The 57,671-nt window shown below is 41.4% G+C and carries 41 protein-coding genes and 1 pseudogene (1 of these 42 cut by a window edge); 9 read left to right on the top strand and 33 right to left on the bottom strand.

Going from position 1 to position 57,671, the window contains the following annotated elements:
* Window positions 1-114: 114 nt before the first annotated feature.
* Window positions 115-1,368, top strand: a complete 1,254-nt coding sequence (locus PQO05_RS13235) for an acyltransferase family protein (RefSeq protein ID WP_273633393.1) — start codon at window positions 115-117, stop codon at window positions 1,366-1,368.
* Window positions 1,369-1,386: 18 nt separating this feature from the next.
* Here PQO05_RS13235 and PQO05_RS13230 read toward each other — a convergent pair whose 3' ends face one another.
* Entirely contained in the window at window positions 1,387-1,758 is a 372-nt protein-coding gene (locus tag PQO05_RS13230; protein WP_273633392.1) for a response regulator, read from the bottom strand.
* A gap of 210 nt (window positions 1,759-1,968) precedes the next feature.
* On the opposite strand from PQO05_RS13230, the gene PQO05_RS13225 reads away from it, so the two are divergent.
* Both PQO05_RS13225 and uvrA read left to right on the top strand, forming a co-directional pair.
* The gene (locus PQO05_RS13225) at window positions 1,969-2,196 is read left to right on the top strand and encodes a hypothetical protein (protein WP_273633391.1); all 228 of its coding nucleotides are present in this window, start codon (window positions 1,969-1,971) and stop codon (window positions 2,194-2,196) included.
* A gap of 116 nt (window positions 2,197-2,312) precedes the next feature.
* The gene (uvrA, locus tag PQO05_RS13220; RefSeq protein ID WP_273633390.1) at window positions 2,313-4,832 is read left to right on the top strand and encodes an excinuclease ABC subunit UvrA; all 2,520 of its coding nucleotides are present in this window, start codon (window positions 2,313-2,315) and stop codon (window positions 4,830-4,832) included.
* Window positions 4,833-4,998: 166 nt separating this feature from the next.
* On the opposite strand, the gene PQO05_RS13215 is transcribed toward uvrA, so the two are convergent.
* Window positions 4,999-6,531, bottom strand: a complete 1,533-nt coding sequence (locus tag PQO05_RS13215; RefSeq protein WP_273633389.1) for a DEAD/DEAH box helicase — start codon at window positions 6,529-6,531, stop codon at window positions 4,999-5,001.
* Between the two features lie 154 nt (window positions 6,532-6,685).
* On the opposite strand from PQO05_RS13215, the gene PQO05_RS13210 reads away from it, so the two are divergent.
* Window positions 6,686-7,105, top strand: coding sequence for a DUF1810 domain-containing protein (locus PQO05_RS13210; protein ID WP_273633388.1), 420 nt, complete (start codon window positions 6,686-6,688; stop codon window positions 7,103-7,105).
* A gap of 110 nt (window positions 7,106-7,215) precedes the next feature.
* Here PQO05_RS13210 and PQO05_RS13205 read toward each other — a convergent pair whose 3' ends face one another.
* The 12 genes and pseudogenes from PQO05_RS13205 to PQO05_RS13150 form a co-directional block, all read right to left on the bottom strand.
* The gene (locus tag PQO05_RS13205; RefSeq protein WP_273633387.1) at window positions 7,216-7,497 is read right to left on the bottom strand and encodes a helix-turn-helix domain-containing protein; all 282 of its coding nucleotides are present in this window, start codon (window positions 7,495-7,497) and stop codon (window positions 7,216-7,218) included.
* Window positions 7,498-7,514: 17 nt separating this feature from the next.
* The gene (locus tag PQO05_RS13200) at window positions 7,515-7,970 is read right to left on the bottom strand and encodes a response regulator (RefSeq protein ID WP_273633386.1); all 456 of its coding nucleotides are present in this window, start codon (window positions 7,968-7,970) and stop codon (window positions 7,515-7,517) included.
* Complete coding sequence (locus PQO05_RS13195) at window positions 7,970-8,245, bottom strand: hypothetical protein (protein WP_273633385.1); 276 nt, start codon at window positions 8,243-8,245, stop codon at window positions 7,970-7,972. The genes PQO05_RS13200 and PQO05_RS13195 overlap by 1 nt, the downstream gene beginning before the upstream one ends.
* A gap of 97 nt (window positions 8,246-8,342) precedes the next feature.
* Window positions 8,343-9,002, bottom strand: a complete 660-nt coding sequence (locus PQO05_RS13190) for a response regulator transcription factor (protein ID WP_273633384.1) — start codon at window positions 9,000-9,002, stop codon at window positions 8,343-8,345.
* Window positions 9,003-9,007: 5 nt separating this feature from the next.
* Entirely contained in the window at window positions 9,008-10,600 is a 1,593-nt protein-coding gene (locus PQO05_RS13185; RefSeq protein ID WP_273633383.1) for a PAS domain-containing sensor histidine kinase, read from the bottom strand.
* Window positions 10,578-12,350 (bottom strand): PAS domain-containing protein, encoded by a 1,773-nt coding sequence (locus PQO05_RS13180; protein WP_273633382.1) that lies wholly within the window; start codon window positions 12,348-12,350, stop codon window positions 10,578-10,580. Before PQO05_RS13180 ends, PQO05_RS13185 begins: the two co-directional genes overlap by 23 nt.
* A 44-nt stretch (window positions 12,351-12,394) precedes the next feature.
* A complete protein-coding gene (locus PQO05_RS13175) occupies window positions 12,395-12,820 on the bottom strand; it encodes a CheR family methyltransferase (protein ID WP_273633530.1) in 426 nt (141 codons plus the stop codon).
* Between the two features lie 156 nt (window positions 12,821-12,976).
* A pseudogene (locus PQO05_RS13170) lies at window positions 12,977-13,384 on the bottom strand (chemotaxis protein CheB); the annotation flags it as partial.
* A gap of 235 nt (window positions 13,385-13,619) precedes the next feature.
* On the bottom strand, window positions 13,620-14,648 hold the full coding sequence (locus PQO05_RS13165; RefSeq protein WP_273633381.1) for a chemotaxis protein CheB: 1,029 nt from the start codon (window positions 14,646-14,648) through the stop codon (window positions 13,620-13,622).
* Between the two features lie 33 nt (window positions 14,649-14,681).
* Window positions 14,682-15,077, bottom strand: coding sequence for a single-stranded DNA-binding protein (locus PQO05_RS13160; RefSeq protein ID WP_273633380.1), 396 nt, complete (start codon window positions 15,075-15,077; stop codon window positions 14,682-14,684).
* Window positions 15,078-15,103: 26 nt separating this feature from the next.
* Window positions 15,104-15,625, bottom strand: a complete 522-nt coding sequence (locus tag PQO05_RS13155; protein ID WP_273633379.1) for a DUF892 family protein — start codon at window positions 15,623-15,625, stop codon at window positions 15,104-15,106.
* Between the two features lie 34 nt (window positions 15,626-15,659).
* On the bottom strand, window positions 15,660-16,721 hold the full coding sequence (locus PQO05_RS13150; RefSeq protein WP_273633378.1) for a fatty acid desaturase: 1,062 nt from the start codon (window positions 16,719-16,721) through the stop codon (window positions 15,660-15,662).
* Between the two features lie 413 nt (window positions 16,722-17,134).
* Here PQO05_RS13150 and PQO05_RS13145 point away from each other — a divergent pair, with 413 nt between their 5' ends.
* On the top strand, window positions 17,135-17,344 hold the full coding sequence (locus tag PQO05_RS13145) for a hypothetical protein (RefSeq protein ID WP_273633377.1): 210 nt from the start codon (window positions 17,135-17,137) through the stop codon (window positions 17,342-17,344).
* Between the two features lie 78 nt (window positions 17,345-17,422).
* Here the strand turns inward: PQO05_RS13145 and PQO05_RS13140 are convergent, their stop codons facing one another.
* The 5 genes from PQO05_RS13140 to PQO05_RS13120 form a co-directional block, all read right to left on the bottom strand.
* Entirely contained in the window at window positions 17,423-19,741 is a 2,319-nt protein-coding gene (locus PQO05_RS13140) for a glycoside hydrolase family 95 protein (RefSeq protein ID WP_273633376.1), read from the bottom strand.
* 253 nt (window positions 19,742-19,994) lie between these two features.
* The gene (locus tag PQO05_RS13135; RefSeq protein ID WP_273633375.1) at window positions 19,995-21,035 is read right to left on the bottom strand and encodes an SGNH/GDSL hydrolase family protein; all 1,041 of its coding nucleotides are present in this window, start codon (window positions 21,033-21,035) and stop codon (window positions 19,995-19,997) included.
* Window positions 21,036-21,370: 335 nt separating this feature from the next.
* Entirely contained in the window at window positions 21,371-22,834 is a 1,464-nt protein-coding gene (locus PQO05_RS13130) for a RagB/SusD family nutrient uptake outer membrane protein (protein ID WP_273633374.1), read from the bottom strand.
* Window positions 22,835-22,860: 26 nt separating this feature from the next.
* Complete coding sequence (locus PQO05_RS13125) at window positions 22,861-26,139, bottom strand: TonB-dependent receptor (RefSeq protein WP_273633373.1); 3,279 nt, start codon at window positions 26,137-26,139, stop codon at window positions 22,861-22,863.
* Window positions 26,140-26,347: 208 nt separating this feature from the next.
* Window positions 26,348-27,505: a FecR family protein gene (locus PQO05_RS13120; RefSeq protein ID WP_273633372.1), complete on the bottom strand. Its 1,158-nt coding sequence runs from the start codon at window positions 27,503-27,505 to the stop codon at window positions 26,348-26,350.
* Window positions 27,506-27,676: 171 nt separating this feature from the next.
* On the opposite strand from PQO05_RS13120, the gene PQO05_RS13115 reads away from it, so the two are divergent.
* Window positions 27,677-28,264, top strand: a complete 588-nt coding sequence (locus tag PQO05_RS13115) for a sigma-70 family RNA polymerase sigma factor (protein ID WP_273633371.1) — start codon at window positions 27,677-27,679, stop codon at window positions 28,262-28,264.
* Window positions 28,265-28,280: 16 nt separating this feature from the next.
* On the opposite strand, the gene PQO05_RS13110 is transcribed toward PQO05_RS13115, so the two are convergent.
* From PQO05_RS13110 to PQO05_RS13070, 9 genes are all read right to left on the bottom strand, one after another.
* Window positions 28,281-30,554 (bottom strand): glycoside hydrolase family 3 N-terminal domain-containing protein, encoded by a 2,274-nt coding sequence (locus tag PQO05_RS13110; RefSeq protein WP_273633370.1) that lies wholly within the window; start codon window positions 30,552-30,554, stop codon window positions 28,281-28,283.
* A gap of 58 nt (window positions 30,555-30,612) precedes the next feature.
* Window positions 30,613-32,808 (bottom strand): alpha-galactosidase, encoded by a 2,196-nt coding sequence (locus PQO05_RS13105; RefSeq protein ID WP_273633369.1) that lies wholly within the window; start codon window positions 32,806-32,808, stop codon window positions 30,613-30,615.
* Between the two features lie 47 nt (window positions 32,809-32,855).
* Window positions 32,856-35,810 (bottom strand): discoidin domain-containing protein, encoded by a 2,955-nt coding sequence (locus PQO05_RS13100; protein ID WP_273633368.1) that lies wholly within the window; start codon window positions 35,808-35,810, stop codon window positions 32,856-32,858.
* A 150-nt stretch (window positions 35,811-35,960) separates the two neighbouring features.
* Window positions 35,961-37,301, bottom strand: coding sequence for a sugar porter family MFS transporter (locus PQO05_RS13095; protein WP_273633367.1), 1,341 nt, complete (start codon window positions 37,299-37,301; stop codon window positions 35,961-35,963).
* Between the two features lie 37 nt (window positions 37,302-37,338).
* Window positions 37,339-38,400: an aldose epimerase family protein gene (locus PQO05_RS13090; protein ID WP_273633366.1), complete on the bottom strand. Its 1,062-nt coding sequence runs from the start codon at window positions 38,398-38,400 to the stop codon at window positions 37,339-37,341.
* Between the two features lies 1 nt (window position 38,401).
* A complete protein-coding gene (locus PQO05_RS13085; RefSeq protein ID WP_273633365.1) occupies window positions 38,402-41,740 on the bottom strand; it encodes a tetratricopeptide repeat protein in 3,339 nt (1,112 codons plus the stop codon).
* Between the two features lie 31 nt (window positions 41,741-41,771).
* Entirely contained in the window at window positions 41,772-43,988 is a 2,217-nt protein-coding gene (locus tag PQO05_RS13080) for an alpha-amylase family protein (protein ID WP_273633364.1), read from the bottom strand.
* A 20-nt stretch (window positions 43,989-44,008) separates the two neighbouring features.
* A complete protein-coding gene (locus tag PQO05_RS13075; RefSeq protein ID WP_273633363.1) occupies window positions 44,009-45,595 on the bottom strand; it encodes a RagB/SusD family nutrient uptake outer membrane protein in 1,587 nt (528 codons plus the stop codon).
* A gap of 19 nt (window positions 45,596-45,614) precedes the next feature.
* Complete coding sequence (locus tag PQO05_RS13070) at window positions 45,615-48,668, bottom strand: SusC/RagA family TonB-linked outer membrane protein (RefSeq protein ID WP_273633362.1); 3,054 nt, start codon at window positions 48,666-48,668, stop codon at window positions 45,615-45,617.
* A 254-nt stretch (window positions 48,669-48,922) separates the two neighbouring features.
* Here PQO05_RS13070 and PQO05_RS13065 point away from each other — a divergent pair, with 254 nt between their 5' ends.
* Together PQO05_RS13065 and PQO05_RS13060 are read left to right on the top strand one after the other, a co-directional pair.
* Complete coding sequence (locus PQO05_RS13065; protein WP_273633529.1) at window positions 48,923-49,825, top strand: AraC family transcriptional regulator; 903 nt, start codon at window positions 48,923-48,925, stop codon at window positions 49,823-49,825.
* 437 nt (window positions 49,826-50,262) lie between these two features.
* Window positions 50,263-50,421, top strand: coding sequence for a hypothetical protein (locus PQO05_RS13060; RefSeq protein WP_273633361.1), 159 nt, complete (start codon window positions 50,263-50,265; stop codon window positions 50,419-50,421).
* A gap of 105 nt (window positions 50,422-50,526) precedes the next feature.
* On the opposite strand, the gene PQO05_RS13055 is transcribed toward PQO05_RS13060, so the two are convergent.
* Window positions 50,527-50,730 carry a hypothetical protein gene (locus PQO05_RS13055; RefSeq protein WP_273633360.1) on the bottom strand — a complete coding sequence of 68 codons (204 nt, stop codon included), beginning with the start codon at window positions 50,728-50,730 and terminating at the stop codon, window positions 50,527-50,529.
* 156 nt (window positions 50,731-50,886) lie between these two features.
* Between PQO05_RS13055 and PQO05_RS13050 the strand changes: the two genes are divergently transcribed.
* On the top strand, window positions 50,887-51,588 hold the full coding sequence (locus PQO05_RS13050; RefSeq protein ID WP_273633359.1) for a ThuA domain-containing protein: 702 nt from the start codon (window positions 50,887-50,889) through the stop codon (window positions 51,586-51,588).
* 779 nt (window positions 51,589-52,367) lie between these two features.
* Here the strand turns inward: PQO05_RS13050 and PQO05_RS13045 are convergent.
* The 4 genes in view from PQO05_RS13045 to PQO05_RS13030 are tightly spaced (at most 22 nt apart) and all read right to left on the bottom strand, a layout consistent with a single transcriptional unit that may run on beyond the window.
* The gene (locus PQO05_RS13045; RefSeq protein ID WP_273633358.1) at window positions 52,368-54,044 is read right to left on the bottom strand and encodes a GMC oxidoreductase; all 1,677 of its coding nucleotides are present in this window, start codon (window positions 54,042-54,044) and stop codon (window positions 52,368-52,370) included.
* Window positions 54,037-54,804, bottom strand: coding sequence for a ThuA domain-containing protein (locus PQO05_RS13040; protein WP_273633357.1), 768 nt, complete (start codon window positions 54,802-54,804; stop codon window positions 54,037-54,039). Before PQO05_RS13040 ends, PQO05_RS13045 begins: the two co-directional genes overlap by 8 nt.
* On the bottom strand, window positions 54,804-56,483 hold the full coding sequence (locus PQO05_RS13035; RefSeq protein WP_273633356.1) for a DUF5060 domain-containing protein: 1,680 nt from the start codon (window positions 56,481-56,483) through the stop codon (window positions 54,804-54,806). The genes PQO05_RS13040 and PQO05_RS13035 overlap by 1 nt, the downstream gene beginning before the upstream one ends.
* Window positions 56,484-56,505: 22 nt before the next feature.
* Window positions 56,506-57,671: the 3' portion of a carboxylesterase/lipase family protein gene (locus tag PQO05_RS13030; protein WP_273633355.1), read on the bottom strand. 388 nt of this gene lie beyond the right edge of the window; only the last 1,166 of its 1,554 coding nucleotides appear in the window; the start codon falls outside the window, past its right edge; it ends in the stop codon at window positions 56,506-56,508.

Below are 57,671 nucleotides of genomic sequence, written 5' to 3'. Positions count from 1 at the left end.
ATTGTAACAAAATAAAACAGTATACCTTTTAAACTATACAATACTTATTTGCGCATAAACGAAACCTTTTTGCAATAACTGACTTCTATGAGTACCTTCAATAGAACATACAATATGCCGGTACCCGTCCAGGAAATTCAAACAGTACCGAAAACTTCAAACCAACATTTACTTTATCTCGATAGCTTAAGGGCATTGGCGGCAATTTATGTGGTTATCCATCATGCTGTTTTGCATTATTATCCATCAATAAAAGATCTATCTGAATACCAGCTAACACCTACCCAATCCATCCTATTTCAATTTTTAAAGCACGGCTATTATGCTGTTGATTTATTTATCGTCCTTTCCGGCTTTAGCCTCATGCTATCTGTGATTAAAAATGACTACTTGATAAAGGGAGGATATCTGAAGTTTATAAAACGGAGGATAATCAGGATAATTCCACCATACTATTCGGCTGTATTAATATCTCTACTATTAATATGGTTTTTTATAAAAGATAAAAGTGGTACACAATGGGATGTCTGTATTCCAGTCAGTCGGGTTGATATAATCAGGCATATTTTATTGATACACGATTTTTATCACTCATCTTTCCCACGAATTAATGATGTTTTATGGTCTGTTGCAGTAGAATTTAGAATTTATTTATTCTTCCCGCTATTGGTTTATCTATGGAAAAAGCAAGGCATAATGATTGCGCTTTTCACTTCTGTTATAATTTCTTTAGCAGGCTCTATAGCCCTAATTTATCTAAGTAACGGGAATACCGACATCAACTTAACCGCACCAGGTGTCAGCCCATACATCATATTATTTACCACAGGCATGTTGGCTGCAGAATTTTCTTATTCAGCCAGTGATAGTACTAATTACATCAAGGCATTATATTATAACGCCTCATTTGGAAAAAAGATACTGGCACCTGCTATCTTTCTTGTTCTGTTTATTTTGGCTAAAAACCTACTTAAAAATGTTCAATCTCCAAATACAGATTCGATCATTAAATACCTGATGGATGTTTTAATGGGCATCCTTTTCGGCTTCACTTTATTTTTCTTATCAACTACTATACAACTAAATAGAAATAATCATTGGGTAATCAAAGCACTGTCATGGAAGCCTTTGGCCTGGATTGGGACATTCTCTTATAGTTTATATTTAATACATTCACCTGTTTTGCAACTCCTGTCAAAATATTTTTTAGCGCCAATTGAAATAAGTACATCCACCAAAAGTTATTTACTAATCATTATCGGAACAACCTCAGCCATAGCAATAGCTTATATTTTCCATGTCCTGTTTGAACGGCCATTTATGGGCTTAAAAAATAAGCCTAAGATCATTCCGATTATTAGTGTCTAATTAATAGTGTATCAATCATTATTTTTCAGTTAGCTCTTTAACAGCCAATATAACTTCATCAATAGAAAACGGTTTAGAGATAAATCTATCCGAACCATAATTTCCTAAAGAATTTAGAACCTTTGGATGGGCAGAAAGCATAATCACAGGAATATGCGAAGTTGTAGCATCTGTTTTAATCTGATGGCAGTATTCCCCACCATTTATACCTGCAAGCAGATAGTCTATGATAACAAGGTCTGGCTTATGTTGATTAGCGAGTTGGATAATATCGTCAGTTCCTAAAAAGCCTTCAACGAAATACCCCTCATCAAATAATAGGTCTTTCAGCATTTGTAGAACGTCTTCATTATCATCAACAATCAATATTTTTTTTTGTAAAATTTCCATCAACAACTGTATATAAATAAAAAGGCTACTTTTTCGGCAGCCTTCTATAACATTGTATACAATTTCAATACCAGGATAAAAAATAGCCGTAACGCTAATCACTTCAATTATACTGATCTTAATAAACTATTTTATGTAGTAATTAAAAGACTGTTAACGATGAGCAAGAACTAAATTCATTACGACTTGTTAATCAGACAAATCAACACTATGAAAAACCCATTTAAAAAAGAAGATAACAACAGTGCGTTAATTGCTTTTGTGGCAATAGGTGCTATTGCAGCAGGAGCTATAACTTATCTGTATCTAAAAAAACGATCAGCACTGAAAGCTGCGACTAATGAAGTTAAAGAACATGCCACTGACTATTTGAAACCCCATCACCTAAAAAAGAAACGAACAACAGATTTGCACGACTTGGGAAAAATAGCGGGTTGACATTTAAAACCATTGCTACCGTTGACATATTGGCATAATCCTTTTGTCTTATCCAAAGTAATGGCACCAAGATATCAAGTAGTGAAACAATCAATTTAAAGCCCTGTTGCAGCATCATGGGTTTAGAAAAAAAGTTTTCAGGATTTGTAAGTGTACGGGGTGCAAGAGAACATAATTTAAAAAATGTGAGCCTGGAAATTCCAAGAGATGCACTGGTAGTTTTTACCGGTGTTTCGGGGTCGGGTAAATCTTCTCTTGCTTTCGGAACTTTATATGCCGAGGCTCAACGCCGTTACCTTGAATCTGTTTCTCCATACGCAAGGCGCCTATTTAACCAGATGGCTATACCAGAGGTAGATGAGATTGAAGGACTGCCACCAGCCGTTGCATTGCAACAACAGCGTGGTGCAGCTTCGACACGCTCATCTGTAGGCAGCGTAACCACACTTTCTAACTTACTAAGGATGTTGTATTCGCGCGCAGGTGAATACCCGGCCGGGCAGGCTATTATTTATGCAGAATCATTTTCGCCAAACACACCGGAAGGTGCATGCCCGGAATGCCACGGTTTAGGCCGGGTATATGAAGTGACGGAGAAAACGATGGTACCGGATGATACGCTTACAATTCGCGAAAAGGCAATTGCCGCGTGGCCGTCGGCCTGGCAGGGCCAGAACCAGCGCGATATATTAACTACCATGGGTATTGATATTGATACGCCATGGAAAGACTTGCCCAAAAAAGACCGGGACTGGATCTTGTTCACAGAAGAACAGCCGGTTGTTCCTGTTTATTCAGGATATAGCCATGAAGAAATTCAACGATTTATTAAAAATAAACGTCAGCCCGATTATATGGGCACTTTTACCGGTGCGCGGCGTTACGTTAGGCATACCTTTGCCAACACACAAAGCGCCTTAATGAAAAAGCGGGTAAGCCAATATATGATAAGCAGCGAATGCCCCCTTTGCCATGGAAAACGTCTGCGGCAAGAATCGCTGGCTATCAAGTTTGCCGGATACGATATTGCTGATATATCAAGATTGGCCCTCAATAAACTGGCTATTATTTTTTCTCCTTATGCGTCTGGTGAAGCGCAGGCTTTAAAAAAGATGGCGACTAACCACCCTGAAAAAGTAGTGGTAGCCAAAAGAATAGCTGAAGATTTTTTGGCCCGGCTGCAAGTGGTGCTTGATTTGGGTTTAGGTTACCTGACCATTGAGCGCAGTACACCTACCCTATCACCCGGCGAGCTTCAGCGGCTACGTTTAGCCACACAGGTACGATCTAACCTGTTTGGCGTGGTTTACGTGCTTGATGAACCTTCTGCAGGTTTACACCCTGCAGATACCGAGGCGCTTTTGCGTGCACTGGATAAATTGAAAGCTTCAGGAAATTCAATATTTGTGGTAGAGCACGAGATTGATGTGATACGCCACGCTGATTGGATTATAGATGTAGGCCCCGCCGCAGGCGAAAAAGGTGGCCATATTTTGTACAGCGGTTTACCCGAAGGGCTGCGGGAAGTAACTGCGTCTTTGACCAGGCACTACATTTATGATGACACTACCAAGCATAAAAATGACCCAAGGCAGCCGACTGAATGGCTAAAGCTCGAGGGTGTAATACGTAATAACCTGTCCGGTTTAAATGTGGCGTTTCCATTAGGTGTACTTACCAGCGTAACCGGCGTTTCGGGATCGGGTAAAAGCACCCTTGTTAGCCAGGTATTGGTGGAACTTGTTGCCGATCAGTTAGGTTTGCAAATTGATATATCAGACGAAACAGGAGCTGATCCATTGGAAAAGACAGAAGTAACTACTTTGGGCGGACAAATTGTGGATGGGATGAAGGGAATTAAGCGTTTAGTAGTGGTTGATCAGAAACCAATAGGCCGCACACCACGCTCTAACCTGGCTACTTATACAGGCCTTTTCGATCATGTCCGTAAGTTATTTGCTACTACGCCTTTAGCAAAGTCACGAAAATATGATGCCGGACAATTTTCTTTTAATGTAGCTAAAGGCCGCTGCCCACACTGTGAAGGTGAAGGCATGGTTATGGTTGAGCTACTGTTTTTGCCCAGTGTTTATACACCATGCCCTACCTGCGGCGGTACAAGGTACAACCCTAAAACACTGGAAGTTAAATACAAAGACAAAAACATCGCCGAGGTATTAGGCCTTACCGTTGATGAAGCTGTTAATTTTTTTGATGAAGAACCAGTGATAAGCCGCGCGTTGGACGTGGTGCGCGAAGTAGGCCTGGGTTACCTGCGATTAGGCCAGCCTGCCACAGAACTGTCTGGTGGCGAAGCACAGCGTATCAAACTGGCAACTGAATTACAGCGGGCTCAGCACGGGCAAACACTCTATGTATTAGATGAACCAACAACCGGTTTGCATCCTTCGGATGTTGAACGACTGATGTTGCAGCTTAATCGCCTGGTTGATGCCGGAAATACAATTATTTTGGTGGAACATGACATGCATGTTATCGCATCCAGTGATTGGGTAATAGATATTGGCCCGGGAGCGGGTGATGACGGCGGTAAAATCGTTGCAGCTGACATCCCTATGAATATCGCAAAGGCTAAGCACAGCAGAACAGCCCCCTATCTTGCCAAACATCTATAATTCAACATACTAATTACATAAAAATTGTTCCTAAACCTGTTTGTAGAGATTTGAATAATACGAAGCACTGTTCAGTATGAGCAAAAAACAATATATTTTCTGACATCCTGATACGACGCAATTGACATACTAAAACAATAATTAAATTATAATTTCAGAATCGGATTTATCCTGCTTTTTGTAAGTAAGCGCGGCGCTGCATAATCTTTGTAATCAGCAGTTTTAGTTTGGTTTTATAGTCCTGTTGTAGCCATTCTGCATAATTTTTGGTCACTTTACCTATGCATTTACAATACTGCTTTACCCTCCAGTTAATTTCTTTATCCAGTTCCTCCGCCAGGCCGAGTGCTTCCATAATTGTATCACTATTATCTGCGCACAGCAACGCATGTTGACGAATCGAATCCCGAATTACAATTTTTGTTTTGATCTGTTGATCCAGCGCATGCTGATAAGCCTGCTGTACATCAAATGTAATTTGCAAACTGTTAGGAAATTTGCCACGCAGGTCTGATGGTAATTGATGTGCTTCAAACTCGGTTTTGCTGTGCATTGCTTCATAAAAAGCCTCGGGACGCTCAAAAACCTGCTGCCAGTCAACCGGTATATGCCATTCACCAAAACGATCTGTATTATTACCCAGGTCAATAATATTGAAGCTTTTCTTTTGTGGCAAACGCCTGCCCCCTCGGCCAATCATTTGATGATATAAGGTTAACGAAGTAGTTGCCCGGTTCAGAATAACCGATTGTATTGTTGGCTCGTCAAAGCCCGTAGTCAGGATTGATACAGAGGTCAGGATAGCGCCTTTAGTTTTCTTAAACCATTTGAGTATTTCTGCACGTTCGGCAGTCGACGTATGATTGTCTAAATGACGTACAGGATAACCAGCGTCTGAAAATAGTTTGTGAACGTTTTTTGAGGTAAAAATTCCATTGTTAAAGATCAGCGTTTTTTTGTTTTTGGCATGAGCTTCATAGGCATGCATCAAAAGGTCTAGCATGGCTGGTGAAGAATATAATTCATCAGAAGTGCTTACTGTAAAGTCTCCGTGTATCCCGGTTTTTAACGTGTTCAATTCTACATCATAACGCCATGTTTTCGGTTTTGCCAAAAAGCCTTGTGCAATTAAAGAACTGATACTTTCGCCAACAATCAGTTCATCATAATTTTTACGCATTGGTAAATTAATGTCCGAACTAAAAGGAGTAGCCGTTACGCCAATAATGATGGCATTTTTGAATTTCCCCAAAAGTTTATGGAATGAATTGTGATGTGCCTCATCTATTATCACCAGGCCTATGTCATCAGGGTTAACCAAGCCTTCTTTTATCCGGTTCTTTAGTGTTTCTACCATAGCTACAAAACATTTGTAAGCCTCTTTGCGGCTCAATGTTTTCAGGGCGCTGTTAATCACCTTATTTTTAACACCTAAGTTCTTTAATGTAGTGGCAGTTTGGTTACAAAGTTCAACACGGTGTGTAAGTACAATTACCTTACGGTTATATTTACTGATAAAACGGCTGGTGATCTCCGAAAAAATACGTGTTTTTCCGCCACCGGTTGGCAGCTGATAAAGTAAGCGATAATTTGTTTGAGACTGCCCGATCTTATCGAAAAGTTGATTAATATCATTTTCCTGGTAGCCATAGAGCGCTTTCTGCCCCATATTCAGGCTCTGGCCCGTTTCATTTTCCATTTAAGCACAACCACAAAGTCAGGTTTAGGTTTTGTTACATTCATACAATCAATTTTCCTTACCTACTGTTATTGTACAAGGACAAACGAAACGGCAAAAGTTATTATAAGCTATTATGCCATATTAATTGTCTGATATAAATAAACGATACTGAATGAATAACAACTACAATTTAAAACGCTTTTTGGACGCACAGGCAAGAGACTACCACATCGCTTTAACAGAAATTAAAACAGGGCAAAAGCGTAGTCATTGGATGTGGTATATTTTCCCGCAGGTTGCTGGTCTTGGGTTTAGTGAAATGGCTAAACATTTTGCAATCAAAGATCTGCCAGAAGCTAAGGCTTATCTTGAACATCCGTTATTGGGGCAGCGAATTGTAGAGATAAGTAATGTTCTGGTAAACCTACCCGGCAACAATGCCACTACGATTATGGGTACGCCAGACGATTTGAAACTGTTTTCTTCTATGACTCTATTCGGCTTAGTACCAGGTGCTGATCATGTGTTTTCAAAAGTTTTGAAAAAATATTTTGATGGAGACAGAGACTGCGCAACGTTGCAGTTACTGTAATCGCGCGTTTAAACTGCGCGAATTATCTGGACAGCTATCTTAAATTATCCTTCCAACATTGACTGAATTTAGACATTTCATGATATAAATACAATCAAGGGACTATAAATTTACCCATGCTGACTGGCCATATTATTACCGTAATTATCCATTTTATCGTATTCAACTTCCCGTTCAGTTAGTATATCCACAACGTCAACATTCAAAATACTTGCAATGGCAAACAAACGTTCTAAAGTAAGTTTAGACTTGAAAAGCTCAATTTTACTATAAGCATTCTGAGATATTTTTAATTTGCAGGCCAGGTAATCTTGTGTATAAAATTTAGCTTCTCTTAAATTTCTAATATTTGACACTACCTTTCGTTCAGGAGTTATATAATTTTTAATCATAGCTTGATAAATGTGATTTAAAATTCATTCCCTTGTCTTACAGCAATTGTTTTAGCTATCCGCCCAAGTGGCATTTGAGCTTGTTGGGTCTCTTTAAAGCAGAGAGAATACCTAACAACCGTCAAGAGATTAATGCGGGCTAATAGATCTTCAAGATCAAAAGGCTTATCAATAAAGTCATCACAACCATAAGTACCTTTTGATATGCCTTTGTTAGAATAAGCACTAAAAATAATAACCGGGATATGTGCAAATTCCGGGTCGATTTTTAATTTCGTACACCATTCGCCACCATCCATGCCATTTAAAGAGAAGTCTAACAGGATTAATGAAGGTTGATAGGCCCTTACCAGGTTACATAGATCATCAGTGCTTTCTACAATAGCTACATCAAAATCCTCGTATACCAGTATCTCCTCCAGTATATCCAAGATGTCTTTGTCGTCGTCGAGTATAAGTATTCGTTTTTTCATCAGCTCACCTCCACCATTAAGTTAATTTCGCTGAGATCAACCAGGATGATTGTCTCGTCAATCCCCGTCGCCATTATGCGCGGTTCTTCATTGATTTTAAAAAACGTATCGAATTTTTTGGGTAAGTTTCTAAGCAGCGGCGTATGCTTTACAGGCAGTAAAGTAATACATACATCGGCGTCTTCCCCTAAAATGGTAGTTGTTCTTGATAAACAGAATCGATAACCCTGGTTAATCAGGCTTTCGAGAAGTTCGGTAGTCAGCATTCTCAGCATGGCTTATTGTTTTACCAAAAGTAGCTAGCACGATTTCTCGCTTTATGCTGAAAATCCTTTTTGTGTATGCGGTAATTACTCCATTTTCGAGTACAGATCAAATAATGCCGTTGAGCATGGCAAAACGAATTAATGCAATAGTATTTCTTGACCCTGTTTTATCGATGAGCTGTTGGCGGTGATTTTCGACAGTGCGCTTACTGGTGAATAATTTATCGGCAACTTCCTGATTGGTAAACCCTTCAGATAACAGGCTTAAAATTTCTATATCTGTGGCTGAAAATTCGATGTTCTGTACATTCTCGTTGGTAATAGGATCGGGAATGGTGAGTATCCGTTTTAAAAAGCGGCTGGATAGTTCTGCACAGATATATTGCCCGTAATCATGAGTTTGCGTAATGGCAAATATGAGCTCGGCCGTGCTGACATTTTTGAGTAAATAGCCGCACGCACCAGAACGGAAAGCCTTGATTACATACTTGTCGGCATCCAATGCACTTAAAATGATCACTTTTACATCCGGGTACTCACTTTTAAGCCTTTCAATTAATTCTGTGCCGCTCATTACCGGCATATTCATATCAACCAGCACTATATTAGCTTTTATACCGGTTTTAAGCAATTGGAGTACCTCTAAACCATTATTGGCTTCGCCCGTGATTTGAAAAGATTTTTCCTTTTCAAGCATTGCTTTAATGCCTCCTCTAACAATCAGGTGGTCATCCGCCAAAATAATATTGATTATGGATTTTAGCATGGCAATTATTCAGGCGTAACCTCCAATTTGATTTTCACCACTGTACCAGCCCCCTGTTTTGATTCTATACTCATAAAGCCATTGTATAAACTTAACCGGTTTCTGATACTGCTTAACCCTGAGCCCGACGCAATATCTTCGGGCTTAACCACATCGAACCCTTTGCCGTTATCTGAAATGAAAAGTTCTATCGATTTACTTTTTTTTACTTCCAGGGTTATAAGGCTCGCTCCTGAATGCTTCATGGCATTATTAACCAGTTCCTGCAATATGCGGAATATATTTGCCTCCAGCGGTAAAGTTAAACGCTCGTTCAACCGATTCAGCTTGGTTTTGATTAGCATCTTTGGCGTGGAAAGCCGCTTGGCCATTTCTTCAATGGTAGCCTTCAAGCCAAAATCATTGAGAATTGCCGGAGCCAGTTCAAAAGAAATATTACGTGTTTCCAGTACAGCCATATCAAGCATTTCGTAAACATTCCGCATTACCTCTGCAGGGTCTTCTGCATCAAAAAGTGTGTTCAGTTTAATCCTTATACCATACAATAATTGGCTAACACTATCATGCAGGGCGTCACTTATCCGCGCACGTTCACTTTCTTCTGCATGTATGGTTGCCAGCGCTATATTTCTTTGCTGATCGTGTTTTAAATGAACAGCTTCTTCTTCCATTTTCTTCTTTGCTGTAATATCCATCATAATACCAACAAACCTGTTAGGATGCCCTGGTTCTGTTATTACGTACCCTCGTATACTCGCAAAACAAGTATGCCCACTTTGATTATCGAAGCGGCAAACAAGGTCTATTGAATTTTGATTATTAAGGGCAATCCGAAATTGGTGATCAACCTCCGCCCGATCATCCGGATGGATTAAATTAATGAATGTTTGGTAACGCCCGTCGAATTTTCCACCAGGGATGGCACAGGTCTGGTAATTAAATTCATCCAGATAAAACTTCATGGTATCCAGCTCCAACTCCCAGGTACCGGATGATGACGCTTCCAGGGCAAGTTCCAGGCGCTCTTTTGTTTTCGCCAAAACCTTTTCGGCTTGTACCCTTTCTGTAATATCCATCACGGCAACATCGCATTGCAATGGTAAGTAGTTGCGCACCGGGGTTACAGCAATAGCCTCCATCTGCACATAAAATTCCCGTCCTTTACGTGATCTCATTTTAAGCTGGCATCTTTGTTTCTTTCCGCTACTCAGCATTTCGCGAAAAAAAACATGGTAGGCATCCATATATTCTACCGACACAAAACTTTGCAGCCTAGTGTTTATAATATTGCTCTTCCCGGTTTCGAACAAAGCTATCCCGGCATTATTGACTTCATTAATTAAACCAGCCTTATCAAGGATATAATAGCCTATGGGTGCTAAATCATAAATGCCGGAAAATTTAATCTGCTGTAGTTCGAGCTTTTCATTTACGATACGGAGCTCATCGTTTTGCATCTCCAGCTCTGCCTGGTGCAAATGCAATTCTTCAAGCGCTTTTTGCAGGCGCAGTTCGTTATGCGATGCCGCAACCATTTCCATAACTGTGGGCGACACGTTTATTGTTTTTAGTTCTTCATTCTCCGTTTTGAATTTCATTGATCCTTAAAACAATTAAAAGTGTGGTTTCGGTCTGTTCGAAAAAAGGCCGGGCATCAAGTAGATAGGTTCTTACCTGTTTCCCTTTAATGGTTATGGTAGTCGTAACTTGTTTTCGTTCAGCCAGGCATTGTTTTAACAACAGTGCAGGCGTTTCTGTTTTCCATTGTTTTTTAAGGAAATCTCCGGCTTTCTGGTTAAGCAATTCATGCTCCCCTAAATCAAACAGTTTTAAAGAAGCGGTATTAGCGCTCGAAATAGTAAATTCATTATTTAGCAGTAGCGTAGCCTGCGGTATTTCATCCAGAATTGAAGAAGAATAATCTTTTAACACATGCAATTTCGATTGCATTTGTTTAAAATCGGTGATCAGGGTCATGGTTAATACCGCACCCGATATATAGTTATCCAAAGTGCGGTATGGCATAATCCGCATGCGGTACCATTCGTTATTTTTTGTGCGGATGTCTGAAACCTTAATAGTCAGCTTATCAATTACTTGCCTGATGTCATCTTCATTAATTGGTTTTTCGAAATTAGATACCACATGGCTGATCGGCCTCCCTATATCACTGGCTATGAGATTAAACAATTGACGGATTTGCGGGGTGTACCGTAAAATATTCAAGTCATTATCCAGGAACAACGTGCAAACCTCGGTAGAATCCAACAGGTTTTTCATGTCATTATTCAGCCGGGTAAGCTCTTCTGCCTTGGCCTGGTATTGCGTATTTACAGTCATCAGCTCCTCATTAAGCGACTGCATTTCCTCTTTAGTAGTCAGCGATTCTTCGTTGGTACTTTGCAGCTCTTCGTTAGTACTTTGTAATTCTTCATTACTTAACCTCAGCCTTTCTAACGAACGTTCCATCTCCTCAACAGTAGTGGTTAATTGCTGCTTGGTATAAACCAGTTCTTTTTTAAGTTCTTCAGCAATTACGTTACCATCAGTTGTTATACTCTGCTTAGACTTACTTTTGTTAGAATTTACTACTCCGTGATCATCAAATACGATCATAACCCACGGCTGTGCATCAACCTCCTTTATGGCGGTAGCTTTAATATTGATCAGGTGCGATCGTTTATCAACCTTTAATAATATGTTTTCAATAAATACAATCTCATTACTCTTAAGTGCCTGCTGTATGCTATTAGATAACGCGTACTTTAGTTCTTCTTTAGCCAGCTTTAAAACGTTATTAACTACGGTTTCACCTCGGGGCAATTCCAGGTATTTGCCGGTATTGCCATTATTATATAAAATATCCCCTTTTTCGTTTACAAGAACTGATGGTGGTAAAAACTTGTCGATTAATACCCGGTTAAAAATATCTGTGACTGATCGTTTTTGTTTTGGCAGGGTCACTTCATTTGGTTTTAAGGTGTGTAAAGGTTGTTGGGCAGAATGGAATGGGAAATCAATCATGTTGCCTAACATAATATTGCCTTCGAGCCTGCTGAATAATTTCCATTTAGGGTCGATAGATCTGAACATATCGGTAAAACCACCAATTGTTTCTGCTGGCCCCATAAACATAACTCCATTTGGATTGAGCGCATAGTAGAAAAGCGGAATAATTTTTTTCTGCAATTCGGGTGTGAAGTAAATGAGCATGTTACGGCAACAAAGCAGGTCCAGTTTGATAAAAGGCGGGTCTTTAATCAAGTTTTGTTGCGCAAATACAATAATATCCCTTAACTCCTTTTTTACCCGGTACCGGTCATCTTCTTTAGAAAAAAAGCGCGCCAACCGTTCGGGCGAAACCTCGGCGACAATATTTTCATGATAAAGGCCTAAACGTGCGTGTTAAGTGCTTCGGCATCCAGATCTGTAGCGTATACCTGTATCTTAGGGCCAATTTTTTGTTTAAGTTCGTTTACAGCTTCTACCAGGAGCACAGCCACCGAATATGCTTCTTCGCCAGTAGAACAGCCTGCCACCCAAACCCTAAATGGCTCGTCGGCTTTTTTATGTTTGAGCAGCTCTTTTAAAATATGCTTTAAGGATTCAAAAGCAGCCGCATCCCTAAAAAATTTGGTTACGCCGATCAGTAATTCATTAAACAGATTCCCGGTTTCCTCGGGGTTATCTTTAATATAGTTGGCGTATTGTGCATAGTCTGTAAACTGGTGATAAGCTATGCGGCGGTCGATACGGCGCGTAATGGTACTTTTTTTATACAGCGCAAAATCATTGCCTGTATGTGTACGCAACAACATCAATATTTTTTGAATAGCTGTGCTGTTCTTTACAGAAATTTTATCCTCGTCAGTTGGTTCATCAGCAATGATGGGATGGCTCAGATACTGAATAATCTTTAGCGGCATTTCTTCGGGCGCCAGCACATAGTCAACCAAATTTGTGCCTATTGCAGCTAAGGGCATGCTATTATAGTCTGCCGTGTCGGGGTCTTGAGCAATTGTCAATCCAAGATTTTCCTTAATCATCCTAATACCGGTTTCGCCATCGGCCCCCATTCCGGAAAGAATAACCGCTACCGACCGGTTCCACTAGTCATTGGCCAGGCTTTGGAAAAAATAATCGATAGGCTGGCGGACGCCTTCGGGTTTTGATGCGTTGAGCAACAACAGCTTGCGGTTATGTATCCCCATATCTTTATTGGATGGGATGATATAAACATGGTCTGGCTCAATGATTATCCCATCGGTAGCCTCAACTACGGGAATTGTGGTGTAACGCTGCATTACCTCAGAAAGCTGGCTTTTGTGCAGCGGGTCAAGATGCATGATGATCACAATAGCCATCCCGCTATCCGTCGGCATGTTTGCAAAAAATTTCTCATAAGCCGGGAATGACCCTGCAGAACCACCAATTGCTATTATCGGAAATGATTTAGGTTTGGCCTTTCGTCCAGCTCCTCCTGGTTTCTTTTTTGCAGCTATTTCAGGTGGAGTCCCTTTTCTCGACTTGATCATTGGGGGTTAGATGATTTGGTTAAAGGTTAAAGGTAATTATATTCAATTATAATTAAGCCATACTAAGCTAACACCCGATAGTTTATCGTGGCATATCGCTGATAGTGGCCTTATCGTCTGCTAATAAAATTGCCCTGATGCGGTCTATATGCACCTGAGATAAGGCTGCGCGTTCTGCAGCAGAACGTGAAGCTGAACCCGTTTGCTCTTTGGCCAGTGTGGTCAGCAAGTTTCGCCTTTCTTCGAACATGCGCAGGGCCACCCACATGGTTTCTTCTATTTTATTAGTCTGCTCGGCCAGTAAAGCAGCTGCCGTGTAGGCATGCCCGGTATGGCACCTGTACCGCAAAAATGACCCCTCTTTAATTTTCCATAAAACACCTCCACATCCGGGGCAGTTAAACGGCACCTGTTCGCCCAGCGCATTTACCGAAGCGAGGTCACTTAATACGCGCTCGGCAATTTTGGCCTCCCGTTGGATATCTGTCGGAATTTTGATTTGCTTTTTATTAGGGTTCGCCATTAACTTGACTAATACACCGCCCATTGCTGCGATGGGCAGGCAATAATCCGCATCCACCTGGTTTAAGGCATTTTGAGGCATATCCGGGTATTCCGCATCATCAGGGTCCTGAATAATGCAGGTGCCGCCACAACGCCGGATGGCAATCATTCCTGCCGTCCCATCATCCAAATATCCGGTTAGTATAATACCGATAACACGGTTACAAAATGCTACCGCCGCAGAACGAAATAAAGGATCGATGGCAGGGCGAGACCGATTTTCCTGCGCGCCTTTAGTAACCTGTACCCGCCCATTCTTTACCACCATTAAATGGTGATCAGACGGCGCGAGGTAAATGTGCCCGCTTTGTAACAACTCATCATGTACCGCATGCACACATTTAAGCTTACTGCTTTTATTCAACTCATGTAACAGTGCATCTCCGGAGGCATCTCCAGATATATGTTGCACTAAAAGTATAGGTGCAGGAAAATCGGCCGATAATTGTTGCAATAACTTAATGGATGCGCTCATACCACCTGCAGAAGTTCCGACAACAACTACTTTACCGGTTGCAGGCTTAAAAGCTCCTGACTTAACGTTCATTTCTCATTTTATATTTATAACTCAGGCCCGCTCTTAACCATGTTTATAATTGATTTCATAATCTGCTTTAACAGGCATAACTCTTTCAACATTGCTGCTTTTACCTAACAGTATAAATTTGTCGGCCACTACTTCTGTGATATATTTTTTTATCCCGGTCTTTTCTTCAAAATGGTGGGTCTTTATCTTTCCTTCTAAATAAACAAGTTCCCCCTTTTTAAGAACCTCTGCTGCGCTTTCTGCTGTACCACGCCACATTACAATATTGTGCCATTCTATATGCTCGGTTTTTACGCCATTTTTCGCCCAATACTCCGTGGTCGCTAATGGAAAGCTTACAACGGCTACATTACACTCGATGTATCGCAGTTCGGGGTCTTTACCCAGGTGGCCAACTAACATAACTTTATTAATGCAGGAGGTATTCATAACAACAATGGTTAATTATGGACTATTTAATTAATATATTTCGCTGTAATTTGGGTGAATAAGGAGCGGTCGGCTTTAGATTCATCAAAATTTTCCTGGAGTAATTGTTTAATTTGTTTGCTATGCATTTTATCAGCTGCCATTAATAGAATGTGAAAGGATGCAACCTCTATGCTTTCAACCAGCGACAGGTAGAAAAGTATAGATAAATCCCGCAAAACCAAGTCATCAACTTGCTGGTAGTTTGCTGCGAATCCATTTTCCAAAAAATCGATTAATTCATCATGTTTTTCAATAGAAGGCTTCTCATCCAATAGCACAAATACTTCATCCATTCGGGCAATTTGCCTGTCAATATCTTCCATTGTTTCGATAATGGCATACCTCAGATCACGAAATTGTGCTTGATCTGCGAGTTCCGGTAATCTTTCAACCAAGTGTGCTTTGGCACAGTATATCCTGTTAAGGTGACTTATAAAAAAGTCTCTTAATTGTTGCGGCTCAAGGGTTAAGCCGGATGATTGCGTATTTTGATTAGGATCATTCATAAATAGATTTTTTAAGAGGCGTGAAAATTCTTTTTTATTTAACCAATGATGCTGTGTTGGTATCAATTCGTGGTACCATTTTATGAGGAAGATAATATCGCTCATAAAACTGTTTCTTATTATCCCTGTAAGTGCTAACCGCGCCCAGATGATTCATTAACTTAATGTAGTACCAGGCAAGATCTATCTGGTACGGTTTGAAGCCGCTACGGGCACTCTTAGGATACAAATGATGGTTATTATGCCATTCACCGGCAACTATGCCCGGCCAAAGCTGATTGATGGATTTATCATTTTGATTATAATCTATTCCCTCACGTTGTTTGTCCTTTCCTTTGGCATGCCCGTCATAATTGAACGTTCGCACACCTACGGCCCAAAATCCGGCGGCGCCGAATAAACTACAGGCTAAAGGGTTTCCTCCAAGTAAGTAAAACGCGCCATACCAGAAACACCAGTTTAATATCCACGATAAAATAGCGCGGTATGGGTTAACATAAGAACCCCATTTTTGGTATTGGACATAAGTATTGGCAGTAACACCGGTATGTTTCATCAATAGTTTAACTCTATTGTAGTCCCCTTCGCTTAAGTTTTTGGCTATAGGTTGATGATTAACATCCGCCAAAAAACAATAAAGAAAGCCAGCTTGCGCATTGTAAGGATCGCCGGGTTGGTCGGATTTTGAATGGTGTACGTGATGGGAGATCACATAAATTTCCTCCGGAATAACATTAATGGTTAGGTTTTGGGTGATGAAGCGCCAAAAAATATTTTTAAACTTATAAGCCCCATGTGTACAATAACGATGGTGCCAGATGGTACCATGCGTACCCATGATAACCATTCCGTAAATAAAAGCGGCAAGTATTGTCCACCAGCTTAAATAATGGATAATAAAAAACACAAAAAATACAGCCAGACACGCAACTTTTAACCAGCTAAAAAATGGAAGCCAGTTTTTGCGGGACTTCAATATGTTTAGCCGTGAAAAAAATTCCTTAAAAATTTGGCTGTTAGTTGGCCTAACCAGTTCCCCATCTTCATCTTTCCATCCATAGGAAGGGCGTTGTAATACATTATCTAAAAAAGGCATTCTAAGTTTTTTGGTGACGGAGGAAATAATCCAGTCTTTCCTGCTTACAACAAAATTACTCGAAGGGATTTTTACATCGTTGTGTAAACACACCTCTGCGGTTAGGATTATTACTTGATAATTAAATGAAGTAATGCAATGGGGTATGGTAAATGTTATTAGTTACAAACAAATAACATTAATAAAGAGGAATAAGGAAATGTGAAAACACAATACGGACATAAACAATTCTTAATGCCCCGCAAGGGGCCGCCCGCGATTTAGCTGTATATTAGGCGTTACAACTTTATAATAATACCTGCCTGACAATCCGCAACTTCTCGCTCTGCTTCTTCCCAAGTATCAAAAATCATATTGTTACCATCGATATCTGTTACAATTGCGGCGACCTGAAAAACGCTGTTGGAAAAACCGTGAGCGTGCAGGGCAAAGTCTATGGCAGTAAAGATATCGGCAGCATGGTACTGGTGAACCTGGGTGCAGCTTATCCGAACCAATTACTGACGGTTGTACTGAAAGGCAAAGCTAAAGATCTAGGTAGCCAGTTGGATAATAAAACCATTAAACGTTATTGTATGAACTTTGTATCCCTTGATTTTAACCAGCTAAACAATAGCCATTAAGCAAATTCATAGAATCACAAAGATAATAAATGCTGTTTAGCCTTAATTTCGTCTTTTTCCAGGGTTTGGTATATCGATCTAAGCCTTAGTTGTCACAATCGTTTTTAAAAAGCCATTGATCTTAACCTTGATCTTTTTAGATTGGGCCGAAGTAATACAATAACTGCTTACTTTACCGTTTTGCCATTTAAAACGCACCGTATAATTGCCACGTGCTTTTAATCCAATTACCTCGCCCGATGCTTTCCAGGCGTCGGGCAAAGCGGGTAATAATTCAATGAACCCAGCATGGCTTTGTAATAGCATTTCAGCTATGCCAGCTGCGCCACCAAAATTACCATCGATTTGGAAAGGGGGCCCGGCCGATAATAAATTGGCATATACTCCTCCGCCCGCTCCATAATTAATATCGGTTTTAAAGGTCGGCTTCATGATTTCTTTAAATAGTTTATAAGCGCGGTTACCATCGTGCAGCCTGGCCCAGAATAATTGCTTGTAGGCGATCGACCAGCTCGGCCCGTCATCACCGCGAACATCTAAGGTTTTTTTGCAGGCCTCAGCTAAATCAGGCGTGGCTTCCGTTGTAATTAAGGAAGCCGGGTATAAACCATAAAGGTGCGATATATGCCTGTGATGAATATCCGTCTCTTTATAATCTTCCAGCCACTCCATGATCCGGCCATCTTTGCTGATTCGGCCTGCCGGAGGTAACTGTTTAAGTTTAGTGTTGAGCGAATCGCGAAAGCCTTTATCCCCTCCCAGAATTCTGGAAGCGGCAATTACATTATTAAATAATTCACGAATGATCTGGTTATCGATAGTTGGCCCCTGACAGATGCTTGCTGTCTGGCCATCTGGCAAGTAGAAACTATTCTCTGGAGATGATGAGGGAGATGTAACCAGCCAGCCGGTTTGCTGATCATGTATCAACATACTGCTGTAAAACCTGGCTGAACCTTTTAAAATCGGGTAAATAGATTTTAAATAGTTTTTATCTTGAGAGAAGGCATAATGCTCCCATAAATTATTGCACAACCAGCCCGAACCCGATTTGGTTACGCCCCATGATGCGCTTTCACCGGGCTCTGTAAACCCCCAAATATTGGTAATCACGTGTGCTACCCAACCATCGGCATTATAATAAGCTTTAGCCGTACGCTCGCCATTTTTCAGCATACCTTTTACCAATTCGGCCAAAGGCAGATCAAGTTCCGAAAGGTTCGATACCTCTACCGGCCAGTGGTTCATTTGTACATTTACATCCAGATGGTAATCACCATTCCAGGGAGTTTGTATCTGGTTAGCCCATAAACCCTGAAGATTGGGCGGCAATAAGCCAACCCTTGTACTGCAAATGGTTAAATAACGACCTAACTGGTAAAACAAAACAGGTAAGCCGGTATCAGCATCAGGATTAGTTCGAAAATTGATCAGGCGCTCATCAGTTGGCACATTTTCGGCCTTGTTGTTATTAATAACTACGCTAACCCGGTTAAACAATTTATGAAAACCAGTTTCGTGCTGGCTCAACTCGACAGCATAAGATTTTGCCAATGCTGCATGGAGCAACTGATCAACTTTTTGCCTATAACCTGGATTATTAAAATTGGTGGCCGTAGAAATATAAATAATTGCTTCGGAAGCACCTTCTATAACAAGCTTATTGCCATTGACAGTTACTCTCCCATCTTTTACACTGGCCTTAACTTTTGCCAGATATTTCATCCCTCCCGTTTTTGTACCGCCCGGCAGCTGTCCATCCATTTCGATGATATGGTCAGAAGCTGTGGTCTTAGATCTTTCAGCCCTGGAAAGATCAATGGTGAAATTCAGCTGATGTAATTGATCGGCCGATAGCTTCACTATACTAACATCATCGCCAAAACTGGTCAAATATTCTCGTTTATAGATTATGTTGCCCACTTTAAAGGAACATCTGGCAATAGCATCGTTTAAAGACAATTCGCGATGGTAAGCTGTAAACTTTGGCTGGGCAGACTGTCCGTTATATTTAAAGTTAAGTGCAAGATTTCCTAATACCTGATAACAGCCAAAGGGTACTCCGCCCGAGCCTACACCTTTACAAATAAATTTCTGATCAACCAGTGCCTGTGCTTCGTTATTTTTTCCATCTGCAATTAGCTTGCGTATCTCTGGTAAGCTTTTATAAGCTTCATAATTATTGGCATCCTGCGGTGCGCCAGACCAAAGCGTAATATCATTCAGTACAATATTTTCCTGAACTACTCCCCCATCCGGCATCAAACCCAAGCGGCCGTTGCCTAACGGAACAGTTTCTTCCCAGCGAAGTGCAGGCTTATTATACCATAGCTTTAATTGCCGTGTTTGTGCATTAATGAAATGTCCATTTAAGAGGCAAATAATTGTTAGTTGCATGCATCTTTTTAAATTTAGTCCATGCATAATTTTATAATTAATGATCATTACTGGATCTGTAAAGCAGGTATTAAAAATGGTTATAAATGGTAAATAAAATTACCTGCACAATAGAAGTATAAAAATGGATTAATCTCCAAATTGGATGGATTATCTTATATCAGTATCAGTCAAATAGAACACTATGATAACTTACAATCAACTATTAATCATTATAGATAAATCAATTCAATAAAAATGTCACAACTAATATTTAGTTATTCTTAAAGAAATATACAATCCGGCAGGCATTCCCTTTACTGTCTTTGTTTTTAGAATTATCTATTGTTATTTTAAGTCTATGATCTCCGGGTTTTAACCCGTTACCTAATAGCACATACCATGGTAAGTGCAGCCAGTTGCTCCATTCGGTATATAAGTCCGTATGTTTCGTTTCAGCACCATCTATGCTATAAATGATTGTCCCGGCATCTGGACCAGAAAGTACAGCGATACCTATTGCATTTCCGCTAAACGGCAATATTAAGCTCGCACCTGGCTCTTCAGCACTCAAAACAGGTATATCAACAAAACCGTCTCGTGTACCTACGTTGTCTACAGGTTTCCAGTGCTTGTCTATTCGCCAACCGGCAACATGTTCAGCATTTTTAATATCGTAGTAGCTACCATTAGTAAAGCTGTATGTGTTAAGCTGATGTGGAAGACTATAAATTTTATTGCTTCCTTGAGCCTTTTCTTTAAAGCAGTCTTCTAAAAGAGATCTGATAGATACAAAATATAATTCCTGTCCAAATGGCGCGGGATGGAGATCTTTAAAATCATCCTGCCAGTTAAATTCATGGGCTAATAGTTTATCATATATTTCTTTCGCCAGGTTGATGGATGGCAGCTGATAATGCTCGGCAATTAATTCGTGATTGGCGATTTCAGCCGGTATTATTCCAATATTATAATCGTGTGTTTTGTTCGGGTCGGCAAATTCCATCAATACAATATCCATGGCCGGATTACTTCCTTTTGCATGGCGTACAATGCCCTCTAAATCCCTTATTTGTGTAAGGCTATCTGTTTTATTAACCCTGTCATTAACAGCAGCCTCGATAAACAGTAGATCTACCTTCCCAGAATCAAGCACATCACGTTGCAAACGAAAAGCGTGTGGCAGGCTACCTAATGATGGTATTCCGGCTATTATGAATTTAAATTTTGTTTCAGGAAATTGCGCACGCAGATAAGCACAAACTTTTTGCCGCCACCCAGGGTTAAATGTAATTGAACCTCCTAAAAATGCCACAGTTGCCTGTTTATTAGCTGTTATTTTACTATAAAAACGCCCTAAACACCCCTTACTTTATAGTAGTTGCTATATGTCAGTTGATTGTCTATCGGTTTAGCACCTATATAGATTAGTCCCGAGTTTTCATCAACATGCCTCGATTGCGCAAAAGCTGGCATGCCAGTAATAAAAAGCATAATTAATAAAAACAGAGATAACAGAACCAATTTACCGGGCATAAATAACCAATTAATTTAATCAGGCGAAGCCCGATGAGCCGGGCTTCGCTGAGCTTATTTATCGTTTAATTGTATAGCATCAGGGCTAAGATATTAGTAAAGGATTATTCCCAATCAATAACCGGGGTTCTGTTTAAGCACTCCTCCACTTAGTTGAACTTCAGTTAGCGGAATGGGAATATGTTCATTAATTCCTGCTTTAAAGTTTGGTAATAAAGCTGCAGCCCTGCCGGTTCTGATTAACTCATACCATCTACGGTGTTCACCAAGCGCAGTTTCTACACGCATTTCATGATAGATATTATCCAAAGTAACAGTACCGTAATCAGGCAAAATGGTTTGGTCGGTGTTTCCACCGCTTTTACGCGCACGATCTCTGATCTGATTAACCAAAACAGTTGCATGTGTAATATCCCCGTTATGGAAAGCGGCTTCTGCCGTCCAAAGCATCACTTGGGCAAGCTGGTAAACACGATCATTGGTTGGCCCATCGCCCGTACCACCACCATTATTGGTAGGTATTTCACTTACTTTAAGCCAGTATTTCATATTCCAGTATCCGGTTTCGCTAACTGTTGTATTGGCTACTGTACCATCTGGTAGTGATTCATTGTTTGTTATTACGGTAGCCTTAAAACGTGGATCTCCTTTTTCAAATTCATTCACCAAGCTTTGAGATGGGACTACGAAACCATATCCCCATGTATTGCGTGGCGCATCAAATAAATTGAGCAGGTTTCCGGTCCCTTTACCTGGAATATCTTCACAGTTTACTTCAAAAATTGATTCCGGCCCAAATTCTCCTGCCAAAGTCCAGTTCTTGGTTACATCAGTTGTTAAACTGTATTCGCCCGAGTTAATAATCGCATCACCAATTTGCTGCGCCTGCGCCCATTTCTTTTCCCACATATAAACTTCCAGTAATAAAGCTTGTGCAGCGCCTTTCGTTGCACGCCCAAGATCTGAAGTGGCCTGACTATTTTTATCGGGAAGGCTGTTTATAGCTGCATTAGCATCGGCTTCAATAGAAGCTAACACATCGGCCTCTGGTGATTGCGGAACATTATAATCACCATTGTCAATTGGTGATTTTATGAGCGGCACATTACCAAACAAGCGCACCAATTGCAGGTAAAAGTAACCTCTTAACCATTGCGCTTCGCCAAGAACCTGTGTCTTTAGTTTAGCATCCATGTTAATGGCGGGCACTTTTTGAAGTACCAAATTAGCCAGATAAATACCCTTAAAGTTATCACGCCATGCATTATACACATAGCCATTATCGGCTTTGGCTACAAATGTTTTCAGATCCTGGATCAAACTCTGATCAGATGCACCGCCACCACCTTTGTTGGCGTCATCAGCCATAATATCGCCGAATGATGAAGGCGAATAGCCTCCGTATGCCTGGTCTTTCATTAACCGGTAAACGTCAGTAACTGCCCTTACAGCATCGTCGCTGGTTTGGTAATAGCTTGAGGTAGATAAATGCGACGTAGGTGTTTCATCCAGAAACTTTTTACACCCGGTAAAACTGGTAAGTAAAATAACCGCAAATAATATTTTCGAATTTTTCATTGTCGTATTTTAGAATTAAACACCGATTAAAAAGATACATTAGCGCCTGCTGTAACTGTCCGGCTTTGCGGATAGATGCCCTGGTCAACACCCAGATCAAGCGTACCTCCGTTACCATTAACTCCCGTACCAATTTCCGGATCATAGCCTTTGTACTTAGTGAAAGTGAGCAGATTTTGCGCCGAACAATAGATACGAATTGATTTGATACCAATTTTACTCAACAACGTGTGCGGAAATGTATAGCCCAGCGTAACATTTTGCAAGCGCAGGTAAGAACCGCTTTGCAAATAAAAGCTTGATAATCTTGAGTTATTGTTCGGATCACTTGCGATCAGACGCGGCTGAAAATTACTGGTACCCGGCCCAGTCCAGCGGTTAAGCGCATCTGTTTGCATGTTATAGTTTGATACAAAGAAACCGTAGGTATAGTACTCATAAGCAGCTGCAATTTTGTTACCGTAAACACCCGAAAAATAAACGTTAAGGTCGAAGTTTTTAAAGTCGGCACCTACGTTAAAGCCATAGGTAAGTTTTGGTATAGGTGACCCCAAAAAGGTTTGATCGTCCTGGTTAATTACGCCGTCTCCATTCAGATCTTTAAACCTAATATCGCCAGGCCCGGTACCTGTTTGTTGTTTGGCGTGATTAGCAACATCCTGTGCCGTTTGAAAAATACCATCAGCAACATATCCATAGAAAGAAGCTGCAGAATGGCCTACTTCTGTAAGTTCGAAATTACCGGGTTTAAAACCACCGCTGTAGATCTTTTCACCATCTTGCAATAAGTCTAGAACCTTATTTTTGATGGTCGCAAAATGGACACCTGCATTCAACTTTAAATCTCTGTTGATTTGTTGATTATAGTCGGCCGAAAATTCAACACCACTGTTCTGCATGGAGCCTGCATTTTCACGCGGGCTCTGGGTAAACCCAGACTCTGAAAGGATGTTGAGGCTTAGCAGCATATCCTTAGTAGTCTTCTTATAATAATCGAAAGATCCGCTTAAACGACCATTAAATAATTGGTAGTCAAATCCTGCGTTCCATTGTTTATCTTGCTCCCATTTTAAGTTAGGATTTGGCAAGCCTCCAGGTTCAGATGTTGGTACTGCAGTTGCAGGGTTACCTAATGCATAATAATTATTATAAATAACTGCCGAATAATCATAGTAACCAACCGGTGCCTGGTTACCTACAATGCCCCAGCTTCCGCGAAATTTCAAGTAAGTAAGTGCATTGTTTTTAGGGAAAAATGATTCATTCGTCACATTCCAGCCTGCAGCTACTGAAGGGAAATTACCATAACGGTCGTTTGTTCCAAATTTCGATGAGCCATCGCGGCGGATGGTTGCAGTTAAATAATAAGTGCCTTTATAATTGTAATTTAACCTGCCAATGTATGAGAGTAAATCCCATTGCTGCTGGCTACCGCCTACCTGTTGGTTACTGATCCCGGCATCCAGGTATTGCAGGTAAGGATCATTACCTGGTTGGCCCTGGTCGTAACCGTGAATATAATTATAGGTAAAACGCTCCATAGAAACGCCAGCCAATACGGTAAAGTGGTGATCTTTATGAATATTGAAATCGTAAGTAGCGGTGTTATCCCAGGTCCAGTTTGTTGCGTTATCCTTTTGCTCATAAACACTTGGGTTAGTGTTTCTGAAATTTGGCGCTACATCATAAGTAGGTGTAAACTGTTTATCATCCGAAAACTTAAGGTCTGTGCTGTATGATGTTTTTAAAGTTAATCCCTTGATAGGCTTGTACTGCAAATAAGTATTAGCTAATAGCCCCCAAACATTATAGGGATGGTTATCAACCAAATAATTGATCGTAGCCAGCGGGTTAATGATATCAGAAAACTTTGTAGCTGAATAGTTACCATTGGGTAGTTTTACAGGGATAGTTGGATCCTCTGCAAAAGAGGCATTAACCAGGTTGCCATTATTTTCCACATTAGAATTGGTGGTTTTATTGATGGCAAAACTTTCACCAAACTCCAGGTTAGGTTTAAGGTTAAAAGTAAGATTATTAGATACATTCAGGCGTTTATAGTACGAGCCCTGCATAATACCGGTTTGATCCAGATTACCTCCGGCCACACGGTAGGTCATTTTATCGCTGCCGCCACTTACTGCTACACTGTAATTGTGCGCATAACCAGTCCTGAAAAGTTCTTTCTGCCAGTCTGTAGTTTGCGTGTATTGTGATGGATCGCCAAACGGATTACTTTGCCCGGCATTATTATATGCCTCTGTATTTAATTTTACATAATCCTGTGCATCGAGCATATCCAGTGTTTTTCTAACATTAGAAATACCCTGATAAGTGCTTAAAGTAATTAAAGGCTGATCTTTATTACCGCGTTTGGTTTTAATTAAAATAACACCATTTGCACCTCTTGAACCGTATATGGCCTGTGCAGAAGCATCTTTCAAAATATCGATCGACTCTATATTTTCAGGGTCGACAATGTTAATATCATTAGAAGCCAAGGGGATACCATCTACCACGTAAAGCGGGTCTGAATTATTGATTGATGTAAGCCCGCGTATACGAACCTGCGGTGTTGAACCTGGTGCGCCTGAGTTTTGGATAATTTGTACGCCCGGTGTTTTTCCTTCCAATGCTATACCAATATTTGAACCTGGTTCGTCTTTCAAGGTATTTGCGCTTACCGATGAAATGGCTCCGTTTATATCGCCTTTACGCTGGGTACCATAACCAACCACCACTACTTCATTTAATGATGATGGCTGCTCGTGCAGGCTCATATCTATCTGCGATTTTCCACCGACAGACACTTCCTGGGATGCAAAACCAATAAATGAAAACACCAATATTGCATCATCCTCTGCTTTGATCGAATATTTACCATCAGCGCCGGTTACCACACCGTTGTTAGTTCCCTTAATCTTTATCGTTACGCCCGGAAGTGATTTACCTTTATCATCGGTTACTACACCAAAAATGGTAATCAGTGTTGCTTTCTGTATGGCATCCTGTGCGCGGGGCTGAACAATTACGGTATTCATATTAAGCGTATAGGTTAGCGGCTGACGATCAAAGCAAGCCTTCAATACGTCATCTAACGAGGCCTGCTGAAACGAAAAGCTTACAGTTTTAGCCATGTTCAGCATATCACTGTCATATAAAAAATTGTACCCACTTTGTTTGCGAAGTTTCTTAAAAACGTCCCTCAAAGAAGCATCCCTGACAGTCAGGTTGATCTTTTGAGCGTAAGACGCAGCGCTAACCTGAAGGAAACAAGCAGTCAGCAGGATAAATATTAGTTTCATGATCAATAGCGATTTGAACAGGACACGGCTATGCCGTATGCATATAAATGCATGAATATTTTTATACATTTGATTTAAGGTTTTTGAATAATTGGTTTCGACACGATTAATTTGAAATCCTGAGTGCCTTTGGCATTTAGATCAGGGGCGCTCCACCGCTCCTGGTCTTATTTTTTCAGGATGTCATCTTTTATTTCATTGGTAAAATTTATGGCATCACAATAATCCTCCTCCCCTCTATTTTAAAGTGCACAGATCCTGTCAGTTCGAGCGATTTTAATACCTGTGAAACATCATCAAAGCACGATACCGTACCGCCGAAATTCTTCCGCTTAAACTGTTCCGGGAAAACCACATCTACATCGTACCATCTCGAAATGCGTTTCATAATGGTTTGAATATCTTCATTGTTAAATGCAAAAAATCCATTTTTCCAGGCCACAACGTCGTCAACGTCTACATTGCTTACCTCAAACCCGGTTTGCGATGTATTTAATAGTCCCTGCTCACCCGGTTTCAGCAGCACCTCATGCGCATTGTAACTTAGCTTTACAGAGCCTTCAAGTAAGGTGGTTTTAACCGCTTTTTCGTCATTGTAACCCATAATATTAAAGTGGGTGCCCAACACACGCACAGTGATACCATTTACAGTTACCAGAAAAGGCTTGGATGGATTTTTGGCAACCTCAAAATAAGCTTCGCCAGATAACTCTACTCTTCGTTCCTTACCTGTAAAGCTGGCAGGATATTTTAACGAGGTGGCCGAATTAAGCCACACGCGTGTACCATCAGCCAATTCCACCTGGTACTTACCGCCGCGTGGGGTAGTAATTAAGTTAAATGCGGTTTGTTCCGAAGATGCGTTATCGTCAGTAGTATATTTGAGCAGTCCTTCTTGAACTTTATCAACCTTTATCCCCGATTGCACGGCTAAAGTACCGTTGGCGGCGCCATTTAATGTAATAACAGAACCATTAGCCATAGTAAGATAAGCCTTGTCACTACCCGGTACAATTTTTTTGCTTGGCTGAGCCATTGCATAAACAGGTTGTTGTTGCACTCTATTTTCTGATACTTTCCACAACCCAAACCCTATAGAAAGTAAAATCAATACAGAAGCAGCTACGCTGAACCACCTGCCCGCATACCAAGTATGATGGGCGCCTCCTTCATAACCGATGCTTTCCTGCAATTTGTGCTGTAAAGTATTGAATAGTTTTTTCCTGTCTCCCAAATCATTTCCCCAACTGTCGTCCGGCATACTCATATCGTCCTCGTATGCTTCCAACTGTTTAATTTCTTCGGGCGTACACTGTCCTTCTAAATATTTTTTATAAAGAGTTATAAACTCATCTTTTCCGATCATGAAAATTTATAATGGTGGTCTGTAATAATATAGTATTCAAATTGCCTTAACACTCCCGAAAAATATTTTTTATTTTTTTGTCAATATTTCCTTAGCAAATAGTTTCTTTTTTTAAATTTGGAAACCAGTTATCCTATCCCAAACCAATTATCTTACTGAAAACCAAGTGCTATGCTATTGTCAAAAAAAGACGATATCGATTTGTGGAATGCCGTACGTAATGATGACCTTTCGGCCTTCAACGAGCTTTTTGCACGTTATTGGGACAGGCTTTATAAGGTTGCTTTTCAGCGCTTGCAGGATGAGAATACAAGCCTTGAAATTGTGCACGACATTTTTTTGAGCTTATGGACACGGCGTGAAACTTTGGTAATTAATAAAGTTCCTAATTTCTTGCTGACTTCTGTCAGATACCAGCTTTACAGCAGGCAAAAGGCTGCGAAACTATCTATTGCTTACAAAGCAGATTTGTTTGACACCAGCGAATTTGCAGAGCAAAACGCCGGTGAGATGCGGATACAAAACATAGAACTGCAAAAACAACTGGACGAATATTTACATAAACTTCCAGAGCGTTGCCAGGAAATTTTCTTGCTTAGCCGCATGCATCACCTTAGCAATTTGGAAATTGCGGAAAGATTGGGCGTTTCTAAAAAAACTGTAGAAAACAACATCGCAATTGCTTTAAAATACCTGCGTTTAACCTTCCAAAAAACAGGCTCACTAATGCTGTTATTACTGTTACACGCAATTAAATAAAAACAAAGAGTTAGCCTTATTTTATGGTGATCACTTTTGTAAAATTGATTTGATCTGCTGCGCTGCCAACCTGTAATTCAAACGCTCCAGGCTCAACTACATACATCATTTTTTCATTATAAACACCAAGTTCTGAGACCGGTATTTCCAGATGGATCTTTACTGTTTGTCCCTTCCTGATCAATTCTTTTTTAAATGCTTTTAATTGCTGCACAGGGGTAGCTACTGAACTAACTCTATCATGAACATACAACTGCACCACTTCTTTACCATCCATATTGCCGGCGTTCTGCACATTAACATCCAATTTTATGGTGTCTTTGGCGGTTAGTACAGAGTCAATAACCTTGCAACCGGTATATTTAAAAGTGGTATAACTTAATCCATAACCAAAGTCCCAAAGCGCGTCTGGATGGTCAAATATATAATGCCCTTTTGGGTGCTCCGTACTACCAGGACTATCGAAAGGCTCATTCCTGTCAGTAGCAAAGTGGTTATAGTAACTTGGCGAATTACCCGTACTTCTTGGAAACGACACATTAAGCTTACCGGATGGGTTAACAGCCCCGATCAAAATATCGGCCAGTGTGCGGCCTTGCTTTTCGCCTCCGTACCACTGCACAAGCACGGCATTGGCGTTTTCTTTTACCCATGGCATGGCCAGTGGCTTGCCTGATATAAATACAACAATGAAAGGTTTCCCCGTTGCCTTTATCGCTTTTAATAAATCCGCTTGTACACCCGGTAATTCGAGCGAACTCAGGTCAAAGCCTTCGCCAGCGGTTGAATTTAGCGGGTTACGACCCAGGAATGTACTGCGCGTTCCAATAGCCACAATGGCTATATCACTGGCCTCAACCGCTTTAATTGCTTCAGAAATACCAGATTTGTCCCGGCTCCACCAATCACAACCCTGGGCATAATTTAGCTTAACTCTATTGCCGGTCACCTCCCTGAGTCCCTGTAAAAGTGTAGTGCCTTCTTTTGTATCACGACCGGTCCATGAATAATCACCAAAAACAGCCTGGTCTGCATTAGGGCCAATAACAGCAATCGATTTATATTTTGATAAATTAAGCGGCAAAATATTGTTCTCATTCTTAAGCAATATGGCGCTTTCATCAGCCACTTCTTTTGCAATGGCGATATGTTTTTCGCTCCGTACTACTTTGGCGACTTTATTAGGATCACCATAGGGATTGTCAAATAAGCCAAGTTGAAATTTAACCGTAAGAATGCGACGGACGGCCTGGTCTATGTATTTCATATCAATGCGCCCGCTTTCTGCCGATTTTTCGAGTGTTTCGTAAGCGCCGTCAACATCTAAGTCAACACCTGCCTCTAGTGATCTAATCGCTGCCTCCTCACGAGTGTTTACTGCATGATGAAATGTTTGCAGGCGTTCAACAGATCCCCAATCCGAATAAACATAGCCTTTAAAGTCAAGTTCGCCACGTAAAATATCGGTCATGTAATAAGCTGAACCACTAACCGCAACCCCATCATAAGAACTATAGCAAGACATTACCGCCAATGGATTAGCATTGGCAATTACCTTTTTAAAAGGATACAAATAAAGGCTACGCATATCGCGCTCTCCGCCGCTTACATTAGCACAGTTTAATCCGCCCGACGGCGAGCCATGTGCCACAAAATGCTTTGGCGTACAGGTGATATTAAACGATTGATACCCATTTATAAAAGCAGTACCCATTTGCGAGATCAGGTATGGATCTTCCCCAAAGGTTTCCTCTACCCGGCCCCATCGAAGCTCCCGGGCAATATCCAACACCGGCGATAGTATCTGGTGGATGCCAATTACATGAGCTTCCTCGCCTGCGGCGGTTGTCATTCTTTTAATTAATTCGGGGTTAAAAGTGCTCCCCTGTGCCAGCTCGTGCGGAAAGATGGTACAATTATTTTGCAGGATGCCTTCGATGCCTTCAACGGCCGTAATTAATGGGATGCCCAAACGCGTTTTTTGCAGCATATACGTTTGAAGTTGCTGATACATACTGGCACAATCCTGCGCATTCATACTCATTTCGTGTGTACAGCCAAAACTTTCCCCCTTGAAAATCCGGTCTATTTCGTCAGTTTTTCCGGCAGCGCGATTTTCCAGCTGTTCTACTTTTTCTTTGAGGGTCATGCGCTTTAACAGGTCTTCCACACGTGCCGCAACAGGCGCATTCTTGTTTTTATAAACCAGAGTGTCTTTGTCAATACTATTTGCAGCATAACTGCTGCAAATAGTAAGTGATAAGGTAATTAGGGTAAATATCTTTTTCATTTAACAATAGTTGTGTTGTAGCGGCTCCCGTACAAAAAATAAATGTAGTGGATATGTATTATTTGCGCTCGTTTAACTGAATAATTACACTGCTGCTGCCTGAGTTTACTTCTGGATTAAAACCTATCTTCATCAGAAAATCCCCCGAGAATATCTGGCCGCTTTTGACATTTGAGTTGCTGCCGGGATAAAGGTTAATCTCTTTTACGCTATATTTCTTTGAGGGGTCAAGGCCTTTCAGCAGTATCGGACCTTTGCTGCCTTCGTCATAACGATTATTGACCAGGTAATTGAACATTATTGCCGAAGTTTTATCTGTATTCACATACATCACCGAGGCAACACTTTCTTCCCTGGGATCTGATAAACGATATTGGTCTCCCTGCCATACAATTGGCCTGATCTGGTTATAAGTTGCCACTGCATCCTGGCAAAATTTAAGATCATTGGCCCCTAATTTACCGATCACAATATCAAAACCCATTTTACCCATCATCGCCGCATCAACCCGGTATTTCAATGGTTGTTTGCCCCAGTCGGTCACATGATTGGCGCTAGCAATCGCGGGATAGAAATAAGAGTATTCCCATTGGATAAAGATGCGTTCCAGCGGATCGGTATTATCACTTGGCCAGTATTCTGTAAAGTATTGTAAAGCGCCATAATCTACCCTACCACCGCCACCAGAACATAACATCATGGGGACTTGCGGATATTTACCCCTGATGCGCTGTAACACATTATAAAGTCCGCGCACATAGTCTACATAAAACTGTGATTGATCGTGTTTTAGGTGTGATGAATAGGCATTATAGATTACCGCATTACAATCCCATTTAATATAAGCCAGTGCCGGGTCTTTGATAAATAACGAATCAACGACGTGATACACAAAGTCCTGTACCTGTGGATTACTGAGGTCCAGTACCAATTGGTTACGGAAATAATATTCATCCCGATTAGCTTGTTTCACCACCCAATCTGGATGTTTGCTGTACAGCGTACTTTTAGGGTTTACCATTTCTGGTTCTATCCAGATGCCGAACTTAACGCCATCGTTTTGTGCTTCTTTAGCAATTGAAGCAATCCCGTTAGGTAGTTTTTTGCGGTTCTCCTGCCAGTCGCCCAATCCGGCATGGTCATCATTGCGGGGGTACTGGTTACCAAACCAGCCATCATCCAGTAGAAACAGATCTACACCAAGGTTTTTAGTATCTTTCAACAACCCGGCAAGTTTTTGTTCGTTGAAATCGAAATAGGTAGATTCCCAGTTGTTTAGTAAGGTTAACCTTGTTCCTTTGCCATCAAGTAGTTTATAATTGCGTGCCCAGCTTTGCATATTGCGGCTGGCTTCTCCTTTGCCTTTATCAGAGAAAGTATATACAAATGCCGGTGTAGTAAAATCTGTATTAGGTTTAAGCTGATAGGGTGATGCATAATTATTAATCCCTGAGATGATCCTTAAGTTATCTTTCGGATCTACTTCAAAATCAGTCCTGAAGTTGCCACTCCATTCCAACGCGCCATAGAGAACCTGGCCTTCGTCCTCAGTAGCCGGTTTATCCAGCGAAACCATAACTACTGAAGGCATAAACAGGTTGGCACGGGTTCCCAGTTTAGAATCGAGTGTTTTGATGCCGTGAGTAAGCTGCGTTTCTTCCGGGCGCATTTCTTTAGCCCAATCGCCATGATACTGGCGCAGCCAGTAATTGTGGGCTTTCAGATTAAGATTAGCTGATGCAAATTTTTGCAGTACCACACTACCTTTTTCCTGGTGCCTGACCACACTCCATTGCTCGATTACATTTTCCTTATAATATGATTTATAATAAAGTGTTACTTCGAAGTTATAAATAGGGTCTTTAAGCTGAACGGTTAATAACGATACATCGTCACTAACCTTAGTTGTGGCATGGCTCACATATTTCAAGTCGAGCGAATTGTTGCCGTCTGCATGAGTTACTGTAATGGCCGGCTCCAGCAGGTTTCTTGAACCAGACGGTGTATATGCCGAGTTAAACATTACATTATAATCATTAGGTTCTTTGTATACGGCCGGCAGCTGGTTGTAATCGGCATTGTTATCCAGCTTTTTGCCCAGATAAATTGTATTCAGGTCTTTCTGCCCGGTTACCTGTAATACTACTGCTGTATTTGCTGTTTGTATCGGAATGATAGTTTGTGCGGTGGCAGCATTGACGCACAGTGAGAACGCTATTAAAATGGTTCCGGGGAAAGACTTGTTTATATTCATAAAAGGTTATTTCTATCTGCGGTAATTTACATTTACTTACCGTCCAATTATTTAGTAATATGATTATTGTAGGGTTCGGCTGTTAATTTGATATTATCGCCTGCTACCAGATCGCTATCAAATGAGATCTCCACTTTTCGGTTCTCTCCGTTCATTAGCGAGAAATAGTTATCGCTCATAATAGCCGGCAAGATCTGCTCGCCGGTTGAGGCCTTTGTCAGCATCAATCTAATGCCAAATGCAGCTGATTGAGACGAAGCAGGATTAGTAACATCAGCGATGACATAGGTATGGCCATCCGCTTTTCTGGTTTGATAATGCAGTTGCAAATTAACTTTTTTCAGAGTGTTTAAAGCTGTATAATCCTTACGCTTATTACCACGCCAGTAAAGGTTATCTGATATCAGCTTACCATATTCATTGGTTAGCTTTAGCTTGATAAAATGTACATCACTTAAGCCCGTACTGGCAACATCACCCTGATAAACTTCAAAATCATATAGTGAATAACCCCACCAGCTGCCCCGTTCAATGCCATGCATCCTAACATAACGTGCCGATACTTCAGGAAAGCCTACTTTCTGCCACCCTACTCTACCCTCGTCGGTTTGGTAAACCTGGTGCCAATGTGAATTATCACTTGAAACCTCAATTTTGAAAGTTTTACCGTATGCATCTTCCCAATTTAAGCCTACGCCATTTACAACTTCTTCTTTACCCAGATCAACAGCAATCCATTCATCGTCGTTAGATTTGCTTGCCCAACGCGTACCGCTATTACCATCATTAGCATTAGCCGGATCGTTATCTGGTGCCGATGAGGCAAACATATTTTTCCCTTTCGCCAAATCAAACTGATCGGCATTAAAATTCATTTTAAATACTTCTAAGGCACTGTTAGATGGCGACGTAAGCTGCATTGATTTGCTGTATTGCTTCACTAATCGGCCATCCAGGTTATAAACCTCGGCAGTTGCGGTAAGGCCGGATACATCGTCACGCGAAGTGTTTACTACCTTAATCGCATTACTTACCGGGTTCCATTGAATATGCACCGGCTCACAGGCTTTTTTAGCACCGAAGTAAGCCCCTGTCAAGTCATAATAGTAATCATAAGTTTGCCAAACCATTGACGGATACGCAGATTGGCTCATCCAGGTCATAATACCTGATGCATCCTCGCCCATGTGGTCAAGCCAGCCTTCGTACATGGCTTTGTTACTTTCTACGTTCACAAACTGGGCTTTGCGGCAATAGTCTTCAATATCTTTCGGTGCACCATAACCCTGCGAGATCATCTGATCATACTGATCGGGGCCGGCATTAAAAGCGCCCGGACCAAAGAAATGCTGGTTCCACATCTCATTACGGGGCCATTGTTTGTCCTTCGGCATAAATTTCTTAAAGCTCTCAAAATTTACGAATACCGCTGTGCCTAACTCTGTTCGTAATCCCCAGCCTTTGTTACCACCCAAACCTGTTGGGTAGGCCGTAAAGTAATAACGGGGATCTTTAGCCATCCATGGGCCAGAGCCAGTCAAGCTTTCAGCATGGGAGTTTGGCTGATAAAACCTGTCGGCGGCATCAAAAACTCGTACATCTTCTCTTAACCAATTGTTTAATGGCGGTTCGGGCCAGCCTTCATTATCAGCACACCATATAGCTATTGATGGGTGGTTTCTGAAACGTTTAATTTTCTCAACAGCGTTGGCATTAAAAGCATTAATATCGGCAGGTAAATTAGGGTTTGAATTAAGCCAGAACTCATCCCATATCATGATACCGTATTTGTCGCAAGCTTCATAGAATTCCTCATCAGTGGTAGAGCCTATCCAATTGCGGATCATGTTAAAGTTCATTTCCTTATGCAGGCGAATCTTGGTGTCATATTCGGCACCATGGCAGCGAAGCATGTATTCAGACATCCCCCAATCGCCCCCTTTGATAAAAACCGGGGTACCATTAATAGCCAGGTGCAGTACATGCCCGATAGTATCATAACTATAGCGTTTGATGCCGAATTTGATATCCTGCTCATCCGATACATTATTATCAATCAATAATCTCAAATGCAGATCATACAAATTTGGATCACCATAACCATTTGGCCACCAAAGCTTTGGACTATTAATCATTAATTGCTCAAAATCGCGTTTGGTCAATTTAATATCACTAAGGTTACCGTGGTTAACATGTACCTTTTGTGAGAATTTAATATTGCCGGGCATAATTTCGCCCTGCAGTACCCCGTCAATATTTTGGTTTGTGTTGTTTTTTACCTGTAACGCGATTGATAAATCAGCCCTGGCATTTGTTGGCAATTCGGCACGTATCCATGGGTCTTGCATGGTTAGGTCACCGCTGCAGCTTAGGTAGACCTTGTCAGTAATACCAGAATTTAGCCCCGGCACATACGGCATCCAGTCCCAACCTGCACTCGATACATAATTGGGGCTGCCTACATTGGCCAACGGTTGTAAAGGTGGATAAACCAGTACGGTTAAAATGTTTTTACCTTCTTTTTTCGCAATTGTAGTAACGTCAAACTTACCGCGAATCATGAAACCATCCATCGTGCCCAGTAATTCGCCATTCAAATACACATCGGCACGGCGGTTTACACCGATAAAATTTAGCCAAATGCGTTTCTGAGCGTAAGTGGCAGGTATTTTAATTTCTGTACGGTACCAGAAATTACGATCATATTTTGCACGATCAACTTTATAAATATTATCACCAAAATTGGGGTCTTTCTCTATACCTGCATTAACATACGAGGTAAAAACAGTACCCGGTACAACTGCTGGTATCCAATTTTGAACTATAAGTGATGGATCAGATGGATTTTTATTGACTTCGGCTTCGGCCTTTACATACCACACCTGCTTTTTTGAACTGGCGAGGCTAATGGTATCAGACTGTGCAAAAACACTAACTGTCAAAAAGACATTTAGTAAAAAGAATAGTAAAAATTTACCTGGCAAAGAATTGGTTTTTAACATGATGTAGCGGTTAGCGTATTAAATGAATAGCGGTAGCTTGTACCGTTACTACATAAGTATCCAAACATGGCAATCACTCCCGAAAATTGAAATAAAAATTTATCAGGAGTGATTACAGACGGTTCATGCTTAATTTTACAGTCTTGGAAATTAGTGACTGAATAAGTTTTCTTCCAATTCCTCTAATGTCTGCCCCTTGGTTTCATTCACTCTTGCTTTGATAAAGAAAAAGCCGAGCAAGCAAATGGCCGCGTACAAATAGAACGGGCCGTAGGTACCTAGGTATTTTGCCAGGATTGGAAACGTAAATACCAACACAAAGTATGCCCCCCAAAGCGAAACTATTGCCACCATAGAAGCAGCCCCGCGTATCCGGTTAGGAAATATTTCGGAAATAAGCACCCAGGTAACCGGGGCCAGCGACAGGGCATAGATGCTAATAGCCGCCATAACTGCAACAGATATCAAAATTGTAGCTGCATGTGTTTGCAGCAGAAATGCCAATATTAAATACAACACGGCAAGGCCAATTGCCCCAATTAACATTAACGGACGCCGGCCCAGACGATCTACCAGCCACATGGCCAAGAGTGTAAATATCAGGTTCACTAATCCTATAACTACTGTTTCAAACAATTGGTGATCGAGATTTGCACCTACTGATTGAAAAATAGTAGAGGTATAATTAAAAACGACGTTGATACCACATAACTGCTGAAAAATAGCCAATACGATACCAATAACGACAGCCGGGCGCACCGATTTATCAAACACGGCTCTTAGATTTACATGAGTAGCGCCGCTTAAAGATTTGACGATATCGCTTTTGGTTTGCCCGGCAAATTCTGCTGAGCCGATCTTGTTCAGGATCAATCGTGCTTTTTCCATTTGGCCTGCTTTAATTAGCCATCTGGGGCTTTCGGGCAACCAGATTACACCAAATAAAAACACTAAAGATGGTATGGCTCCCAATCCAAACATCCATCGCCAAGCGTTAACACCTTTATCAGCCAGGTAATAATTAACCAGATTGGTAATTAATATCCCGATAACCACAGTTAGCTGATTAATGGCAACATTACGTCCCCTTACCTCAGCTGGTGAAACTTCGGCAATATACATTGGGCAAAGCATGGAAGCCATACCCACACCAATGCCGGCCATAAAGCGCATGGCCACAAATACCGGCAGTGCAGATGAAAGTGCGATGGCAATAGATGAGACAGCAAAAATAGATGCTGCCATCATCAGGCCTGGGCGGCGTCCATATCGCTCACCAATTCGCCCGGCAAACAGGCAGCCCACAATACAACCGAGCGCAAGGGAACCCGTTAAAAACCCCTCCCAGGCTGCACTAAGTTCAAATTGTTTGCGAAGAAATGGTAAAGCCCCGGAAATGACCGCAAAGTCGAACCCGAATAAATAGCCGCCCAAAGCGGATATAAAGGATATACCCAGAACGTACGTTTGTTTATATGTTGCTTTCTGCATTTTTTTGTTTTCAATAACAGGCCTTTGTGCTTCTAAATTAGTGCTCCTCGACTCCAATAGCATATATTGTTTTTGTTTTGTAATGATCTCCCGGATATAAATAAGGCTTTGGGAAGCCCGGGTGATTGGGCGCATCCGGATAAAACTGCGTTTCTATGGCTACTGCACCATGCTGACCATAAGGTATACCTTGAGAGCCTATAATTTTGCTGTCCCAGGCATTCGCAGTATAGATCTGTACACAGGGTTGATCTGTATAAACCTGCACGAACCTGCCTGAATCAGGATCGGTAAGCGTCACGGCTAATTTTGCTTTGCCTTCCTCATAATCGTTAAGTATAAAATTATGATTATAACCACTATCGTCAGAAAAATCGCCGATGTTATCGCCAATAATTTTCGCCGTTTTAAAGTCTAAAGAGGTAGCTGCCACAGTACAAATTTCTCCGGTCGGTAAATGGGCATCTGTCTTTGCTGTATAGTAGTCAGCGTTGACTTGTAATACGTGCCTCAGAATATGAGGCTCATCAAATCCGCTCAGATTGAAGTAAGAATGATTAGAAAGACTAACCGGTGTAACCTGGTCTGATACTGCATTGTAAGTTATAGCAAGCAGGTTATCTTCATCCAGTGTATATTTAATCTGCGTCCAGAGGTTACCGGGATATCCTTCTTCGCCGTCCAAACTCAGATACTCCATTATTACACCAACCTGATCTTGTTCTTTTATTAGATTTTTAATTACCCATACCTTTTTACTGAAACCCTCCGCTCCTCCATGCAAATGGTGCGCACCGTCGTTTTTTGATAATTGAACGGCTTTATTATTTAACTCAAATTGAGCATTCGATATTCTGCCGGCATAGCGGCCGAGGATGCAGCCCAAATAATAGGGATTATCTCTGTAATCGCCGATATCTTTGAACCCGGCTACAATATTACGTTTCACTCCGTATTGATCGGGCTGATCAATACGGATTATAGATGCGCCGAAATTGGTCAGTCGAACGGTTATATTGTCATTGGACATTTCAACTTCGTATACGTAATCCTCCGGAAATTCCGGGCTTCTTACGCTTGATATATTTAGTCCGCTCATTTTATTCAATATAAGATTGATTGAGCTGACTGAAATAATCCACCATTGCTAAATGCAACGCGGCCCCCTGGTGATTAATATCCATTGCCAATACTTTTTGCAACTTACCTTTTCCTTTTTCAACATCGCCGAGACCAAGATACCCAAGGCCGATCAGATAATTACAGAAAATTACATTTCTGCGGTTAATGTCTACATCAAACACCAACATGTCGGGTAGCGATACGGCGAAGTAATCGATTTTAACATCGTCGTGAAGGTGCTTTTCACCAAATTCAATAAAGCGGTTAAAAATTGCGTTAGCCCTATCGAGTTCTCCCAGTTTTTGCCAGGCCAATGCCTGATAAAGTATTTTGTCGGGTTGTGCGTCATTATAGTAAATAGCTTGTACAGGCTCGCTGTTACCTATGGTAGCAGCTACGAATTTCTCCTTGGCAAGTTCATTGCGCTGCATCCCCTCATAGGTACAGCCTAATAAATAATTGATGTCATTTTCCGGTACGCCATACAGCTTACCCTCACCCAAATTTTCCGGATATTGCTGCGCTGCAATCAGATAAGAAACAGCTTGTTCAAAATTTTCATTTGAAATTTCCTGCTTTGCCAGTTCAATAAGGCATAGCAAGTATTGGCCCACCACTTTTCCTTCACCACCCTCCCATGGATGAAACTTACGCAGTTGTATTGACTGCAATGCTTCCTTGTATAGTTTTAGATTGTTATAAAGTGTAATCCGTTCCAGGTAAAGATCATCTCTTTGTTCTACAAGCTCCGTATAATGATCAAGCAGATCTAACCGCTGTTTAGATGATTTCCCCGTTACTTTATATAACTGATCCAGCTCCATTAATATGCGGGCATCCTTTGGGTCAAGCGTGAAAGCCTTCTCCATTGCTTCAAGCGCTTTTTCTGGCCGTTGCAATTTGTTGTAATAGGCTAATGATAGGTTGCGGTGCACAGTTGGGAAAGTATCATCGAACGCAGACGATTGCTCCCAACAGGAAATGGCTTCATTGTACTGGCGCTTATCGTACCAAAGGTTTCCTAACAAATAGTTAGCAATAAAATCCGAGGGATTAGCTTCAATAGTCGCTTTCAGGATAAGCACCTCTTCTACCTTATTGGGGAAACAGAAATCCGGTGTTTTTAAACGCCCCTGGTTAAAGAAGAATTTAGCTATCTGATCATTGCCTGATTTTTTAGAGAACCAACCCCGGTAATAGTCTGCTAATGGGGTATTTGTTTCATTATTCTCTTCATATTTATCAATCACTTCAATACCTTCATCATAGCGGCCTGCATTACTGTAAGCTAATGAAAGTTCAAGGTAATTATTTATCTCTCCGCGCATTAAGCCCAAGAGCTGGTATATGATCTCACCGGCCTTATCTTTATCTGATTCAACCAGATAACTTTCGAAAAGGCACCCGAAATTAAATGGATCAATCTCTAGCGACGATGTTATCCAATCAGTTGCTTCCGCCAATTTACCAGTAATACGAAGCAGGATCGCCTTTAAGTGACGCGCCGAAAGGCTATGGTAATTACGAATAAGGGATTTCTCTACATGTGCCAACGCCAGATCAAAGCGGCCTTGCGAAGTAGCAATTCGAGCCAGCTCTAAAAACGCGCTGTGTTGCTGAGCATCATTCCAGGTGGCTTTAAAAAAAGCATCATAGGCTTCGTTAAGTTTATCCTGAAATCTCAGGCTCAGGCCCAGGTTAAAATATGGCTCACTATCATAAGGGTTTGGGTTTCTGAGTGTGATGGATTTGATTGCTGTTCTAAAATATTCTTCTGCTTTTTCAAACTGCCCGCGTTTCAACAAAAGCAATCCAATAGCATTATTACTTCTAATATCTTCAGGGCTTCTTCTCAGCGCCTCTCCATAATAATCCATCGGATTATAGGTGGCATGGCGATATTGCTCCAGGTGAAGGCCATTTAAAAACAACTCTTCTACTTGTTCTATTTCCTGAGGTGCTTTAGCCACAGTGGCCGCGGCTGGTATATCATGGTCTTTTAATAGCTCCGGTTGGTAGCTAACCAGCTCTTGTCCGTCGGCATTGCTTACAATTACCTGCCATTGAGTATCGTCATCCGGTGCATCAAGTGGCACATGTCCTTCAAAAATACGATCAGGTGCTATATTGGCATTTATACAGTAGATCTCTTTTCCATGGTAAAATGCTTTAATATGGGCATTGGGATAAGCGGCAGTAACATACACCTTGAAGCTTAGGCTAAGATTTGTTAATTCAACGCTAAGCATGGCTTCTTTTGTTGCATTTTTCACTACACCAATCTGTGCATAAGGCATAAAGTACTGCTCAAATGATTTGCCTTCATTAGGATTCAGCCATGAAAAATCGGGTTGATTATCTGTGAACACACCCGTCATCAGCTCAATATACGGGCCATCTTCATCTGTAAGGTTCCTGTCCCAGGCAAAGCCAAAGTCTCCATTGCCCCAGGTCCATTGCTTTTTGCCGGGTGACACATGATGGTCTGCCACGTGCAGCATCCCCGCCTGTGTATCATGCTCATAACATCCCATAAAATCATATTTAGACTGAATGGCCATGTATGAAGTTGGTACCGGGATATTTTTATAGCGCGAAATATCTGTTCCCGGTGCATAGTCTACTTTGTAATAAGTACCTGTAGCGATTGGGAAATCAGAAACATCGCGCTTACCATGATCAAAAACCGCGTAAACATCAGGCGGAAATATAGATTGGTAATGTTCATTCACTTTTACAGCAGGATTAGCCCACCACAAAAAGGTTTGCGGAAAAGGTGTTGGGTTAAACAACTTACCGCTGATTTCCAGATAAGCTTTACCCGGATAAAGCGTAAAACCGGCCATACCCTTGGTACGGAACATAATTTCATGCTCATTTACCCAAACGGTTTTACTACCATCTGTATTTTCCTGAATTTTATAATCAACCGGCGAAAACGTACTTGGTCGATGATGTTGCGGCCAGTTAAATTCGATACCGCCAGATATCCACGGGCCTGCTAAACCAACAAGTGCAGGCTTAATTACCTGGTTATAATAAACAAAGTCCCTGTTCCGGATCTTATCATAAGCTCGTTGTATCCTTCCGCCAAGCTCTGGCAGTATCATAACTTTTAAATATTCATTTTCAAGAAATACGGCGGTATACTCGCGGTCTTTCTTTTCATCTTCAATCTTTTCGATTACCGGATGCGGGTACACAACGCCGCTGCTCCCCTGATAAACTCTCTTTTCCAGAAACATCGGATTCTTTTCCGGTTTTCCTGTCCCATAAGTCGGAATGTTGATTGGCTCCACCCAAGCTTTTACTTCCATAGTTTTAATGTATTTTTATGTATTTAATATGTTAGTTGACGGGTACCAGCCTGATCATTTTTGCATCGCCGGCCGGCACATTAATGGTAAATGAGTCTTGATCCTTACCTATCTTCCCTATAGTTTGATCTGATAAAAAATCTTTAATCACGTATTCGCCTTTGCCCAGGCCAACATCTTTGCGGTTCCAACTTTGATCGTACTCTTTTTTAGTATCGAAATTGAATTGAGAGAACAACACTTCAGTACCCGGCAGATAAAAAGCCAACTGCTGGTCGAAGGATGCCCCGTCAGCAAATTTTAGCGGTGTAAAGGCTTTAGGCTCATTGAAAAACGCACAAACGTTTTTATTATCGAGGTAAATTTTAGCCCTGTCCGCAGCTATTTTATTTCTAAAATCAGAACCATCGCCCAGTATGCTACCCATAGCCATCATGGCGAATAGCCGGACCTTTACCTCCTGCTCGCTCAAATCCGGGTTCTTCTGAAAGTTTTTCATAATCGTTACGTCCAGATTGGTATAGGGCCATAGCGTGCCCTGCACCCACCACAGATGGGAACCGTATGCTAATGAGCTCTCTGTACTGCCATAATGCGGAAAACCCGGCTGATCATCACGCAAATGCGAATAAACATCTGTAGAAATGAACCGCGTATGGGCATACTGATTGGGGAACATAGGCGAAATGGCTTCGGTAATGAAAACATCTTTACCCATGATAGAATCTGCAAGCGATTTCAGCATTTTCATACCATAATTGTAGGCCTGCATCCCCGACCGGATGTTGGGGTTATAACGATGGTTGGATTCTAAAGCGCCCGCTGTCAGAAAATCAATCTTGATGAATTTCGCTCCGATTGTTTTAGCTTTTTGCAGCTGATGAATAACATACTGCCTCACAGCCGGGTGAGTTGGGTCGAGCGCCAAAGCTCCCCATTGGCCATCTTTGTACCAGATCGGCTGATTATTTTTGTCGCGCAATACCACATCACTCAACAGGTAATCAGTACCCTGTAGTTTTGTATTGTCGATGCTATTTTTCCAACTCCACAACGCAAATGGTATGAAATAAAACCCGAGTTCCTGATGTTGCTTTCGTGCAAACTGCCCAAAAGAGGTAAGCAGTTCGGTGGTATATATCGATTGATCATAAGAGTCGATACTTATCACCGGCCTGGTATATTGATTAAAATTGCCGAGTGTTTTGATAAAATCAGATATCTTAGAAACATCTTTAGGCATCATTACTTTCTCATAACCCAGCACACCTTCTACGCCAAAGCTGTTCCAGTATACAGGAGCCGGCGCCTTCCAACTCAGGCTGCCGTTAATTTGCACATTTGCTTTACCATAATTTACAAAATCTTTGCGCACATCATCCGAGGCACCCAGATAAATGATAGAGGAACTGATCGATTTACCGATCATCGTGCCGTGAAGTGCATGGTCATGTGTACCATCATTTCCACCATAATCAGGCGGAAGGGCAGCATTGTCTTCAGTGGCTAAGCCATCTATTATTTTAAGTGAATCGATTACACCCGGGGTTACTGCAGAATGGTAAGTGATCCCTGTCTTCCAGAAATCATGCGACAAGCTGCCCATAACCAAACCGGTCAATTTTGTATTGTCGTAAATTGAAGCATATTCATAACTAACACCATTAAAAGGCTTGGCTTTGTTCCAACTGTTTTCGATCACGTGCGACCAGTTGTCGTTATCAAATGGTACATCTAAAAAACGCGGTTCGGAACCGGGCTGGCTCAATTTCGAATTTTCCTTCGGCAAAACGGCCAGTGGGCAGATATCACGAGTCTCAATATTGTCGCCTGCTCCATCACCTTTAATAGCGGTAAGATTAATAAACAGGTAAGAATGATCCTGATAAACCAGTATCTGTTGTATCAATGTAATGCCGGCATCGTTTCCAGAATGCCTGATCACCATACGAATACCTTTTCCACCTGCGTTAGTAAACTCATCGGCAGAAATTAAATGGACTTTACACGCAGATGTAGTAATATAACCCGCCGAAAGCTCATTGATATAAGCAACGGCATTACTTATGGTAACACCATTGCCAAAGTGAAAATTCAAACGCCCCGTTTTACGGTTAGCAGATATGGAAGCTGCATCGGTACTCACCACCGTACTGTCCGTATATTTTACCACCTTTTGCGCAGATACTGAAACCGGCGACAGCATTAAGATGGTAAGTAAACTTTGTGTAAGGGAACGCTTATTCATTTGAATCATTTTGAGATCGATTAATAGCCAGGATTTTGTGCCTTAAGTCCAAGCGCACGGTTATTCTGCAACTCTGAAAGTGGTATCGGATACAGATTATTTTTATCCGATACGTTCTGTACAGGATGCGGATCTGATGTACCGCCATTTTTCAGCAAGAAATCCCGATGCGGGTCATTGTATCGTTTAACGCGCTTCACCAGCGTTCCGGTACGTTTAAGATCGTACCAACGCCATCCTTCCGCACCTAACTCACGGCTGCGCTCATCAAGGATTGTATCCCTTAATGCTGTTTGTGAAACAGTAGATTTCACATCATAATTTCCACTGCCAAATGCACGTTCACGTACTTTATTTAACGGTGCCAAAGCTGCCTGGGGCTGGCCCAGTTCATTCAATGTTTCAGCATACATCAGAAATACGTCAGACGCACGCAGGTAATAAAGGTTTTTACCCGAATGGTTGTAATCAATATCATTGGTTGAAATATCAAATTTCTTGATGGTTGGCAATCCGGGATCAATCCACCAGCTCATGGTATTACCACTGCCATCATAACGATCATGGTTGATAGATGCCAGATACCTCACATCATGTTTCTTGTCAAATAGCGAATCGGAATAATGGGCGGTAGACATTACAACCGTGCCACCATAGCCTGGTGTATGAATATCAAAAGTTTCGCCGGCTATTGGCGGCCCTGCATACGAGCCGTACAAGTTTTGAAGTGATTGAACATCGTTTGTATTATCAGTAGAATATTGAATTTCAAACAGGGATTCTGCATTATTTTCGTGCTTGCCATCAAATAGATCCCCATAGTTTGTTAACAGGCTAATCTGGTTGGTGTTGATCAGATCTTCAAAGGTTGTTTTAGCATCGTTGTAATCATGCTGAGTAAGATAAACTTTGCCTAACAGCGCCTTGGCCGCTTCAACATTTGCACGGCCTACATCATTTGCAGATAACTTACTTTTTACCCAGCAATTGGCTACAGCAAATTTCAGGTCGGCAACAATTTGGGCATAAACCTGTTGCTGTGGCGTGCGGGGTACACCATTATCAAAATTAGTATCCTCGAGCGGCATAGGCACATCTCCATACATCTGAACCAGATAAAAATAAAACAGCGCACGCATAAAACGAGCCTCACCAAGCAGGCGGTTTTGCACAGTAGGATCGGCAAAGTTCTTAATCCCCGGGATATACTTGATTGCCCCGTTGGCATTAGCTATACCCTGGTAACAACCTGTCCAAAAGCCCGAAATATCCTGATTCTGGCTGTTAAAGGTAATATCGTATACGTCTAAGCCAACCACACCTGCCCAGTAGGCTCCATAACCCTGTGCCTGGTAACAAGCGCGAACTTCGTCTGTGCCAAGGTTACCAATTAACTGATAATCAGATTTTTTAAGGGTTTGTAGTTGCTGATAAATACCGGTTACCCCGGCAATAGCACCTGCCTGGTCTTTGTACAGATTTTCTGCCGAAACAAATACCTCAGGTGTATAGTTAAGCTCCTTGCGGCAACTGCTGAAACCTTGCAACAGGATAATTGCCAATGCTGCCGGCCAAAATTTCTTTATATAGTGAGTAGGATTTTTCATGTCAAAAATGTCGTTTAAATTATAGTCCTAATTTTACACCAACCAAATAAGTGCGGTATCTTGGGTACACTTCATTCGCTGCATCTGCACCGGCTATATCCGGATCAACACCTTTGTAACCGGTGAACAAGAAAGGGTTAAGTACCTGTGCATAAATATTAAGTGTATTCACCTTAATTTTTTTCAGCAGCTCAGACGCGAAATCATAACCCAGTGTGATATGCTGAACTTTAAAGTAGCTCGCATTTTGGATAGAATAACTCGAACCCTGACCAATACCACCCGGAAGTGTTTTTAAAGAAGTTTGAAATGAATTAGGCCTTGGAATGTTGGTATTAGTGTTTGTAGGTGTCCAATAATTTCCACCCTGTACTGTAACGTTACCTGTGTTACCATATATCGAATTATAATAGGTAAGATCGGTAAAGGTGAGGTTGTTTAATTTTTGGCCATACTCATAGGTACTGTAAATAGTTAATGAGATGCTTTTGTACCTGAAATAGTTCCAGAAACTGCCCCAGCCCTGAGGAATGCTTGAGCCTACGATAACCTGGTCAAGCGGTGTGATCTTTCCGTCACCATTAACATCTTTAATCTTTATATCACCCGGCTTTCCGTTCGGATTAAGTGCAAAGTTATCACCTTGTTGATACAGGCCGTTAAATACATAGTTGCCATAAACGCCGCTTGGTGGTAAACCTACACGCAGTGTGAGGTTCAATGAATCTGTACCCGGGAAAAGCTTGGTAACCTTGCTCTTATATTTCGACCAGTTTAATGAACTCTGCCATGTGAAATTCTTTGTCTGTATCGGCGTAAACTTTAAAGCCACGTCAATACCTTTGGTGTTCATAGCAGCTACGTTGATATACTCAGTCTGGAAGCCTGATGACGGTGCAAGTGGCAATGGCATTAATAAGCTACTGATATTCTTATTGTAAACATCAACAGACAGCGTAAGGCGATTATTCAGTATCGCAATATCGGTACCTGCATTCAGCTGATGCTGTACTTCCCATTGTAATGAGGTATTACCAAATACACCATTAGTACCTGCAGCCGAATAACCGCTGGTAACCGATGAACCATTGAACGGATAAGTTGTTGCATCATAACGGGTGTATATAGCATCGTATGGCAGGTTTTGATTACCTACTAAACCATAGCTTAAACGCAGTTTAAAATCGCTTAACCATGTTTTGGTTTTGTAACCTATCCAGGGTTCATCTATAACACGCCATGCACCACTAACAGTTGGAAAAACACCGAACTTATTATCTGTGCCGAAACGGCTCGATCCATCCTGACGGATAGTTGCATTTAGAATATACCGGCCTTTATATTTATAAACAGCCCTGGCAAATAATGATCGTACAGTCCAACCGTCGTATTGGCTGTTGTCCTGTATTTTCAACCCGGCACTTCCTATAGCTTTGTAAGAAAGCAAATCTGTTGGAAATTGCGATCCTTGCATGTCTGTTGCCGTGTTTTCATGTCGTTCAAAAGTAAAACCACCCAGTAAATTCAACTCATGAGAACCGGCTGAAATGCTGTAGCTCGCTGTATTTTCCCATAATACATCAGTAGCTCGGCTATTATAAATTTCACCGAGGCCATTATTGGGCATATAACCAGGCCCCGTAGTTCTTGGATAATATTTGTCTTCTTCAGCCTGGAAAATGTCGGCACCAATGCTCGAACGTAACATCAGGTTTTTGATCGGCGTAAATTCCAGGTAAAGGTTGGCATTGGTGCGGTTAGTTGTATACAGATCAATGGCATTCAAAGCAAGTGTTACGGGATTAAAAATTGTGGGATTACCTGTTGATTTATCGATTATAACCAGCGGTTGCCCGCTGTTGTCATAGATGGGTTGTAACGGGCTCTCCGTCAACGATTGCTGATACTCGTTAGGCATTGCGTTATGCGTAATATCGTGGGCATAATTTATGCTCCCGCCCAACTTCAGGAACGGCCGGATATTGGTTTCATCGCTTAAATAACCGGCGTATTTTTTATAACCGGTGTTAATCAGAATACCATCCTGATTTTGATACTGACCGCTAAAGTACACCCGGTTGGAGCCTGTACCATTAGATACTGACAGTGTATAATTCTGTGTTAGTGCATTATTATGCACAATGGCTTTTTGCCAATCGTAATTGGTATAGCCATTGGCAATGCTATGCAGTTCATAAGCATTAAATATTTTGGCGTCGGCTGTGTCAGTGCCCGGTTTACCAAAGGTGCCAGGATCGGCGTCCTGATAAGCAGACCGTTTTAAATTGGCATAACCGCGTGCATCCAACATTTTGTAGGCAGGATTGTTGCTTTGTATACCTGCGTACATATCAAAGTTAACACTTGTTGCACCAGCTTTCGGCTTTTTGGTAGTGATCAGGATAACGCCCTCTGCAGCACGCGAACCGTAGATACCTGCCGCCGCTGCATCTTTTAATATTTCTACAGATGCAATATCATTAGGATTGATATTCCGGATATCGCCCACCAAGGCTACACCATCAACAATGTAAAGCGGGCCCTGCAACTGTGAAATGGAGTTTAAACCACGCACATTGACGCTGGCACTGGCACCAGGTTGGGTACTCGTGCTGTGAACTTCAAGTCCCGGCGCGCGGGAAGCGAGTGCTGTTGCCAGATTGGTAGATGGAGCCTCGCTGATTTCTTTGGCAGATATCGTTGTAGCCGCACTTGTTAAATCCTTTCGCTTTTCTGTACCGTAGCCAATTACAACTACTTCATTCAAATTCGTGTTGCTTTTTAATTCGATGGTAAGGTTATTAGCATTCCCTACTTTAACCTGCCTTGGCTCATAGCCGGCAAAAGTTGCCTGGATAATCGAACCCGTTTCGGCGTCAATGCTAAAGTTTCCGTTTGCATCTGCAGCAATTTTAGTTAATACTTTACCATCGGATAAAACGGAGATTGTCGAAAACGGCAAGGTCTGTCCGTTCTGCGCGTCTTTGACCACGCCATTGACCTTCTTTTGCTGGGCTGATGCGCTCCACAATGTTATGGAGTACATCAAAAAAATTAGTAAAAGTTTTCTCATTCTTTTAGGTTTAATCAATTGGTTTTACGAAACAATGGATAATACTATCCCAAAAGCCAAAAAATGAAGCTTCTTCTCTATTAGTTCATTATTTTACAACCTGCTAATTTTATTCTTAATAAGCAGGCTCTTTTTGGCTTAGTTGTAATTATATTTGGTTTATAACACAAACATCGTTTATATCAGGTAAAATTAAAATGTGCTACACTATGATAATGATGGACTTTTTTACACTTCTATAAAATTTGGATTTTATGTTGCGAGATAAGGCAGTAAGAAAACGGGAGGGCTTTAAAGGACAACGCCTGATCGTCCTTCCCAAAAAAATCATTATGGATTTTCTGGTTAAAGATCCGATAACAAAGCATATTTATATTACTGATATTGGCTATTATCCTAAAGCGATGTTCCATTATGCTGAGCGCCCCAATGGAATAAGCCAACATATCATCATTTACTGCAGTGAGGGGTTTGGTTGGGTAGAAATTAACAAAAAACGTATCATAGTTTCGCCATCACAATTCGTTACCATTCCTGCTAATACATCTCATCGCTATGGAGCAGATGAGAAGGCCCCCTGGTCAATCTATTGGGCACACTTTAAAGGAGAAAATGCTAAAACTATAGCAGAGTTGATTATTAAAAATTCGGAAAACTATAAGCCTCAGCTCGCTTACAGTGAAGACCGTATTAAGCTATTTGACGATATATACTATAACCTTGAACAAGGTTACAGCGACGACACGCTCAGATATGTCAACATGATCTTTTATCATTTCCTGTCGTCTGTTATATATGAGGATAAGTTTAACCGTGAAAAAAAAGATGGTTCGACAGGCATAGTAGATGATGCGATTAAACAAATGCAGAATAATATACAGAAAACAATTACACTTCACGAAATGGCGGCATCGGCTAAACTTTCCGTTACACACTTCAGTACGCTTTTTAAAAAACAAACAGGTCACTCCCCCATTGAATACTTTAATCACTTAAAAATTCAAACAGCTTGTCAGTATCTGTCCTTTACCAAACATACAATTAAAGAACTGGCCCTTAACGTAGGCGTTGAAGATCAATATTATTTCTCGAGGATGTTCAGCCGTTTGATGGGCATCTCACCGAGTGAATATCGCAGGCGCAGCAAAAATAGCTAATAGATTACTGGTTTACGACATCAAAATAACCCAATAAATAAAAAATCTCATATTGTCTGCATTCTATCTCCACATCTGTTATTTTTAAGAATTTTTCTATTCGCGTCTTTTCAAAGCGATTTTAAAACCGATAAGATTTAAAAGCACAGGCAAATTGCAATAAAAAGCCCTTAAATCAATAATTTAGGGGCTTTTTATTACAATTCTCTCCAACAGATCCATTTAATCGTATGTATTTAGGTGAACGATTCGTGATACGTCCGAAACCTGTTGTATGCTGTTTCCGGAACAGGATGATTAATAGTTCCGAAACTCCCATCTTAAAAAATTTCAGATAATCTTCGATTTTAACATGTGTTAACGTTTTTGCAGCTGTACAGCATGATGTTTGTGATGTTGTAAACACCAGGCATTTAAATGAATAAAACAATCGTATTATGCTGGTAGTATTACTCTCCATCAGTACAACAGGGGCGCAAACTGCTACAGAAATTCACAAAAAATATAATCTTGTCAATAACGACTTAGCGATCAAAGGTTATGATCCTGTTGCATATTTCACCTTTAATAAAGCTAAAAAGGGCAATAAACTATAGCAATTACTTTAGAAGGTGTAACCTATTATTTTGCTACTGCACAGGACACGGACCTGTTTAAATCCAATCCTGAAAATACTCCCCACAATATGACGGCTGGTGTGCTTATACTATGGGCGCAACCGGTGAAAAAGTAAACGCTAACGCATAAGCATAGAAAAACATGGCGACGAATTTGCCGTATTTGTAAGCATAAATGGGAAACCAATGCACCAGTATAGAGAACCGATTCATCTGCATATTGATCGTCCCTTTTATGTTGGCATTGGCTTCTGTTCCATCAACCTGATAAAATAGACACCTGTGCACTATCTGATGTTGTTTTAGAAAAATACGGCAGGCAACGTCCATAAATAATTTCCTAACTTCGTTTTCCGAACTAACTAATCATTAATTAACCTTATGAATCGTTTCAAATTTTTCTTCGTGCTTTTTATAATGCAATTTGCATTTACACATAGCTCAATGGCACAAAAGCAATTTAAAGTTTTACTGGTTACTACCACCAGGGGATGGCATCACGAATCCCTCCATGCCGGCGTATTAGCCATTCAACAATTAGGTGTTCACAATTTTTTCGATGTCGTTTTATGGGAGGACCCTAATGGATTTACTGATAAATACCTGGAGCAATTTCAGGCCGTAATATTTTTAAATACCACAGGCGACATTTTTGACGCCACTCAGCAAAAAGTGATGGAGCGCTTTATTGAATCAGGCAAGGGCTTCGTCGGGATACATAGCGCCTCTGATACAGAGTATGATTGGGAATGGTATACCAAACTTGTAGGTAGAATGTTTCATATTCACCCTACGGTGCAAACTGCCAAAATGAAGGTTCTGGATAGCACTTTCCCTGGCTTGCAAGGATTTGCAAATGGTAAATTATGGACCGAAGAATGGTATGAATTCGGCCCTGAGAAAATCTCTGGCCTTAATTATATTTTAGGAGTAGATGAGTCTACTTATAACCCTAAGGCAGATTGGGGCCCGCGAGGTAAAGGCGAAGGTATGGGAAAGTTACATCCGCTTTCATGGTACCATGAGTATGATGGCGGTCGGGCATTTTATACAGCCTTGGGCCACTTACCAACCAATTTTAGCGAACCTGCTTTTTTAGACCATTTGTATGCTGGTATTTTATGGGCCGCGACAGGAAAAAAATAACCCTTTGTGATTTAGCAAACAACATCACTTCCTCTAATCCCTCCAGCACCTCAATTCACAAAGTCGTGCTTTCCGGTTTTTTTCCACTTTATTTACATGTAAGATCAAATTTTCTTATCTTTAAATAACGGTTAGTAATATTTACGAGTCAGTGAGTGATTCGGTGAGTGCTTTACAAATACAGTTATAAATAACTGATAAACAACACGCTACACAGATGGTTCGATTCCCGATCTGAGTACTTGAACAAAAAAAGACTCGCTGATTACCAGCGAGTCTTTTTTGTTTTAACCCTCCCGAAAAGAGCTAACCTACTTTTTTTCGAAGTCTTTTTTTTGATTGCAAATCTTCCACCACCTACTATCAAACAGAAATTCTTATGGACTGAAAACAACAAGTTGATTAACCACAATTATTCTGTTTACACTAAAGTACTTATACAATCAAATTTTATATCCTAATGATATCCTGATAAAAGAATATTTATCATTAGTATTTAGAAAATCACGGTAATTATTATGCAACAGCAAATATCTAAACTTGGAGTCGGCGGATAGCTGACGAAATAACCGGTATCGCAACTCCCCGGATAGTACATGCAGAAAATGGGTTGAGCTATTACCATTAATGGTTATAAACCAACCCCAACGGCTCGAAAATTGGCATCGTTGGAGAGTAATTGCTAAAAGAAATGAATGGGGCTTATTTATTGATAATAACAGGCTGACCAACCCAATTATATCCGCTTTTACTAAAGGGATTATAAGTATTATATAAACTTATAAAGCCCCCATTTTCAACTGTTCAACAGCATAATTAGCAGCACGTGCTGTAAACGCCATGTAGGTTAATGATGGGTTTACACATGATGATGAGGCCATAAATGAACCATCGGTTACAAATACATTGGGTGCATCCCAAACCTGGTTCCATTTGTTTAATACGGATGTTTTAGCATCGTACCCCATCCGTGCTGAACCCATTTCGTGTGTGGCACCTATGTTTTTGTGACGTTCAAAACCTTTTACGTTTTGTAAACCGGCTTTCTCTAACATTTCAATAGCATCAGCTTCCATGTCGATCTCCATTTTGCGCTCGTTGTCCTTCAACTCCATGTCAATAGCAAGTGTATCGAGGCCCCATTTGTCTTTAATGCTTTTATCTATGGTCAACTTGTTTTCGTGGTAAGGTAATACCTCACCAAAGCTTACGATAGACATAGACCATTGCCCAGGCTCGGCCAGTGCATCCTTAAAATCTCCGCCAACCTGTATCTCCGGGATTTCCCGGCTCCAGGTTTCACGGCCCGCCCCACCCTGGTAACCGAAACCCCGTACATAATCCCTTTTCTCGTTAAACAAATTTCTATACCGTGGGATATAAATGCCATTAGCACGCCGCCCGTAATAATATTTATCGCCATAACCCTCTGCAATGCCCGCAGCACCTCCGCCTACATGGTGATCCATAATATTATGCCCTAACTCATTACTGCTGCTGCCCAATCCACCCGGCCATATATCAGTTGCCGAATGCATCAGGATCCAGGCGCTGTTAAATGTCGAGGCATTCAGGAAAACTATTTTGGCGGTGTATTGATAAGTAAGTTTGGTTTCTGCATCCAGCACCTCTACCCCTTTAGCTTTCTTAGTATCCTTGTCATACAATATCTGCGTAACGATAGACCATGGCCTCACCGTCAAATTCCCGGTTGCCATAGCGGCTGGCAATGTGGCTGCCTGTGTGCTGAAATACCCACCAAACGGGCAGCCCAAAGCACAGCGATTACGGTACTGGCAATTGGTTCGTCCATGCAAAGGAACGGTGAGATTAGCGGTACGGCCAATGATCATTCTGCGTTCATTGGGGTATAATTTAGCTATGCGTGCCGCCACATCTTTCTCCAAAACATTCATCTCCATTGGCGGTAAAAACTGGCCGTCGGGCAGTTGAGGGAGGTTTTCATGTGATCCGCTGATACCGGCAAAGCGTTCTACATAATCGTACCAGGGTGCAATATCTTTATAACGCACAGGCCAGTCAACCCCAACGCCATCTTTTAAATTGGCTTCAAAATCAAAATCGCTCCAGCGGTAACTCTGCCTGCCCCAGGTTAAGGAGCGGCCGCCAATTTGGTAGCCCCTTCGCCAGGTATAAGGCTTGATCTGGGTATATGGGTTTTCCTTTTCATTCGCCCAATAATCGGGGTTCGATTCATTTAATGCGCCGCTTTTATAAACTACTGGCCTATCCCCCATAGCTTGTTGTGTAGGTGCATCGCGATGCGGTAGTTCCCAGGGTGCTTTGTTGGCGTTGGTATAATCCTTAATATGTTCAATGTTTCGGCCGCGATCAAGCAGAAGCACTTTTAGACCTTTCTCCGTCAGCTCCTTAGCTGCCCATCCACCCGAAATACCCGAGCCAATCACAATGGCATCGTAATGATAGTTATTCATGATACCTCGACGTTTTAACCTTGTTATAATTTAAACTCACATGATTTCCCATGGCATATTGTATCCCTGCCAGAATATGCCCGAGATATAAAGGATTTGAGTAAGCCTCATCAAAATGGCCAAGCGCGGTATAAAAAGCCCGGCCACCATCAAATTGGTGATACCAAGCCAATGGATGATACACACCGTTCTTACCACCCTTGTAGGTAGTTTCATCGGCCATTAATAATACATGCACATCGTGCGGCACTTCTTTAAAATTGTACCACTCATTTTTCCACGGCCACCTTGCCGGTAAGTTTTTGGTTGAAGGATCTTTAGCGTCAGCAACTACCACTACTCCTGATTGCGGCTCCGGATGATCGCTGAAAACTGCGCCAACCAATTGCCCATACCAAACCCACTCCTTCTCTGATGCGGATGCAGAATGGATACCCATGTAACCGCCACCAGCTTCAATATATCGTCTGAAATCTGTTTTCTGCACCGTATCCAGTAAATTACCACTTGTACTTAAAAACACCACGGCTGCATATTTTTTCAGGCTGTCTTCCGTAAAGTAAGTCGCATTGGTTGTAGTATCTACCGCAAAGCCATTGAGCTTTCCCAATTTTTGAATTGCTGCCATACCCGCTGGGATAGATTCGTGATGATAACGGGTTGTTTTGCCAAAAACCAAAATCCGTTTTTGTAAAGATTGGGCTTGGGCAATAGTATTTAGTAAACACATGATTGCAATGCCCGTTATCAGCTTATTCATTATTTACCTCCTTCAGTTACAATAAATACCATGTCAGATTTTGCAGCAATTTCGGAAACTGATAATTCTACCTGTTCGCCCTTCTTTGTCAGTGTTGCTTTTTTGTACTGCCCCGATTCGCAATCGTAAACTCTAACTGTAAGTTTGCTGCCTTTTGAATCAAATTGCACACGCAGGGCTTGTTTAGCATCTGTAGGATTAAAAGCATAAACAAAAGTCTTTCTTCCTGCCTTCACACCCAATGTCTTCACATCCGCTACCGAAGCTGTAGTTTTTACCTGTTCAAGGTTATTACCGTTGGCAAGCATCTGATCTGAAATAGTTTTTACACGATTGAAATAAGCATCTGTTCCGCGGTTATCAAAATACTCCCACCACCACGACATAGGCAGTATCGGTGTAGGCGAAAACAGCCCATACCATAAGCCACGTTTAAAATCGCTGTCCATCTCCAGCGGGAAATCGTCAAAGTTTTTAGACCAGTCCCACTCATAACTGTACTCGCCTATTACATACGGTTTCTTAAAGTCGTCTTCATACTTCACAATAGCTTCGGGGATGCTAGCGGTGTTTTTATAAATATGTTTCTGATTAAAGTCGATGCATTTCAACGAGTTCAAACCCTTTAAATCTCGGTGAGAAATACTGGTGGTTACCAAATGCTGATAAGGATCTGTCTCCTTAATATACGCGCTCATCACATCGTGCCAAACAACAATAGAATCTGCGCTGATGGGTTTAGCTTTATTGCCGAACTGTACGTTATCAACCTCATTAAACAGCTCCCACGCACCAATGCTGGTACTGTATCCCCAACGGGCGATGATATAACGCAGGCGATTTTTGTAACGCTGCATCGATTTTGGGTTCACAAAAAAATCGGCAGCATTGGGCGAGAAGCCACCATCGCGGGTATTGTAATCGCCCTGGCCAAGTGTGAGCATGATGTACACACCCAACGAATCTGACAGCGTAACCAGCCTGTCCATTTTTGCGATAGCGCTTGGGTTAAAATATTTGTCTGACGGTGTATAACGGTTACTGTTAAAACCTTTGTGCCAGTCTATCGGTAAATTCCATGCACTAATCCAGGTGCGGTAAAAGTTACCGCCGTGTTTAGCCAGCGATGGCAGCATGTATTCGTAATTATACTTAGGGTTTTCGTGCAGACCTTTGAAGAATTTAGAGTCATCACTCGAGCGAGATTCCCAGGCAATGTTCTCTCCTATTCCGCGAAAAGGTATACCATTATCAAACTGAAAAGCCCAGTTATTTTTAGGATGAATAAATCCGTTTTTTGCGGACTTAGCTACTGCAAATTGTCCTTCTTTTGAAGTGCTTACCGCATTACCGGACTTACTAAACTTAAAAGTATAGTGGTAAGTTCCTGTTTCCTGTGGTGCAAAACGGGCCTTCCAGGTAGATTCGGCACCACTTTTGCCCGATTCATAATAACAAGGCAAAATCAGTTTTTTCCCTGCGGGAGAAGTGATCAGCATATCGAGTGCTACATCTTCCTGCAAATACGGGTTATCCCACTGCCCGGTTAGTTTAATGCTGAACTCGGTTTTCTCGTACAGTTTCGCATTTTTATTATCCTGCGAAAACGAATTGATTTGGGCATAAGTGAGCTGGCTGGCTAAGATTAAGAACAACGTGGCCAGAAATATTTTTTTCATATCAATTGATGTTTTAGTTTAATTATTTGTTGTAAATACTATCCAGCAGTACATAGCGTTTCAGGTTTTTTTCGGGCTGAGATTTGGACTCAACGTCCAGTATCATCACTTTAGGGATGCTGCTTTGCAAACCATACCAGGTAGGCAGGCCTTCTCCGTTAGGGTTGCCGGTTTTAATAAAATTGGCAAAGTAGTTTTGCATAGTTGCTGATACTTTGTAATCATCGGGTGTCCAGGCATAAACCTTATCCAATGAAAGGTTCCCCATCGCATATTCAATTTCTGAAGCATGCGGCGCACCCAACAACGGCCTCGATGGCGGGTTTAACGGTTGAACCATAGGCGGCAGCTTATGCGTAAATAAATAACGATAAACCGGCTTGCCATCTGTTTTGCTGTGCAGATCTATCCATTTCCAGGTGGCATAAGCAATAAAACGGTCGGACGCCAGATCGGTAGCTACTTGTTCTACATCGGCATCAGTAGCTGCATTGTAGAGTTTTAAAACCTCATCTGCCCTATCGCCATAAAGTGTCTTCACTTTGGTTTGATAGTTGGTAAGTGTTAAAGAATCATTGCCCATCAGTGAGTGGTAATTAACCTCGGCAGAGTTCCATCCGGCCAGCAATGGTACATCCATTTGCAAACCTGTGCCGTAGATTTTAATTGGAGATTGCGGAAAGAAATAACCATCTATAGTTACCGGGAAACGGTTCATATCCAGATGGGCTGTTAGCTCTAACAGCCCATCTGCGGGAATTTTACGCAGATCTGCCAGCGAGCTTGCATTAGCGGCAGTCATAAATTTGAGGCCTTTCTCTTCCCCCTCTTTTAGCGGGCTTACTGAATTGATGCCCAAACAGGAACCGCTTTCGCCAATAGCTCCCCTGAACAAACCTTTAGACAATGGTGAGGCCACTTGCGAAGAAACAGACATAGAACCTGCTGATTCGCCGGCTATGGTTACTTTTTCGGAGTCGCCGCCAAAGGCTGCAATGTTTTTCTGAACCCAGACCAGGGCCGCATGCTGATCCATCAAACCATAGTTACCCGATGAATGTGTGGGTGATTCTTTAGTCAGCTCTGGATGCGACAGGAAGCCGAATATGCCCAATCGGTAACTGATGGTTACGGTTACAATTCCTTTTTTGGCCATACTCTCGCCATCGTATCTTGGTTCAGAACCAT

It is taken from the genome of Mucilaginibacter jinjuensis (assembly GCF_028596025.1).
Lineage (GTDB): Bacteria > Bacteroidota > Bacteroidia > Sphingobacteriales > Sphingobacteriaceae > Mucilaginibacter > Mucilaginibacter jinjuensis.
This window is presented reverse-complemented; position numbering and strand designations above follow the sequence as displayed.

What these genes read in the sequence shown, in the direction of transcription:
- PQO05_RS13235 (WP_273633393.1), top strand. Translation starts at nt 115, where the DNA reads ATGCCGGTACCCGTCCAGGAAATTCAAACAGTACCGAAAACTTCAAAC.
- PQO05_RS13230 (WP_273633392.1), bottom strand. Translation starts at nt 1,758, where the DNA reads ATGGAAATTTTACAAAAAAAAATATTGATTGTTGATGATAATGAAGAC.
- PQO05_RS13225 (WP_273633391.1), top strand. Translation starts at nt 1,969, where the DNA reads ATGAAAAACCCATTTAAAAAAGAAGATAACAACAGTGCGTTAATTGCT.
- uvrA (WP_273633390.1), top strand. Translation starts at nt 2,313, where the DNA reads ATGGGTTTAGAAAAAAAGTTTTCAGGATTTGTAAGTGTACGGGGTGCA.
- PQO05_RS13215 (WP_273633389.1), bottom strand. Translation starts at nt 6,531, where the DNA reads ATGGAAAATGAAACGGGCCAGAGCCTGAATATGGGGCAGAAAGCGCTC.
- PQO05_RS13210 (WP_273633388.1), top strand. Translation starts at nt 6,686, where the DNA reads ATGAATAACAACTACAATTTAAAACGCTTTTTGGACGCACAGGCAAGA.
- PQO05_RS13205 (WP_273633387.1), bottom strand. Translation starts at nt 7,497, where the DNA reads ATGATTAAAAATTATATAACTCCTGAACGAAAGGTAGTGTCAAATATT.
- PQO05_RS13200 (WP_273633386.1), bottom strand. Translation starts at nt 7,970, where the DNA reads ATGAAAAAACGAATACTTATACTCGACGACGACAAAGACATCTTGGAT.
- PQO05_RS13195 (WP_273633385.1), bottom strand. Translation starts at nt 8,245, where the DNA reads ATGCTGAGAATGCTGACTACCGAACTTCTCGAAAGCCTGATTAACCAG.
- PQO05_RS13190 (WP_273633384.1), bottom strand. Translation starts at nt 9,002, where the DNA reads ATGCTAAAATCCATAATCAATATTATTTTGGCGGATGACCACCTGATT.
- PQO05_RS13185 (WP_273633383.1), bottom strand. Translation starts at nt 10,600, where the DNA reads ATGAAATTCAAAACGGAGAATGAAGAACTAAAAACAATAAACGTGTCG.
- PQO05_RS13175 (WP_273633530.1), bottom strand. Translation starts at nt 12,820, where the DNA reads ATGTTGTTGCGTACACATACAGGCAATGATTTTGCGCTGTATAAAAAA.
- PQO05_RS13165 (WP_273633381.1), bottom strand. Translation starts at nt 14,648, where the DNA reads ATGAACGTTAAGTCAGGAGCTTTTAAGCCTGCAACCGGTAAAGTAGTT.
- PQO05_RS13160 (WP_273633380.1), bottom strand. Translation starts at nt 15,077, where the DNA reads ATGAATACCTCCTGCATTAATAAAGTTATGTTAGTTGGCCACCTGGGT.
- PQO05_RS13155 (WP_273633379.1), bottom strand. Translation starts at nt 15,625, where the DNA reads ATGAATGATCCTAATCAAAATACGCAATCATCCGGCTTAACCCTTGAG.
- PQO05_RS13150 (WP_273633378.1), bottom strand. Translation starts at nt 16,721, where the DNA reads ATGCCTTTTTTAGATAATGTATTACAACGCCCTTCCTATGGATGGAAA.
- PQO05_RS13140 (WP_273633376.1), bottom strand. Translation starts at nt 19,741, where the DNA reads ATGCAACTAACAATTATTTGCCTCTTAAATGGACATTTCATTAATGCA.
- PQO05_RS13130 (WP_273633374.1), bottom strand. Translation starts at nt 22,834, where the DNA reads ATGAAAAATTCGAAAATATTATTTGCGGTTATTTTACTTACCAGTTTT.
- PQO05_RS13125 (WP_273633373.1), bottom strand. Translation starts at nt 26,139, where the DNA reads ATGAAACTAATATTTATCCTGCTGACTGCTTGTTTCCTTCAGGTTAGC.
- PQO05_RS13120 (WP_273633372.1), bottom strand. Translation starts at nt 27,505, where the DNA reads ATGATCGGAAAAGATGAGTTTATAACTCTTTATAAAAAATATTTAGAA.
- PQO05_RS13115 (WP_273633371.1), top strand. Translation starts at nt 27,677, where the DNA reads ATGCTATTGTCAAAAAAAGACGATATCGATTTGTGGAATGCCGTACGT.
- PQO05_RS13110 (WP_273633370.1), bottom strand. Translation starts at nt 30,554, where the DNA reads ATGAAAAAGATATTTACCCTAATTACCTTATCACTTACTATTTGCAGC.
- PQO05_RS13105 (WP_273633369.1), bottom strand. Translation starts at nt 32,808, where the DNA reads ATGAATATAAACAAGTCTTTCCCCGGAACCATTTTAATAGCGTTCTCA.
- PQO05_RS13100 (WP_273633368.1), bottom strand. Translation starts at nt 35,810, where the DNA reads ATGTTAAAAACCAATTCTTTGCCAGGTAAATTTTTACTATTCTTTTTA.
- PQO05_RS13095 (WP_273633367.1), bottom strand. Translation starts at nt 37,301, where the DNA reads ATGCAGAAAGCAACATATAAACAAACGTACGTTCTGGGTATATCCTTT.
- PQO05_RS13090 (WP_273633366.1), bottom strand. Translation starts at nt 38,400, where the DNA reads ATGAGCGGACTAAATATATCAAGCGTAAGAAGCCCGGAATTTCCGGAG.
- PQO05_RS13085 (WP_273633365.1), bottom strand. Translation starts at nt 41,740, where the DNA reads ATGGAAGTAAAAGCTTGGGTGGAGCCAATCAACATTCCGACTTATGGG.
- PQO05_RS13080 (WP_273633364.1), bottom strand. Translation starts at nt 43,988, where the DNA reads ATGAATAAGCGTTCCCTTACACAAAGTTTACTTACCATCTTAATGCTG.
- PQO05_RS13075 (WP_273633363.1), bottom strand. Translation starts at nt 45,595, where the DNA reads ATGAAAAATCCTACTCACTATATAAAGAAATTTTGGCCGGCAGCATTG.
- PQO05_RS13070 (WP_273633362.1), bottom strand. Translation starts at nt 48,668, where the DNA reads ATGAGAAAACTTTTACTAATTTTTTTGATGTACTCCATAACATTGTGG.
- PQO05_RS13065 (WP_273633529.1), top strand. Translation starts at nt 48,923, where the DNA reads ATGTTGCGAGATAAGGCAGTAAGAAAACGGGAGGGCTTTAAAGGACAA.
- PQO05_RS13060 (WP_273633361.1), top strand. Translation starts at nt 50,263, where the DNA reads ATGCTGGTAGTATTACTCTCCATCAGTACAACAGGGGCGCAAACTGCT.
- PQO05_RS13050 (WP_273633359.1), top strand. Translation starts at nt 50,887, where the DNA reads ATGGCACAAAAGCAATTTAAAGTTTTACTGGTTACTACCACCAGGGGA.
- PQO05_RS13045 (WP_273633358.1), bottom strand. Translation starts at nt 54,044, where the DNA reads ATGAATAACTATCATTACGATGCCATTGTGATTGGCTCGGGTATTTCG.
- PQO05_RS13040 (WP_273633357.1), bottom strand. Translation starts at nt 54,804, where the DNA reads ATGAATAAGCTGATAACGGGCATTGCAATCATGTGTTTACTAAATACT.
- PQO05_RS13035 (WP_273633356.1), bottom strand. Translation starts at nt 56,483, where the DNA reads ATGAAAAAAATATTTCTGGCCACGTTGTTCTTAATCTTAGCCAGCCAG.